This window comes from Pseudomonas sp. FW305-96 (assembly GCF_058783825.1).
On the sequence record NZ_JBYSYW010000004.1, the window covers coordinates 167,096 to 223,568 of the forward strand.

Genomic DNA, 56,473 nt, shown 5'->3' on the forward strand with positions numbered 1-56,473 from the left:
TGCAACCCGCAACCGGGACAGGCCTGGAGCTACCAGATGCTGCACCTGGATGCCGAGTGGCTGGGTAAGCTACGCCTCGAATCCGGCGTTGCCGCAGGCGAGCCCGGTGCCGTGGCCCGGGTCACTCGCTCGCAAGCGCTGTACCGGCAGTTCTGCGCGCTGAACAGGTTGCTGTTTTCACCGGCGGCAACCTTCGAGAAAGAGGCGGCGTTGGTGGCCTTCATCGGCGAACATGATTTCTCCATGCACCCAGCCTTGCTGCCGGCGCCACCCTTGCCGCCGTCGACACTGCGCGAACTGTTGGAGCACGCCCAGGAGCAGGACCTGGCCGAACTGAGCCTGGAGCGCCTGGCGCGCCAGGCCGGCATGGGGCGCTACCAGTTAATACGGGCGTTCAGCGTCGCTACCGGCATGACCCCTCACGCCTGCCTGCTCAACGCGCGGGTGAACAAGGCCCGGAGTCTGTTGCGCCAGGGGCAGGCGCTGGCAGAGGTGGCCTATAACCTGGGCTTTGCCGATCAGAGCCACTTCCAGCGGGTGTTCAAGGCGCATGTCGGGGTGACACCCGGGGCCTACCGGGCGGCACTGAAGCACTGACATCACCGCACAGCGGCCCCCTGCAATAATCTTCAATACTCCACCCATCACGAGCAACAGACTGCGGCTACCTCCACCAGGAAGCCCGCCCCCATGCAATTGTTCATGCTCGTCGCCACCGCCCACTTCCTCGCCCTGCTCTCCCCCGGCCCGGACTTTTTCCTGGTCGCCCGCACCTCGGCCAACGCCGGCTGGCGGCTCGCCAGTGGCGCCTGTGCCGGGATCGCCCTGGCCAACGGCGTGTTCATCTGCGCGGCGTTTACCGGGGTGTCCTTTTTGCGCGATGGCAGCCCCCTGTTCGTCACCCTGCAGCTGTCGGGCTGTGGCTACCTGCTCTACCTCGGCCAACTGTTCCTGCGCCATGCCGGGCAAGCCACCCTGACGCACGGCGAACCTGGCGCGGCATCGTCTGCCCGTGGCTGGCTGAACAGTTTGGGCATGGGCTTCGCCTCGGGCATCCTCAACCCGAAGAACGCACTGTTCTATGCAAGCCTGGCGAGCATGATCGCCAACAGCGGTACCTGGGCCAAGCTGGGCTATGGCATCTGGATGTTCGGCATCGTCCTGGCCTGGGACCTGGTGGTTGCCATGGCCATCGGCAACCCGCGGGTGCTGCGCCGCTTCGCCCGCGCCCTGCCCTGGCTCGAGCGTGCCTCGGGCTTGATGTTGATCCTGCTGGCCGGCGCTGTTCTCACGCACCTGGCCTGGCGCTGAGCGGCTCAAGGCCGTCCAGTTCGAGCAGGCTGAAGTGACCGCGGCTCCAGCCGCCGGTGTCCAGGTGCCAGACGTTGCCCAGCACCTTGATCTCCAGCACCGGTGTATGGCCGACCAGCAAGGCGCGCAGGCCCTTGACCGGGCGGCTGTCGCCCTCCTTGAGGCGCCGGCGCGACCACTGGCACACCTCGCGCACCTGCAGGTCATCCCCGGCCAGCAGGCTCGCACACAGCTGGGGCCAGTCGTCGAATGGGCTGTCGGCATGCAGCAAACCGACCGGTCCGCCCGCCGTGTCGACCTGCAAGGCGATCGGCAGGCGTTCGAACACCTCGACGAAACGCACCTGCTCGGCCTTTGGCAAATCGAGGAACCATCCGCCGCCGGCAGCCCGGTACATGTCCAGGTCGACCCGGCCACCGCGCAGGTGATTGACCGCCAGCGACTCGTGGTTGCCCTGCACCGCATGGAACCAGGGCTCGGCCAGCCATTGCAGCGCCTGGGCGCTGCCCGGCCCGCGGTCGACCAGGTCGCCGACGCTGAACAGCCGATCGACCAGCGGATCGAAACCGACCGCCTCCAGGCATTCACGCAGGCGCTCGAAATGCCCATGGATATCGCCCACGGCCAGGTCGCGGCCACGGCTGTTGGCGGCGATCCGCCTGAACGCAGTCATTGCATCATTCCTCTGCTTCTGCCCGGCACCGGCGTAAAATAAGCGGGTAAACCGCCCGAACCCGGAGGTGCATCATGCGAACCACCCTGGCCAGCGCCGTGCTGATGGTGCTGGCACTAGACAGCATGGCACAGGGCGCCTCGACCGCGCAGGTCGAGGTGCGTTTCGACCACCCCGAGAAATTCCGCGATGCCAGCCTCGACAACCGGGCCTACACCCGTGGCGCCGACCCGCAGGTGATGAAAGCCCTCACCCAGCACCTGCAGAAACTCGGCCAGCGCTACTTGCGGCCCGGCCAGCAACTGGTCATCGACATCCGCGACATCGACCTGGCCGGCCAGTTCGAGCCCTGGCACAGCCAGGCCTACGATGTGCGCTTCATGCGCGAAGTCACCTGGCCCAGCATCGACCTCGACTACACCCTGCAACAGCCCGGCCAGCCCGCGCTCAAGGCCCAGGAGCACCTGAGCGACAAGATGTACCTCAGCCGCCCCGGCCGGCTGGGCAACAACGACCGGCTGTATGCGGAGAAGGCCATGCTTGGCGACTGGTTCCGCCAGCGCTTCGCCCAGCCGCCCTCTTGAGTGTCACACCGCCAGGCGGCGCAGGGCGATGGGCGCGATCAGCCGATGGAACGGCGCCACCGGCAGCATGTACAGGCGGCCCAGCCGATTGTGCGTGCGCACCACGGTGCTCACCAGCACCTCGCAACGGCCCGCTGCCGTCGGGCGTCGCATCAGGGCGATGTGCACGTCCAGGTGCTGGTCGCGGTCAACCAGCAGCACCTCATCCTCGGTATTGGCCACCAGGGTGAAAATCCCCACCCGCTCTCCGGGCTGGTAGCTGCCCGGGGCGCGGGCCGGGTCGATGGCGGTCAGGCGCCCCAGGTCCTTGAGGCCGAGCAGCGCGACCAGGCGGTTGCGCAGCACCATCAATGTGTCGATCCAGCCGGGCATGCTCGTCATCAGGCGCAGGAAGTGCGCCATGGCCGGCCGCCCGTCGTCCGCAATTTCAATTGCCCGACAATGGCGAAAACCCGCCTGCGCGGCATGCGTGACGATCAGCGAGTCGGCGGGTATGGCGGCGGCGTGGGTCATTGCGTTTTCGTCCTTGAAATCGACACATCGGTACTGGGAGGGAACGGCCGTCGATTGTATCCTCGACAGCCGACGACATGCCAAGGACGGATGCTTCATGAAGATCTGCGCAGTACAGCTGGCTTTGAGCAAAGGCGATCTGGCCGCCAACATCGCGCTCCATCTGCGCGCCATCGAACAGGCCGCGGCCCTGGGCGCCGAACTGCTGGTGTTCCCCGAACTGTCCTTGACCGGCTACGAACCAACGCTGGCCCGGCAACTGGCCATGCCCGCCGACTCGCCGCAACTGGCACCGCTGCAAGCGGCGTGCGACCGCTTCGGCGTGACGGCGGCGGTCGGTCTGCCCATGCCGACCATGGCCGGCGTGCGCATCGGCATGCTGGTACTGCGCCCGAAGCTGGCGCCGCTGGTGTATGCCAAGCAGCGCCTGCATGACGACGAACTGGACTACTTCGTGCCCGGCAGCACCTCGCTGGTGTTCGCCGCCGGCAGCCACCAGGTGGCGCCAGCCATCTGCTATGAATCGATGTTCCTCGAGCACGCCGCGCACGCCCAGGCCCAGGGCGCCGACCTTTACCTGGTCAGCGTGGTCAAGACCGAGGAAGGTATCCGCGCAGGGGCGGCGCACTACCCGCAGGTTGCCCGGCGGCTGCGCATGCCGGTGATCATGAGCAACTGCGTCGGCCCCGCCGACAAGTACGTGGGGGCCGGGCAGTCGGCGGCCTGGGATGCCGAAGGTAACCTGCTGGCCTGCCTCGGTGATGCAGCACCAGGCCTTCTACTGCTCGATACGGCGACAGGCACTGCCCAGGCATGGCCGCTGGAGCTGTGCGCATGAAGTATGCGCTAGTGATCCTGGCCAGCTATGCCAGTGTCTGGTACCTGGTGGGCACCCTGATTCGCGGGCGCCTGGCCGATATCGTCGAAGGCCTGCGCCATCGCCCGGACGCCCCGCCTGCGGGGCAGTATCTGCGCGAAGTCGAGGCCCACGCCCGCCGCGCCCACCGCCACTACAGCCTGTTTGCCGGCACAGTGCTGGCCCTGGTGTTGACGGTGTTTTGTGCCTGGCTCGGCTGACGCCTAGAAATCCAGCGCCAGGCTCTGGCGCCCCTCCAGCGCCAGCAGATACTGCTTGGCCGGCAAGCCACCGGCGAAACCGGTGAGGCTGCCCGAGGCCCCGATCACCCGGTGGCAGGGCGCGATGATCGAGATCGGGTTGCGGCCGTTGGCCGCGCCCACCGCCCGAACCGCATCGGGCTTGCCGATTTGCCGGGCGATCTCGCCATAGCTGCGGGTCTCACCAAAGGGAATGGTCAACAGCGCCGCCCACACCTCACGCTGGAACGCGGTCCCGGCAAAGTCCAGGTCCAGCTCAAAGCGCAGGCGTTGCCCGGCGAAGTACTCGCCCAGCTGGCGGGCGGTCTCGCGCAGCACGCCGTGCTGGTCGTCGCGATGCAGCTCGCCCAGGCGCACCCGGTTCTCCCGCTCGTGCTCCCACAGCACGGCAGCCAGCCGCTCGCCCCGCGCCACCAGGGTCAGGGTGCCGACAGGCGATTGCATGAGGGTGAAGGCACAAGACATGGCAGGCTCCGGCAGGATGACAATCGCTGCACTGTAACCATCGCGGCGCGGCCACGCATCCGCTTTCTTGCCCAGCCATCGCCACTGGCCAGCCCGAAGCGCTACCTCGTACACTGAGGCGCCACTCGTTTTTCAAAGGACGGAAACACAGTGAACGACGCCTCGCCCGACATCGTCATCGAACGCTTTGCCGAGCAGCACCTGCACGGTATCACCGCGCTCTACAACGAACCTGCGGTGTGCCGCCAGGTGCTGCAGATGCCCTACCAGGGCGTCGAAGTGTGGCGCGAGCGCCTGGCCGCCTATCATGACCGGCAGATCCGCCTGGTGGCGGTGCACCAAGGCCAGGTGATCGGCAATATCGGCCTGGACCAGAGCACGCGCATCCGCCAAGCGCACCTGGGCGAGCTGCTCATGGGCGTTGCCCAGGGCTGGCAAGGCAAGGGCGTCGGCTCGCGCCTGATGACGGCCATCCTCGACATTGCCGACAACTGGATGAATCTGCGCCGGGTCCAGCTGACCGTCTACGCCGACAACGAACCGGCATTGGCGTTGTATCGCAAGTTCGGCTTCGAGGTCGAAGGCCGGTTGCGCGACTACGGCGTGCGCGATGGGGTGTTTGTCGACGCGCTGTGCATGGCGCGGCTGCGTCAGTCGTAGAACACCATGCCTTTCCGGGTGTTCGACGTGAGAGTTGCAGCGTTCTTGAGACCGAGCGCCGCCCGCGCGGCGCTCGATCTGATAGGCGCTGCAAGATTTGCGGCGGACACCTGAAGCCCCTCCTCCGGTCTATTTGAAAGGGATGCGCATAAGGCCGGGATCAAGTAGGACAAGATCGTTTCGCGGGACGACGCAAATGGCAGCGCCCCGCGAAGCTGCGATCATACCCTCGAACACATCAGCGCGGCATCGAGCAGGCGCCCCTTGTCATACCAGGCATCGCGTTGATAGGCGGAGTATTGTTGCCGCCCTGGGGAGCCCTGGACCTTCACCAGGCCGTCGGCCTTGTTCGGATCGGTGCTGGCGACAAACAGCTCGAGGGCGTCCTGGTTCTGCACGATAAAGGTCGTCGCGTTGGCGGGAAGCTCGGCCTTGACGCAGTTCAGGTAGTCCGGCGGGGCTTTCGCGGTCACGCCGAAGGTGTTGTCGCGTCCGGCGCGGATATCGGGATCGTGCGCGCAACCAGCCAGCAGCAGGCTGGCAGCCAATGCCATCATCAAGCGATTCATACAGACTCCAACCACCCCAGCAGGATGCCCTGGACAGAGTCACACAGCTACCACCCTTTTTAATAGTCTGCTTACGATCTACAAGCCTAGCCCCGGGGTGACCGGCGCGGTATTCCGGTTCGCTATATCACCTGGGTAGGCCGGTCGATCCGGTAGAGCACGTGCGGCCGCAACGGATTGCCTTCAGGCACCGTCACGTCGAGGAAGTCCTCCTTCGGAACCGAACGCATCCCCAGCCTCTGCATCAATGCCCTGGAGGGTGTGTTGATGCTGGAGGTGTAGCCTATGACCTGGCGCAACCCAAGGGTCGACCACGCGTAGGCCAGGCACGCACTAGCCGCCTCGAATGCGTAGCCCTTGCGCCAGTGTTCACGCCCGAGGATCCAGCCGATTTCGACATGCGGGCCGCCCGGTATCTCGTCCCCGGTAGAGGACAAGCCAAGCCCGCCGACCAACGCGCCATCCGCCTTGCGCTCGACCGCGACAAAGCCGAAACCGTGCGTTTGCAGGTGCCGATCGCACTCGGCAAGCATCGTGCGGGTTTCAGCGGGCGTCAGTATTGCCGGGTAGTAATAGCGCCTGACTTCGGGGTCGGCGTTGACGAGGGCAAAGGCTTCGATGTCCCGCTCGGCCCAGGGGCGCAGGACAAGACGTGGCGTGTCGATGAACATGGGTAAGGCGCAGCTCCCTTCTACCAGGCAGGACCGACATCGCCGTGCGATGCCTGCGAGGCATGGGAATCTAGCACATGCGCATGACCGCGGAACTCCGGCCCTCAATCGACCGGAGCCCGGACAGGTCAATCAATCGCGATCAAGCTTTGCCGAACACATAGAAGCTCAGGTTGGCCGAGCTCTTGCCCGCGGCGAACAAACCGCGCAGGTTGTTCATCGAAACGCTGCGAATGTTGAAGGTCTCCTGGGTGGAGTAGCTGTCATTGATGCTGACGTACTGCAGGTTCTTGTCGCTGCCACCGGAATAGTCCAGGCGAACCATGAAGGTGCCCGCGCCGGCGGTGGTCCTGAGGATGAAGGATTTGTACTGCTGGATTTGCGCTTCGACGAAGTTCGCGCCGGCCCGCTCACCTTCCTTGCCCTTCACATCGCAACGACCGCTGCTCAGGTAGGTATAGCCTGGGGGTACCTGAACATCGGCGGCCAGTTCTTCTTTGAAAGCCTGTTGCTGTGTCATGACTCATGCTCCTTATGAGTAGGATTTGCGTACAGCACTGGTGAGTCTACAAGCGCCAGGCAAGTCGGCACTGCTGGCGGACAAGCGGAGCACGCGAACGAGTATGCAAACAACAAACAAACCCTCGATCGAACGCAATTCTCACAGGTGTCCGATCTCTCGCGCAGACGGATTCCCGATCACTCTGTGCCCGGCCCCGATTCAGGGGACGTATCCCCAGGCGTGGGGATCAGGCGCTGGCCTGCAGGAACATAAAGACCGCCACCACATCCACGGCCAGCACGGCGGCCACGACGAAACTCATGAAATAGAAGTCATCCTGGAACATGTCTGCACTCCCGCCTGGTGGGTTTGCTTGACTCAAGCAACTCCCGTTCCAGCCTGCCCGCTTCAAGATCATGTCCATTGGTCAGACGTGGTGAGGCTATCGCGCAAACAGGCGCTTACTGATCACTCACTCCGGCTCTACGCAAGGATGCCAATCGAGGTGTGCCCCGATGAGACGCATCCAGAAAATCATCCAGCAGCGCCGTCGGCAGCTGCATGTGCACCTGCCGCCCAGCGAATTGAAGGCGTTGAGCCGTGACGATGGGCCCGGCACGGCGAAAACCGCATGGCTGCCGGAGAGGCGCCAGACCACAACAAGTGATGCTAGGCTCCAGCGAACCTGGCCATCCAAGGTAGTGGAAATGAACTTCGACTGGCACGCAGGACCTATCACGCGCACGACCCTGCTCGACAAGAACTACCGCAATACGCAGAAAGTCCGACAATTTTTGCTCGGTGAATGCGGCGCGGCGTTCAAGTTCGATCGGCCCTTCATGGCCTGGGTCAAGAGCGGAGCGCCCTCCACCATGGGTGATGTCGCGGATGAATGGATGCGTAGGCGCAGGTGACCGCCCGGCAGCTGTGCTGCCGACCGATCACCCTGGGATGTCTTTCAGACGAAAAAGCCCGCCAGATGGCGTAATGCTGTTCACTTAAGCGGAGCAGCCTTACGATCCAGCGGATACCGGGTTTTGGAAATCTTCACCGTCCTTGGCCGCGTTGGCCTTGGACGGTGATCCAGAAACATCCCCGCGACACCTCCCCGCAACTCAGCCAACCTTCTACCCGTAGCCGATACCGGATTGGCCGCAGCCATGACGATCAACTGCACGGCGATGTACTGGCAGGCCGGCTTGAAACGTATGTCAGAAGGCGTTCGGCCAAAGGCTACAGCAGCTTGGCTAGCCTCACGACGGATGATGTTGTAAGCCAGCAGGAGTCCCCAGACCTCCTGATAAATCAGCTCGACTTTCTTGCTGCGCAGCGTCACTGCATTCTGCTGCATGGAGCTTTTGATGTCCCGGAAGCCCAACTCGATCTCCCAGCGCTCCAGGTACAGCTCGGCTACCGCGTCCGCGTTGTAGCGGTCGGCAGGCAATGAAGTGAGCAGCGATCTGACGTGCCCCTGGCTTTCATAACTGACTTCACGCACTTCCCAGTGCGTGGGCAAATCCGGGTTTCGTTTGCGAGCCTGAGGGGAGACCTTCATACGAACACGCCGGTCGTGCTCGCCATAACGCTCGACCTCTTCCATGACCAGATTCTTGCGAGCCGGCGTCAACCAGTGACGATTTCTACCATCTTCAGCGACGCTCAGTAGCAGGTCAGCGCCCCAAAAGCCCTTATCGAATAACGTGATCGAATCATCTGGAATTTGTCCAAGGAAGCTTTCGGCCAGGCGCATCTCGCTGCCCCGGTAGGGACTGAGCTGGGCGTCGAGGATCACATGCGAGCGCACATTCATCAGTGCAACGAGGCGTAGCATTGGGAACGGTGTCTGACGTTCGGTGCCCGTGTTACCCGAGCCGAAATGCTCTCGCAACTCAGGCGAATCGGGCGTTCGCAGCAATGCGCCGTCCACCGCGAATACTTGCAAGCCGCTCCAGTCATCACCTTCGTATCGCTCGGAGCCCCATTGTTTGCCTGTCTGGCGGAACAAGGACTCGACTGGATCGGCTCCCAGTCGCTTACGCGCCTCAGTCACACCGCTTCGCGCCAGTAGCTGGTCGGAGGCCAAGCCTTGAGCACAGATATTTAGGCGTCTGGCCACCTCATGCACAGGCTCATCGCGGAACAGAGCCATGCCCAGCACCAACCAAAGCACCTGATCGCTCGGCAGGCGCCGCCGCCGGATAGTGGCTTGTGTCGAGAGATTGAGCGCACTGGCGACCCATTCAACAGGGATATTCTGGGTGAACGTGCTGAGGTCGGAGAAGTTGAAGAGATCGCCGAGGTCTAGCAATTGCTGCTGAATGGGCATAAAAAATCCGATACCAGGGGCCTGGTATCGGATTTTCTAGAAACCCCGGCTTGGACTCAAATGCTTAAGTGAACAGCATTACGCCAGATGGCGGGCTCTCTGCCTGAGGCGCGGGATCAGTTTGTCTGAATGCCTTTGATCAACTGAAGACGCATTGGGTAGCCCTGGCCAGGCTGGACCACAGTCTCGGTTTCAACGGTCTGCACGACCTTTCCCTGGGCATCTTTGGTGACGGAAATGGTCTTGCTGTACGAGCTCTGGACAACGCAGCCGCTCAGAGTGGCGCTAGCAGCGATAAGTGCCAGAAAAATAACGTGTTTCATATCGAGCATCAATCCTTGGAAATGGGCGGCGCGCAATGTAGCAACATGCCACCATCAAAGGAAGCCTGCGGTTTCAGTTCGGCTTTGGAAGTCCTTGTCACCCCCAACGTGCCGCCCCTTGGCTCGTGCCCCTGCACTTCCCTGTAAAGCAAGCCTTGTTCACGCTTGAGCATCAGCCCGTGCGAGTAAATAGGTCAAATTTCGGAACTGGAAAAAGCCATCGAACTACTTGCTTTAATTATTTCATGGTCTTAACTGCGTAGCACAACAACCCATACTGGAAAAAGGCATGACTTTTCTTACAGTCCCATGAGCTAACCTAACTACTAATCACAAGTAGCAGTGGCAAGTCTGCAAATTCCAAATAGGGAGCCGACTCATGGAATCTACAACCCAAAGGGACTTAAAATATGAAGCTCACGATCACCAATGGCGCAAGCACATCGATTGACATTGCAGTGAGTGCATGGCGTAACGACGGCAATGACAGTTACTACTCGATAGCTCAAGGGGAATCTGATACCTGGGACCGCAGCGACGCAAGAGGGTACTTGATGGCGGTAAAAATGAAATCCCAGGTAAAAACCTACTACATATCCCAAACCAGCAAGATAGTTGTTGAAGACAACATTGTTAAAGACCACGGCCAAACCCTTAACCCGCTATACGCAGTAAACAACATGTAATACCAGCAGTAGTTGTCAACTGCAGAGTGACTGGCATGCTGCACAGTGCCAGTCATTCTGCATGCCACTTTGCCCTGCGCATCCACGGTCGTCCGAATACAAGATGACCAGCGGGCCACCGGGCCTGAAAGGCTTACCGTGGTGAAGCCGCCAGTAAGCCGACCATCACTGAGTTCGGTGTATGTCGGGGGCGTGTAAGAGGTCAAACTCTACTACAGCCAGGTGATAGCCAAGCCTTGCATCATTTCCGTGATCTTTGTCGCGATACCTCGCACCTAGTCCAACGCCCCATTGAGCACCTCGTAGATTATGCCGGTGGTAATCGCAACGAGAATTAAGTCCGTTCCGACCTGTTGCCACTCATAACCATCGTAGCGCGGCAGATGCCCCAGAAGTCTGCCATCGAGCTTTTTCGCGATGCCAGGAGGGAGCGGTTTTCCTCGTGCTAAATTCTTCTGGATGCCGGGCGGCAAGGCTGGCCCTGGACTCCAGTAGTTGTGGTAACTGCTCAGTACGTTTAGGACGCTGCCACGATCAATTCTTGGGCCGTCATCCCAGCCATTATGCCCTGAACTCTTTCCCTTCGCCCCGCCGCCCTCTGCCCCATAGCCTTGAATATTCTGCGAGTTACCCTTTCCGTGCCCCTGCCCTTTTCCATTGCCGGGATCAGCAGCGGCACTTATTGAGCCCGTAACAAGGGCAGCACTTGCGAGCAATGAGATCAAGGTTTTTGATTTGAGCATGTCCGTTCTCTCATAAAAAGGGCCCCCCCCTCCAATGTAGACGACGTTGCCCTAAAAAGTTCATTCACCACCACGCCGCCACCAGCACGGAGGGCAAAGCCGCCTGACCCTCCGGCGCTGCGCGCCAGCACCTTCCCCTATTCAACGATAACGCCGACCCGGCGAGGATCCACCATGTTTCTGCACCGCCTGTGCAGCAAGACTATCCTAGGGTCTGTATGAAAAGTCTTGAGACGAAGGTCAGGCAAGGCGAAAACAGCCGAGGAACGGTCGGAGTCGCGCCCGACTTTACGGGTTGTAAATGAGCATTCCGAGGCTGTTTTCAACGCAGCATCACCGAGTATCAAGGCTTTTCATACAGAGCCTAAGCCGTTCAGGCGGCCGCGCCGCCGCCCGTGATGCAAGCGACACTCCGTCGCTACGAGGCCCTGCACCGTACCAAGGGCACCGCTGAGGGCCTGGCCAAGGCAGAGGTAAACGCCGAGCTGGCATCTCGCATCGAGCGGACCATCGCCAAGGCCTTGTGCGAGGTTGAGGAAAGGACGCAGACAGGCAGGGATAGGTTCGTTTTGCTGAACCAGAGGGCTTGGCGCGCTGCAGTACGACAGGGAGTACGCCGAGCTGCGAAAGCCAGGGAAGAGATTAGCGGCCAAAACGCCCTACGTGTTTCCCCGTCAAAGGGAAGCGAGAACGTCAAACAGACGTCGGACGTGCACAAACAGCGGGTTCCGGTGCTGAATGAGCCGGGGATCAGAAGGAGGCCCCATACAACTGTCGTCACACCTATGCGACAATATGCTTAATGTCTGGCCTCAACCCCGCATTTTATCGCCCAACAGCTGGGTCACAGCGTGCAAATGCTGCTGTCGACGTATGCGCGTTGGCTCAACTCAAGCTCCGACTGGAGCGAGCTGGAAAAGCTCAAGATTGGTATCAAATTGGTATCAGCCGAGAATCCAGCCGCGTAAGTTACTGATAGGTAAGCGCTTTGATCTCCACCGCTAACATCACCATGCAGTTCGGCTCCAAGCCCCTGTTCGAAAACGTCTCGGTCAAATTCAACAACGGCAACCGCTACGGCCTGATCGGCGCCAACGGTTGTGGCAAGTCGACCTTCATGAAGATCCTCGGTGGCGACCTGGAGCCGTCCGGCGGCCAGGTGATGCTCGAGCCCAACACCCGCCTGGGCAAGCTGCGCCAGGATCAGTTCGCCTACGAAGAGTTCGCCGTGATCGACACCGTGATCATGGGCCACGAGCAGTTGTGGAAGGTCAAGGCCGAGCGTGATCGCATCTACTCGCTGCCGGAAATGACCGAGGAAGACGGCATGGCCGTCGCCGAGCTGGAAACCGAGTTCGCCGAGATGGACGGCTACACCGCCGAATCCCGCGCCGGCGAGCTGCTGCTGGGCCTGGGCATTCCCCTGGAACAGCACTTCGGCCCGATGAGCGAAGTGGCGCCAGGCTGGAAACTGCGCGTGCTGCTGGCCCAGGCGCTGTTCTCCGACCCGGACGTGCTGCTGCTCGACGAACCGACCAACCACCTGGACATCAACACCATCCGCTGGCTGGAAACGATCCTCACGGCGCGCAACAGCACCATGATCATCATTTCCCACGACCGTCACTTCCTCAACAGCGTCTGCACCCACATGGCCGACCTGGACTACGGTGAGCTGCGCCTGTTCCCGGGCAACTACGACGAGTACATGACCGCGGCCACCCAGTCGCGCGAGCAACTGCTGTCGGACAACGCCAAGAAAAAGGCCCAGATCGCCGAGCTGCAGACCTTCGTCAGCCGCTTCTCGGCCAACGCCTCCAAGGCCAAGCAGGCCACCTCGCGCGCCAAGCAGATCGACAAGATCCAGCTGGCCGAGGTCAAGCCATCGAGCCGTGTCAGCCCGTTCATCCGCTTCGAGCAGACAAAAAAGCTGCACCGCCAGGCGGTGATCGTCGAGAAAATGGCCAAGGCCTTCGACGACAAGGTGCTGTTCAAGGACTTCAGTTTCACCATCGAAGCCGGCGAGCGCGTGGCGATCATTGGCCCCAACGGTATCGGCAAGACCACCCTGCTGCGCACCCTGGTCGGCGAAATGAAGCCGGACGCGGGCGCGGTGAAGTGGACCGACAGCGCCGAAGTGGGCTACTACGCCCAGGACCACGCCCACGATTTCGAGGACGACGTGACGCTGTTCGACTGGATGGGCCAGTGGACCAGCGGCGAGCAGGTTATCCGCGGCACCCTGGGGCGCATGCTGTTCTCCAACGACGAGATCCTCAAGTCGGTGAAGGTGATCTCCGGTGGTGAACAAGGCCGCATGCTGTTCGGCAAGCTGATCCTGCAAAAGCCCAACGTACTGGTGATGGACGAACCGACCAACCACCTGGACATGGAATCGATCGAGGCGCTGAACCTGGCGCTGGAAAACTACCCGGGCACGCTGCTGTTCGTCAGCCACGACCGTGAATTCGTGTCGTCGCTGGCCACCCGCATCATCGAGCTGACGCCCGAAGGCGTGGTGGACTTCAGCGGCACCTATGACGACTACCTGCGCAGCCAGGGTGTAGTGGTCTGATCCAACGCTGAGTCATCCTCATCGCGGGGCAAACCCGCTCCTGCAATGCCTTCGCGGCATTCGCAGGAGCAGGCTTGCCCCGCGCTGCGTTTAATTAGTTAGCCTGCTTCCTTTTCCCTCTCGCCGCAGCCATGATGGGCACAGCCCCACCGCCCGCCCGCGAACGAGCCCATGACAGCCCCTCACGCTTCCAGTGTCACCCTGCAGATCCTCTCGATCGTCTTCTACACCTTCATCGCCTTCCTCTGCATCGGCCTGCCGATCGCGGTGCTGCCTGGCCATGTGCACGATCAGCTGGGTTTCGGCGCGGTGATCGCTGGCCTGACTATCGGCCTGCAGTACCTGGCCACCCTGCTCAGCCGACCTTTTGCCGGGCGAGTGGCAGACACACTGGGCGGCAAGCGCGCCATCCGCTATGGCCTGTACGGCATCGCCGGCTGCGGCGTACTGACCCTACTGTCGGCCTGGGCCCTCGCCCTGCCCTGGCTGAGCCTGGCGCTGCTGTTGGGCGGCAGGCTGCTGCTAGGCATCGCCCAGGGGCTGATCGGCGTTGCGACCCTGAGCTGGGGGATCGGCCAGGTGGGGCCGGAGCATACCGCCCGGGTCATTTCCTGGAATGGCATTGCCTCCTATGGCGCCATCGCCATCGGCGCGCCCGCTGGCGTGCTGCTGGTGGACGGCCTGAGCTTCGCCGTGCTCGGGCCAGCGCTGCTGGGACTGGCGCTGCTGGCCCTGCTGGTGCTGCGCACGCGACCTGACGTGGTGGTGGTGCGGGGTGAGCGGTTGCCGTTCTGGTCGGCGTTCGGACGGGTGGCGCCCTGCGGCCTGGGGCTGACCCTGGCGTCGATCGGCTACGGCACCCTGACTACCTTCGTCACCTTGTACTACCTGGAACGCGGCTGGGTCGGCGCAGCCTGGTGCCTGAGCGCCTTCGGCCTGTGCTTCATCCTGTCGCGGCTGCTGTTCGTCAACGCGGTCAACCGCTTCGGCGGCTACAACGTGGCCATTGTCTGCATGGCCACCGAGGTCCTGGGCTTGACTATGCTATGGCTGGCACCCTCGCCGCTGTGGGCGATGCTCGGTGCCGGGCTGACCGGCTTCGGCCTGTCGCTGGTATACCCGGCCCTGGGGGTCGAGGCGATCCGCCAGGTGCCCAGCAGCAGCCGTGGCGCCGGGCTGGGCGCCTACGCGGTGTTCTTCGACCTTGCACTGGCCATCGCCGGCCCGGTGATGGGCGCGGTGGCAGTACACCTGGGGTATGCCTCGATCTTCGCTTTCGCCGCCCTGCTCGCCCTGTCAGGGGTGGGCCTGACCCTGTTGCTGGCCCGCCGCGGCTGAACGTTCGGCGGGCTCCGGTGCACCCAGTGCCTGGCTGAAGAAGGCCGTGGTCTCGCTGCGCAGCGAGCGATGGATATGTCGACGGTCGACACCCTCGGCGTCCTTGCACAGCACCGGCATGCGCTGGTGTTGCTCTTCGTCGCAGGGGGCCATGAACACGAAATGCCCGGCACCGGTCAGCAGGCGGTAGTCAGGTGTTACCGGCAGCTTGCGCGCCAGGGCATCGGCGTTGTGCTCCAGGGCCAGTAATTGGTCATTGTCGCCGCTGTAGATCAGCGCCGGCACCTGCACGCCGGCCAGGGCGTGGCGACCGAACATCAGGCTCAGCGGCGCCATCAGCATGACCGCGCCCACCCTGGCGTCGGCGCGGGGCGCCAGTTCACTGTGGTCGGCGATCAGCACGCCATGGGTCTTGCAGGCGTCGGCGTCACCGGGGCGTTGCTCGCAGTAGCGGCGCAGGCGTTCGAGGTCGGGTCGCGCGCCAGAAAGGATCAGCGCGGTTTCGCCACCGGCGGAATAGCCAATCACTCCGACCTTGCCATCATTCAGGTACGGCGCGAGCAGCCTGTCGTTTCGCGCCGCAGTGATCGCGGCGCTGATCTGCAGCGGCCGGCCATAGAGGTTGCTGAGGGTGCCCAGGCGGCTATGGTCGCGGTTGTTGTCGCCGGGATGGACCACCGCCACCACCACGAAGCCCTGTCGGGCCAGGCCGTTGGCCAGGTCATGCAGGGCCATCGGGCTGCCGGTGTTACCGTGGGAGATCACCAGCAGCGGGAACTGGCCCATGGCTACCGGCGCCTCTTCGGCGACACGGGTCTGGTAGCCCTCGATGCGCACCGGGTGCGCTTCGCCGCCGGAGGGGTAGAACGCCAGGGCCTGCATGGGTTTGGCGTCCACCGGATCGACCAGGGTCAGCCGGTGCAATCCGGCCACCCACGACGCTGCATCGGCGCGGGCCAACAGGCCGCCCAGCAGTAATAGCGCCATCAGCAGGCGGGTTCGCTTCATCGCAGGGCGCTCCCAGGTTCAAGGCACTGCGCGGTACACGGGTATGGATGCCAGCATAGAGCCCGGTGCGCTGGCGACACATGAAAACTGGATGAAAAAAGCCGGCTGGCGCACGAGGCGACAGCCGGCTTTCAGTCGATGGCATCGATCAGGCGGCAGCGAACAGCTCACCTGCAATCTGCGCCTGGGCGGCATCGATGGCCTTGGCGCGGTGCTCCGGGCCGTAGGCCAGGCCATGGGCGCGGACGATTTCCAGGTCGGTGATGCCGATGAAGCCGAGGAACACCTTGAGGAAGTCCTCATGGCCAACGCCGGTCGGCTGGCCCTGGTGCAGGCCACCGGCGGTGGACACCAGGATCACTTTCTTGTCACCGCACAGGCCTTGCGGGCCGGCTTCGGTGTAGCGGAAAGTCTGGCCGGCTACCGCCACGCGGTCGATCCAGGCCTTGAGCTGGGTCGGCACGGTGAAGTTGTACATCGGCGCACCAATCACCACCGCGTCGGCGGCGAGGAATTCTGCCAATGTTTCGGCGCTGAGGCTGGCTTCATGAGCCTGGGCGGCATCGCGCATTTCCTCGGGGGTACCGGCGGCCACCAGGGTAGCGGCGGAGAAGTGGCTGATGGCGTCGCTGGCCAGGTCGCGGTAAACCACTTCGATGCTCGGGTCGGCGGCCTTCCAGGCTTCGACGACTTCGCGGCTCAGTTGGCGGGAGGCGGAATTGTCGCCCAGGATGCTCGAATCGATATGCAACAGTTTCATGGGTCTCTCCTGTGAATGAAGACCGCGGCGGTGGGCGATCACGATGGAGAGAATCCTACCGACACAGCGAATAGCTGATAAGTCGGCAAAAATGCGTTAGTTTGTTCCACTGATGGAACAATGGGGCTGTCAAATGCAAGACCTTAACGACCTCTTCTACTTCGCCCGGGTGGTCGAAGCCGGTGGCTTCGCTGCCGCCGGGCGCCAGCTGGGCATCCCCAAGTCGCGCCTGTCGCGGCGCATCGCCGAGCTGGAGGAGCGCCTGGGCACGCGCCTGCTGCAGCGCACCACCCGGCAACTCAAACTGACCGCCGTGGGCGAGCGCTACCTGAGCCACTGCCAGGCGATGCTGCTGGAGGCGGAGATGGCCGATGAAGTGGTGGCCAGCATGTCCAGCGAGCCCAGGGGGCGGTTGCGGGTATCGTGCCCCGTTGCCCTGGCCCATGCATTCCTGCCGGATATCATCAGCCGCTTCCTTGCCCAGTACCCCTTGGTGCAATTGGACATGGTGCTGCTCAACCGCCGGGTCGACCTGATCTCCGAAGGCATCGACGTGGCCCTGCGCGTGCGCGACCTGGGTGATGAGGACCCCGCCCTGGTCACCAGGCGCCTGCGCCAGGCGCAGATGCAACTGGTGGCCGCGCCAGGTTTTGCCGACCATATCCGCGAGCCCGCACAGCTGGCGACCCTTCCGGTGCTGGGCGCCGCCGAGGCCGACCGACTGGTGCATTTTCGCCTTCATGGCCCCAACGGCCGGCAGGAGGAAGTTGCCCTGGAGCCGCGCCTGGCCATCGACGACTTCGTCGTGCGCAATGCGGCGGTACGCACCGGCCTGGGTTTCACCGCCCTGCCGTCAATGTTCTGCGAGGAGGAACTGGCCCGTGGCGAACTGGTGCGCCTGCTGCCAGACTGGTCCCTGCCTGGCGGCTACCTGCAGGCGGTCTACCCACACCGGCGCGGCCTGCTGCCGGCGGTACGCGCATGGATCGATCACCTGGCGACCTCGTTCGAGGCCTGTGGAGAGCGTTATGTCTGAGAAAAGGATGACCGAGGAGCAAGTGGCCGCGCTGTGCCTGGCCCTGCCGGGCGCACAGGAAGACTACAAATGGGGAGGCATCCGCGTGTTCTCGGTGGCAGGCAACAAGATGTTCGCCGTGCAGGACCTGGGCGGCGCGGGCCTGTCGTTCAAGGTGGCCGATGAGTTGTTCCTGGGCTATTGCGACCGTCCTGGTGTGCGCCCAGCCCCCTATCTGGCACGGGCGAAGTGGATCAGCATGCTGCCACCCTACCCCATGGGCCGCGACGAGCTGAGCGACCTGCTGCGCCGCTCGCACCAGCTGGTGGTGCGACGCTTGCCAAGGCGCCAGCAAGTTGGGTTGCTGCTGGGGACGGGCGAGGCCTAGGTTTCAACCGGCATTGGCGGCCCCTTGAGCTCGACCCGGTTGCCGTCCGGGTCGAAGCAGTACAGCGACATGCCCTCACCCTCGGCCCCGTAGCGCTTCTCGGCAGCCTCCACCCTGACCCCGGCCTCGCCCAGCATTAGGCTCAGCGCCTGCTCGTCGAACGGCTCGATGCGCAGGCACACATGATCGACATTATGCCCACACTGGCCGGGCGCGTCGCCGCCCTGGCGCCCAAGCGGGCCGTCGACTGCCACCAGGTCGATCAGACCATCACCGGCGCCGAGGTGGATCATCCCCAGCGTGTCCCGGCGCTTGCGCACCGGGCAGCCGAGCAGCTCGTGATAGAAAGCCAGGCTGCGAGTCAGGTCGCTGACGCGCAGAACGACATGGTCGATGCGTAGTACGGCGAAAGCTGGCATGGCGAAGCTCCACGATCAGGCTTTGCCTAGACCATAGCAGCCGACCTGTGAAGACACCCTAGGTCGTTGGCGTCAATGACCGACGGCGGGTACACAGCAGCCGCTGTGGGGCAAACGGCCGTGTACGTGTCAGCCATTGCCCTGGTGGCGGCGACAATCATGTACCGCCCCACGCGCCACCCCCTGCCCTTGAATGGCCGCTCCCATCTTTTGGAATGTGACCATGCACCACAGCGAACCGCCCTACCACCAGCAACAGATCCTGCGCAGCCTGCCGGGCTGGACCAGACACTTGCACCCCCACCACGCCAGTCGACTGCTGCGGCGCGCCCACCGCGAGCATGTCGAGCAGGACGGGCAAATCGCCCCCTGGTTCGCCCAGGCCTCGGCCGCCCGGCAGGCCGAGCTGCGCCAGGCCATCAAGCAGCGCACGACGAGCCATCAGGCGCTGGCCAAGGCACTACAAGGTTTGCGCGGCATCACCGAGTTCTGCGAGCCGCTGCTGCAGGCACGGCTGGGCATTCAGGTGGCGCTGACGCAGGCCCAGTTCAGGCATCAGCCATTCACGTCGAGCCTGGGCGGTGAATTCCCCGACCCGGACGCTTCCCATCATGTCCCCCGCACACCGGCCTCGATCGAGGAACCTGTCGGCACAGCCAGCCTCACCAGCCTGCTCGAGGCGGCCCTGCACAATTTTGAAGGCATGACCGAGGTCGGCCCTTTCAGCACCCTGCAAGTCAGTGTCGACGACAGCAGCGCACTACCCGGCCTGAGCACCACTGCGTTTGTCACCCACTGCCGTGCACTCGACCTGGGTCGGCGCTATCAGGAGCACCTGCAGGATATCTACGGCGGCCAGCGTGAAGCGCTGCTGCGCGCCCTGTGGGGCCAGGCTCGCCGCGATGAGCTCACAGTACAGGCGCTGATCGCGCGAATGCGCGGACTCCTGACAGACGACGGCCTCCAGTCCCTGCAACAGCTGTGTAGCACGGGCTCGATACCATGCTACCGAGGAATACCGGCCAAAGTAGCGGTCTTGCGCATGCTGGACATCCAGCTGCACGATCTGTTGCTGTTGACATCCACCAGGCAGTCCACGCCATCGTGCATCGCCTACCTGCCTTTCGACGACGCGCAACCGGTGCAGGAGTTCAACAACCTGCTGGCCTTCGGCAGGTACCTGCGCCGCCGCTTGCTGGAACCCGCCTACCGCGAACGCTTCCTGGAGCATGTCGCCCTGAAGGACCGCCCGCAAATGGCGAGCAAGCTCAAGGCCAGACTGTTCGAAGCCACCGCGGGTGGCTTGAGCCCGCTGGAAACACCGTCCCCCGCCTTCGCTGAAACCGAGCCCGGCACACATCCCTGGCAAGGGTTACAGGCCACCCTTTCGCGACAGGAGCAGGATACGCCCCGTCCCACCCGCTTCCCGGCACTGGCGATCCATGCGGTCGCGGTCGCCTTTCCGGTATGGCCCAAGCTGTTCAATGACCATGTCCAACGCCTGCAGGAGGACGCGCGCCGCGTCGCGGTGCCAACGGCGGACATCGATGCCAAGGCCAGGCGTGAGCGCCTGGCGTTGTGGGGCGAGCGTGGCCTCACCCTGCTCGGGGTGGCGGCCATGTTCGTCCCCGGCCTGGACGTTGCCATGCTAGCCGTGGGTGCGGGCCAGGTCATGGCGAGCATTTTCCACGGTTTCGAATCCTGGTCTGAAGGTGACAACGCCGAAGCGGTGAACCAGGTCGAGTCGCTGCTGGTCAACCTGGGCAGCGTGGCCGCCATTGCCGGTGTTACCAAGCTGGCCAAGGCCTCCGGCTTTGTCGACTGGATGCAAAGTGTCTGGCTGGATGGCGAGAAGCTGCTATGGCACCCCCAGCTCGAGCAGTACCGCAGCCCAGTCGAGTTGCCGGCGGACCTGCAGCCGGACGAGCAAGGCATCTTCCGCCATGACGACCGGCATTTCGTCGACCTGGACAATACGCTTCACGAGATTCGCCAAGACCCTGAGGGGCACTGGCATGTTGTGCACCCGGCCGACCCACGGGCCTATCAGCCACGGCTGCACGGCAATGGCAGAGGGGCCTGGCGCATGGCGCACGAGCGGCCACAGGACTGGGGACGGGTCAAGCTGATGCGCCGGCTAGGCCCGCTTGCCAACGGTTTGACCGATGAGGAGCTGATTGCAGTACTCGACAGTACCGACCTGGAACGCGGTGTGCTCGAACAGGTCCACGTCGATGGCCGGCGCCCTCCCGCGCTGCTTGAGGACGCCATTCGGCGCATCAAGGCCGACCTCCATCTCGATCCAGCCACGCCAGCTTCCGCTCCGGCGCTGATGATCGGGCGCGCGTTCCCCGGCCTGCCCAGTCAAGCACTCGAAGAGCTGGTGGGCGCGGCCAACAGCGCCGAACGGCAAGCCCTGAACAGCGGACGGGTTCCTCTGCGACTGGCCGAAGAGGCGCGATTGATGCAAGCCCGGTTCCGACTGGACCGTGCGATTCTGGGCTTGTATCGCCCCGGCCTGGCCAATGACGACAGCCGGCTCATCAGCGATAGCCTATTGGCCGCACACCCACAATGGACGCCCGAACAGCGCTATCACGCCGCACTGGCCAACCGCACGGCGACCGCACGCCTGCTCGGCCAGCAACCCGTACGGCCGGGCTGGCGCTCACCCTTGCGCCTGAGCGAAGGGCGATACGGATATCCCCTTAGCCCCGGTTTATTCGCCTCACGGGCAGAGCGCGAGCTGCATGCCCTGTATCCCGGCATGAACGGTCGCGAGGTCCGCCAGTTGCTGGCCACTCTGCGTGTCCGGGGAAGTGTGACCGAACAGATACAGGCACTGCGCACCCAACTGTCCTCGCTGCACGACCAGCTTCACGCCTGGGCTACCAGAGGCGCCCACGACTGGGGTGAGGAAGTCGGTGCTGATTACACCAGGACCGCCGACCAACTCGTTCGGGCCTGGCAACGCCTCGATGGCGACATGCTGAGCCTTTCGAATGTCGCCCTCGACGCCCTGCCGACACTCACGGCACGCTTCGACCACATCACCACGCTGTCGCTGGAGAATCTCAATGTGATCGAGATGCCCGCCGACTTCCTCCAGGCCTTCCCATCGCTCAGGCGGGTGGATGTACGAAACAGCCCCCAATTAAGCGTCAGCTCGGTCCTGCAAGCACTGCGCAACGCCCCACGGTTACAGGAGCTTCGCCTGAGCGGCACGCACCTGGGCGAGCTGCCCGCCGTGGCCCATGAAGTGCTCCCCACGCTGCGAGACCTGCGTAGCCTGGAAATGCCACATCATCGGATGACGCTCACCTTGCATGACCTGCGAATGCTCACCGGCCTGCCGTTGGAAACCCTGGACCTGCGCGCCAATCGCATTGCGCTGGACGCCGACACGGCGAATACGTTCAGTTCGATGCGAACACTGCGCAACCTGCTCCTGAGCAACAATCCCCTCGCCGTCAGCCCCAACCTGGCTGACCTGGACAACCTCGCCACCTTGCGCCTGGACAACAGCCAACTGCGCCAGTGGCCCACTGGTTTGAGCGGCCTGATGCAACGCAATCCCTGCATGTTGCGGGTGGTGGACCTGAGCATGAACAACATCGACCAGGTACCGGGGTTGCCCGCGCTCTTGTCATCCCCCTACCTGGGCGAACTGTTGGCCAGGCGTGCGCAGTACCGCTGGCGGTTCAACTACAACCCGTTGGACGAGGCCACCCGCGAAAGCCTGCAGATTGTCGGCGCGTCGGTCGAACAACGTGTCGAGGGCATCGACGCCAGCGCGCCACCAGCGCGAATCGACTGGTTGCAAAACGCCAGCCGGCAACAGCGGGCAACCTGGGAAGCGCTGTTCGACGCAGACGGCAATGCCAGCCTGCGCCAGGTCGTCGAACAGGCGGGTATGTCGGCCAGTGCCCGTCGCCAGCCCCGAGCATTTGCCCGACAAGTATGGACACTGCTCGAGCGCGCAAGCGCCAGTACCCGACTGCGCGCACGCCTGGACGAAGTGGCCGGCGAGTTCCCGGTGAGCTGTGGCGATGCCGGGGCCGATGGTTTCGGCACCTTGCAAATCGAAGTGATGGCCTATGATGAAGCCGCAGGCGCAGAGGTAGCCACGCCACCGCTGTTCCAGTTCTTCCGCCGCCTGTTCCGCCGCGACCAGGTGAACAGGCTGGCCCAGGAGGTGTTCAACGCCCGCGTGGCCCGGCGCAATGCCCTGCACGCACTGGATGCCTGGACCACCCGGCCGCCGGCCGAGCGCGGCGCCAGACCCGTGCTGCCGCCCCTGCATCACGTCGACACATTGTCCGACGACGTGCTGCACAATGGTCTTGGTGAAGGCCTGGACCTGATCGAGATCCGCCTCGCCCTGCGCAGCGGCCTGGCCAGCCGGCTGGACTTCCCCGACCCCCAGCAGGCCATGTTGTACCGGCACACGGCTGAAATTTCCGCGAGGACCGAGGAAGCGGTGCACGATGAGGTCGATGCCCAGGACCATGACGCCGGGGCACGCCGCCAGTGGATCGCCCGGCAACCGAGCTGGCGGCGCCTGCTGCGCCGGGAACACAGTGCCCATTTCGAGGTGCTCAGAAAGCGCTGGGACGCAGGCCTGGACTACCTCGACGGCAACGACCTCGACGGCCCGCTCGAGCCGCCGGTGATCGAAGCGCTGACCCAGGCCCTGGGCCGCAGCCCGCTGGCCGAGGATGGCCAGCCCCTGCGCGAGCCCATTTCCAGCGACCGCTACGTCGCGGGTATGAACCGCATGGCGCTGGGCCTGGAACAGGACGAAGACGCCCTCTATCTGCGCCTGACCCGCCGCCGCGACCCCAACAACTGAGCCTACTGGCCGCGCAGGTCTTCGAAGAAGGCCTGCCGCCCCTGTACCTGGCTTGACGCACGCGGCTGCGCGGCAGCCTCGCCGCTGGCTCGTTCCACGTGCCAGTAACAGTGCCGAACCGCACGCGTCACCGCCACGTAGGCAAGGCGCTGCACCTCTTCCTTCTGCGCCGTATCGAACGCCTGGGCGTCCCCTGGCTTGCCCAAGCCGGCCAGGCGATACGCCTGGTTCTTGTAGGGCGAGCTGGTCAGGTAGTGGCAATCGCCGAGCATGAACACCGCATCTGCTTGCAGTCCCTTGGCGCTGTGATAGGTCAGCTGACGCAGGCGGCGCTGGCCGGGCGGAAAGCTAGAATCAACTTTAACTATTGGTAATAAATACTTTTCAATCAATAACTTATCACTTTCCTTTCGAAACAGCATCATGACCGTTTCACCCCGCTGATAATGCTCGATCACGGTTTCGGCCAGTGCCGCCTCGTCCCGGTCGAAAACCTTCACCGGCGACAACGGCAGCTCGGCCGCCAGCCCGCTGGCCCTGGCCTTCTTGCCGGTGATGGCCGGCGCGCCTTTGACCAGATGCTCGGCGGCCTCGATGATGTACTGCTGGCTGCGGTAGTTCTCCACCAGCATCACCCGCGTGTTGGCCGGTGACGGGAAGGCCTTGGTGAACTCCATGAAGTACTTCGGCGAGCTGCCGCGCCAACCATAGATCGACTGCCAGTCATCGCCCACGCACATCAGCGATGAATGTTGCGCCACCCGCCCGCTGTGCATGGCCGGCCCACGGCGGCGGATTTCGGCGAGGCAGGCACGCAGCCAGCTGACGATCTGCGGCGAGACGTCCTGGAACTCGTCGATCATCAGGTGCGCCATTGGGCGCAGCAAGGGGGCGGGCAGCAACCCGAGGTTCTCCGGGTTGTTCTCGCCGAACAGGGCGAACATGCGGTTGTAGGTCATCACCGGCGGCGACTGCGCCAACAGGTGTGCTTCCAGTGCCTTCCAGAACAGCGCGAGGGCCTCGAAGAATGCCGCGTCGCTATCGCCAGAAGGGAAACTCATGGCGGCCACGGCGTTGTTGACGTCCAGGCCGAGGTTCTCGATGAAGCTCGCAGCGGTGACGAAGGCGTCGAGCAACGGCGCCGGGGCCAGCTCGCCCTTGACCTTGTACTCGAAGCCCGGGCCGGCCACGGCATCCCCCGCCAAGGACGTTGCAAGCCGTTTTGCCGAAGAGTAATTATCAAGCCATATCAATGGCTTATCACAGAAAGCTTGAAACAGGGTCCGCTTTACCGCCCATTCCGCGCGCACCGCCAGCTTGGCGCCCGGGCGCTGGTACTGGGCACTTTCGGACGGGTCGAAGCCCAGTACCACCCAGGCGTCCAGCCCTTCCAGGCGGCCATGGACATGAAAACGGCTACCGCGGATCTGCACCGTATCACGGCAGGGTTCGATACCCTTGATCGGCCAGGCACCGGCGGCGAACCACAGGTCCTCGATCACATCGCACAGTTCCTCGTCGCGCTGGGCGGCCAGCTGGGTGACCTGCACACGCTTGTGCACATCCGGATGATCCGGGTCCATCGGCTTGAGCAGCAGTGCTTCCTGGCGCAACGCGCCGACCAGCTGGGCAAACCGCGGGCTCTGGCCCAGCAGCTCGCTGTAGCACTGGTTGAGCTGCTGACGCTGGGCATCGTTCAGGCGCAGGTCGAACGGGTTGCTGTCAGCGTTTGCCTCGCCGCCTGCGGGCATCTCGTTGCCCAGGGTCTCGAACGCCCGCACCTGGGCGAAGCCTGGCAAGCTGCGCACCAACGGCAGGATGCGTGAATGGAAAGTGCGCACCAGCTCCCGCCCCTGGGCAGGCGACAGCTCGAGCTGCCACAGGGCAAACACCTGCAGCAGGCGCTGGATGAAGTCACGGCGCGACTCGCGGGTGAAGGTCACCACGGTCAGGGCATCGAGCTCGAAGCCCAGGTAGTGACGCAGCAGCAGGATGCGCAGCACCAGCGAGGTCGACTTGCCGGCCCCGGCGCCGGCCACGACGCAGGTCGAGGGTGTGTCGCTGAAGATCAGCTTCCATTGCGCCGCGCTCGGTTGCGCCTCGGCAGGCAGACGCCTGGCGACATCAGCCTTGAAGCGCTTTTTCAGCTCGGCAGTCAGCGGCAGGCGCCAGTCGTCGAACAGGTTGTCGTCCTGCCCGGGTACACCGGCATTCTCCGGGCGGGCATCGCGGATCACCAGAACCTGGCGCCCAGCCTCGAATCCAGCGACCCGACCCTGCTCGTAGCCCTCACGCAAGCCATCGGCATGGCCGTTGCGCTGCCCCGTGGCGTGGCCGAGGAACCAGGAATCGCGGTGCTGCGCCTGCAGGCGTGACAGGCCCCGCCCCAACAGGCGGGCGGCCAGGCGGCGCAGCCAGGGCAACTGGGCGGGAGGGGTCAGGTCGGCCGGGGCCCGGGGATGCTCGTGCGGCACGGTCACTCCATTGAAAATCAGAACAGCCGGCATGTTCGCCTCATCCGCGTAAAAGTTCCAGCGAATGCTTATGGATCATGGGATTAGGCGATGAACCGCATGCGGAGTCGCATAATTAAATATCGTATTTATAGATACTTAAGAGCCGATATTTACGCTTTTTATCGATATTTAAGTCGCGCATCATGGCCTCATTCCACCGAATCAGAGGAACACCACCATGCTGCAACTACGGCCCTTCGAAAGCCTTGGCCACGCCAACCACGGCTGGCTCGACGCCCATCATCATTTCTCCTTCGCCGAGTACCATGACCCGGCACGCATGCACTGGGGCAACCTGCGCGTGTGGAACGACGACCTGATCGCCGCCGGCGCAGGCTTCCCACCGCACCCGCACCGTGACATGGAGATCATCACCTACGTTCGCGAAGGCGCCATCACCCATCAGGACAGTTTGGGCAACAAGGGCCGAACCGAGGCCGGCGATGTGCAAGTCATGAGCGCTGGCAGCGGCATTGTCCACAGCGAGTACAACCTGGAGAAGGTCGACACGCGGATCTTCCAGATCTGGATCATCCCGGAAAAGGTCGGTGACGCGCCCTCCTGGGGTACCCGCCCGTTCCCCAAGGGTGAACGTGGCGAGGGCTTCGTGACCCTGGCCAGTGGCCGCGAAGGCGATGACGACAGCCTGCGCATCCGCACCGACGCCCGCCTGGTGGCCGCGACTCTGCGCGCCGGTGAAAGCGCCGAGTACCGCCTCGATGAGGGCCGTCGCGGCTACCTGGTGCCGGCCAAGGGACGGATCGAGGTGAACGGCTTGCAAGCCAAGGCCCGTGATGGCGTGGCGATCGAGCAGGAGACGCGGCTCAAGGTGACAGCATTGGAAGACAGCGAAATCGTGCTGGTCGATGTAGCCTGATCGACCTTGGCCGGTTTGCCGGCGCAGGCCACTATCGCACTTTTTCGCGTTTGTGCGCTCTATGCATGGCCAGGCCCCACCGATCCCCGGTGGGACCGACTTTTCCAACCGGTGCCGATGGCCGTACGAAGACGCCTTCCATTTCCTCGCCGACTGCTGATGGCCGGCAGCCTGGCCTGTCTGGTCGCCTGCACCCAGCAGCAGGGCCGCGACATGCTCACCCAGTTCAGCAACGGCAAGCCCGACGAGCTGTTCCAGACCAGTGTCGACCGCATGGCGACCCTGGCCATGCGCGACAACCTGCAGAGCCTCTACCTGCTGATGAACAAGCTGTACCTGCGCAACCCCAACCAGTGGCGGCAATCGGGCTACCTCGACGCCACCACGGCGGCGCGGCAGATCCGCATCGCCATCGAACAGCGCCAGCCCCTGGCGCAACTGGGCGAGCGCCGCGACCTGGCGGCCTTGAGCTACGCCCTGAGCCCGGAGTTTCGCGGCGATCGGGTGGGCGCCTTCATCTACGCCATCGGCAGCATGCTGGTCACCGCCCACGGCGGGCGCACCGAGTTCTACATGACCGACACCCTTGACCCGTTGTTCATCCACAATGCCGCGCGCAACATCGAGAAGGCCACCTGGATGCTCGGCCAGCGCCAGGATGCCAATGGGGTGCTCCTGCTGTTTTCCAACGAAATTTCCGAACAAGGCAGCAACCTCAGCTTCGCCGTGGAGTTCGGCAAGGTCGTCGCCCGTCTCGACCTGCTGTCGCAGATGCTTGACGAGCGTTATCGGCGGATCGGCCTGAATTACGCGCAAAGCCTGCTGTTGATGAATTTCCTGCCGGTGCAATGAGCCGCGTCCGCCAGCAGTGCGCAGCGTTGCCGTCGCAGACCCTCAAGCGGCGCGGTTGAGCCGTATCCGGCCTAACTGGCGAATGAGGCGCAGAGCCATCAGCCCCGTCGCCGTTTCAGTTGCTGCTTCAACACCCGCAACGGCGGTGCATAGAAGAACCCGAACGACACGCTGCCCTGGCGGCCCTTCACCGCATGGTGCAGGCGATGGGCCCGGTACAGGCGCTTGAGGTAGCGGTTGACCGGTTTCGGCGCCCGCGGCCAGTGCCGGTGAAACACCCCATCGTGGGCCAGCACGTAGGCCAGCCCATAGCCCGCCACGCCGCCACCGACCCATTGCAGCGGCGCGTGCCCGGCCTTGCCCAGCGTCATCAGGGCAGCGGCGATCAGCCCGAGCGCCAGCAGGTAGAGGTCGTTGGTTTCCAGCATGCCCAGTTGCGGCTCGTGGTGCGAGCGGTGCAGCCACCAGCCCCAGCCGTGCATGACGTACTTGTGGGCCAGCGTGCCGACGCCCTCCATGGCCACCAGGGTGCCGAACAGCACGGCGAGATTGAACAACATGTATCGGTCCGGGGGGTTGGCAACGAAATGCGCAAGCGTACCATTGCCGCCAGGTCATTCAGAGGGATTTTCCATGAAGGATGTACACGCCTCGGCCAGCACCGGCTACACCCGCCAGTCGGACAACTATGAGCAAGGTCGGCCGGACTACCCCGTCGCCTTGCAGGACTGGTTACGCGACACCCTGGGCATCGGCGCCGGGACCCCGGTGCTCGACCTGGGCGCCGGCACCGGCAAGTTCACCCGTCTGCTCAGCGCACTGGCACCACACCTGACCGCTGTGGAACCAGTGCCCGCCATGCGCGCACGCTTCCACGAACGGCTGCCCGACATCCCCGTGCTCGAGGGCACCGCACAGCACATCCCGCTGGCCGAGGCCAGCCAGCAGGTGCTGGTCTGCGCCCAGGCCTTCCACTGGTTCGCCGATGCCGCCGCCCTGGAGGAGATGCACCGGGTGCTGGCCCCCGGCGGCCGTCTGGGTCTGATCTGGAACGTGCGCGACGAAACAGTGGACTGGGTGGCGCGGATCACCGAAATCATCACCCCCTACGAGGGCGACACGCCACGTTTTCACACCGGGCGCTGGCGCGAAGCCCTCGCAGGCAGCCGCTTCAGCACTCCGCAACTGACCACCCTGCCCCATGTCCATGAGGGTGACCCACAGACCGTGATCCTCGAACGCCTGCGCTCGGTGAGCTTCATCGCCGCCCTGCCCCAGGCCGAACAAGACGAGGTCATGGGCCAGTTGCAAAGCCTGATCGACAACCATCCGGACCTCAGGGGCCGTGAGCGCATCGCCTTCCCTTACCGCACCCAGGCCTACGTCTGCCAGCGCCTGCCGTAACAGGATTGTCATGATTCATGCCTTGACCCCGCGCGGGTCGAGGCGTATGGTCCGCCGCGCATTCAAGCATCCCTCACCCAGGAGACCCCTGCATTGGACAGTAGCCCCAGTCGATTGCGACAGGCCCACACGGCGAGCTAGTCCGGCAGCGTTCCTGCCACTGTCTCGCCGTACTCGGTAGACGGTGGTTTCCTTCGGCCCTCCCTGGCTGAACATTCCTCCTTGCTTCCCAGCCCTGCCACCCGGCATGGCGCGTGGTCCTGCGCATTCCTCGTTTGCAATCGCGCCGTCTCAAGTCGGCGCCCATGCGGGCCATCGCCCGCAGAACGGAGTTCGCTATGGATTGGAAAATCTTCCTGCTGCGCGTCAGCGTGGCCCTGCTGCTCGGTGCCCTGATCGGCGCCGAGCGGCAACTGCGCCAGCGCCTGACGGGCCTGCGCACCAACGCCTTGGTCAGCACCGGCGCCTGCCTGTTCGTGTTGATGACCCAGGCAGTACCGGGCATGGCGCCCACCGATGCCTCGCGCATCGCCGCCTATGTGGTGTCGGGCATCGGCTTTCTCGGCGGCGGCGTGATCATGCGCGACGGCTTCAACGTGCGTGGCCTGAACACCGCCGCCACCCTCTGGTGCACCGCCGCGGTCGGCGTGCTGTGCAGCCTCGGGTTGTTGCTTGAGGCGTCGCTGGGCAGCCTGGTGGTGCTGTGCGCCAACATCCTGCTGCGCGACCTCGCCCAGCGCCTCGACCGCCAGGACGTGCTGCCGGCCAGCGAGGTCGAGCAGCGCTACGAGGTGCGCATCGTCTGCCGCGCCGAGGACGAAATCCAGGTACGCAGCCTGATGCTGCACAGCCTCAGCGACCCGGGCCTGCGCCTGCAGTCGCTGCACAGCGAGGACCTGGCCGACCCGGCACGCCTGGAAGTACGCGCCGAACTGCTCGGCACGCCCCAGGCGCCGACCCAGCTGGAGCGCCTGGTCGGCCGGGTGAGCCTGGAGAAAGGCGTCAGCTCGGTGCGCTGGCAGTTGCAGCTGCAGGCTCAGGGCCTGAACATCGATTAGGTTCTGTACGAAATGTGTCTGCGCGAAGGCCAGACAAGGCGAAACGGGGGGAGGAAGCGCAGTGTACTGGAGTACATGAGCATTCCGAGCCCCGTTTCAACGCAGTATGGGCGAGTGCAGATACATGTCGTACAGGGCCTAGACGCTGTCGCGCACATGCCGCTCGCGCAGCTCCTGGCGCTCCTTGGCCTCGACGCACAAGGTCGCGGTGGGCCGCAGCAGCAGGCGGCGCAGGCCAATCGGCTCGCCGGTTTCCTCGCACCAGCCGTAGTCGCCCCGGGCCAGGCGCTCCAGCGCCTGGTCGATCTTGTCGAGCAGCTTCTTTTCCCGCTCCAGCGAGCGCAGTTGCCAGTGGCGCTCTTCTTCGGCGCTGCCGATGTCGGCGGGGTCGCTGTGCACTTCCTGCTCGCGCAGGGCGCGGAACTCCTGCTCGATACGGCCCTGCAGCTCGCCGCGCTGGGCCAGCAGCAGGTTACGGAAGAATTGCCGCTGCGGTTCGTTCATGTAGGCGGCGGCAGGTTGTTGCAACAATTGCTCTTCAGTCATGGCAAGGTTCCGAAATGCTGGGCGCGCATCGCGCCCCTTTCGCTGGCAAGCCAGCTCCCACAGGGGCTGCGCAGCGGCCCCTGGCTCAATCAACGGTCGAACATCAAGGGCAGTCCCTGGCACGGGTCGCGCACCTGGCCCTGGTGCCAGGCCAGTTGCCCCGACACCACCGTGGTACGTACCACATGGTGAAAAGCGCGCTGCTGGAACGGCGTCCAGCCGCAGCGCGCCAGGATCGGGTCGTCCGCCACGGCCCGTGGCCTGGCCAGGTGCTCGACGATGGCGAAGTCTGCCCAGTACCCCTCGCGCAGAAAACCGCGTTCGCGAATGGCAAACAGCTCGGCCACCGCGTGGCTGGTCTTGGTCACCACCTGGGCCATGCTCAGCACCCCTTCGCTGACCAGTTCCAGCGCCGCCGGGAGGGCATGCTGCACCAGCGGCAGGCCTGACGGTGCGCGTGCATACACCCGCCGTTTCTCCTCCAGCGTATGCGGCGCGTGGTCGGTACCGATCACATCGATACGGTCACGGGCCAGGGCCTTGCGCAAGGCGTCACGGTCGGTGCCAGTCTTGATCGCCGGGTTGCACTTGATCAGATGGCCGAGGCTGGCGTAGTCGCTGTCGTCGAACAGCAAGTGGTGCAAGCACACCTCAGCAGTGATGCGCTTGCCGCTCACCGGGCCGGGCGTGAACAACGCCAGCTCGCGTACCGTGGTCAGGTGCAGCACATGCAGGCGCGTGCCAAAACGCCGAGCCAGTTGCACGGCCAGGCTCGAGGAACGGTAGCAGGCATCGGCATCGCGGATCAGCGGGTGCGCGGCCGGGGGGATGAACTCGCCGTGGCGCGCCCGCCACCAAGCCTCGTTCTGCAGAATGCTCGGCGTGTGTTCGCAATGGGCCAGGACGATGGTCGGCGCATAGACGAAGAGTTTTTCCAGCACCTGCGGATCGTCCACCAGCATGTCGCCAGTGGACGCGCCCATGAACACCTTGATCCCGGCAACATCGCGCGGGTCGAGGGCGGCAATGGTGTCGAGGTTGTCGCGGCTAACGCCGAAATGAAAGCCATAGTTGGCCCGTGAGCCCGCCGCCGCCCGGCGCTTCTTGTCGGCCAGCGCCTCCAGGGTCAACGTGGGCGGGTTGGTGTTGGGCATGTCCATGAAACTGGTGATACCCCCGGCCACCGCTGCCCGCGACTCGCTGGCGATGCTGCCCTTGTGCGGCGCCCCCGGCTCGCGAAAGTGCACCTGGTCGTCGATCATCCCCGGCAGCAGCCAGGCGCCCTTGGCATCAATCTCCAGTGCCGCCCGGGCGTTGTCGAGGCTGCCGGCGATCCGTTCTATGCGCCCATGACGCACCAGCAGATCGGCTTCGAATTCACGCCCCTCGTTGACCAGCCGCGCATTGCGCACCAATAGCGTGTCCATGCTCAGAACTCGTTCTGCAAGGCCTTGTAGCCCTGGACCAGGTCGATATTGGTGCGCGCCACGTCCTCGGAAAACTCCGAGGCCGACACGCTGACCGGCGGGTAGCGCTCCAGGTCGGTATGCGGACCGATGTGCTCGGTGGGCGGCACGTAAAAGCGTGGCGGCAAGTCGCGGCCGTCGACCACAGAATTGTGCCGCACCACGCTGCCATCACCGACCTTGCAGTTGAACAGCACGCTGTTGAAGCCGATGAACACCCGGTCGCCGACTTCGCACGGGCCGTGGACGATGGAGCGATGGGCGATCGAGCTGTACTGGCCGATGCGCACCGCCGCGCCGGACTTGGAATGAATCACCACGCCATCCTGGATATTGGAATTGGCGCCGATGACGATCGGCTGCATGTCGCCGTCGGCGTCCACCTCGTCGGCGCGGATCACCGCGTAGGGGCCGACGAACACGTTGTCGTGGATGATCACCTTGCCGCAGATGATGGCGGTGTGGTCGATATAGGCCGATTCGGCGATTTGCGGGAGATGGCCGGAGGGGTTTCTGCGGATCACGATGAGGTCCTGCCTGTGAGGAAGACCGCAAATGTTACGTTATAACAATTACATTGCAACACCTTCCCGCGTCGATCTGGCAAACTGCGTCTTCTTGCGCAGCGACGCCACGCCCACAGGTCTTGTCTCCACCATGCTTGTCCGCCCCACCCGCATCGAGGATGCCCCCTTGCTCCCGGCCCTGGAACGCTCCGCCGCCCAGGCATTCCGGCAATTGCCGCACCTCGCCTGGCTGGCCGACAGCGACGTGATGGATGAAACCCAGCACCTGGCATTCGTGAGCGAGGGTTGCAGCTGGGTCGCCGTGAATGCCCAGGACCAGGCACTGGGCTTTCTCTGCGCCAGCGTTACCGATGACGCCTTGCACATCCATGAGCTGTCCGTGCGGCAAGAGGCCCAGGGCCAAGGCCTGGGCCGGCGCTTGCTGGACCAGGCACGGGATGCCGCCCGCCACAAGGGACTGGCCTGGCTGACCCTGACTACGTTCGAGGATGTCCCGTGGAATGCCCCGTTCTATCAGCGCTACGGCTTCGAGCATCTGGCGGTGCGACAGCTGGATCATCGCCTGCAAGCCATCCTCTCCAGCGAGCTGGCTCACGGCCTGACCAATCGCTGTGCCATGCGCTTGGCCATAAGCTGCCACCTCTAAATGATGTCAATTTGACAGCTTACTTTAAGCGCGTGAAGCTGGTCGTTTTCCACGCCGATGTAGAGGCCCTGCTTGTCCGAACTCCTTGACCTGATCAACAAACACATGAGCCTTGCCTCCAAACTGGTTATCGGGTGGGGCGTCGTCATTACCTGGGGCTACTGCGCGTTCCTCATCAACTTTTTCCCCACGGGCCTCAACCTGGCCGATGGCCTAGTGTTCGTATTCATTGCCCTGGGATTTGGGCTTGTCTATTTCTTGTGGCTGCTGATGGGGTTCATGATCTGCTACTTCGGCCACCTCATCTTCGAGGAGCCCCTGAGCAGCGATAGAAAAAAGGCTGCATGGCAACGGCTGGAAAAGGCGATGTACGCGATCGTCTGCCTGACGCTCCTGGCTCTGCTTGGCTACTTAGCCTTTAGACTTGAAAGCCCTGAAAGCTTTGTCGCACCCTGCGCTTCCGGCTTTATCCTATACATTACAGCCTTCAAGTGGCGGACCTCCGACTCCCGGCAATCCATGACGCCCGCTGCCATGCCCGCATCGAATGAGGCTGGCGATTCCACGTTGCAAAGCGCACCCGCAAGCGACCCTCAATCTTCCCTGTCATCGTCAGCCGATAGGCCAGCCTCCGCAGAACGTGCCCGCTGGCGCATCGTGATTGCCGCCACAGCAATCTTCCTGGTTCCAACCATGGCGATACCCGCCTTGGGCAAGATCATCCGCGGCTCGTTCAGTTTCATCGGTATCCAGCAGGGCAACGTCTCCCTGGCGCTGAACGAAGAGAATCGCGCTGTCGTCGACAGCATTGCCAAGGAACTCGACCTGTCTATTTATGGATGCATGACAACCGATAACAAGAGTTACATCGCCCACCATTTCAACGTCCTGTGGCACGGTCTGGGGGAGCGCAGCTTGGTTCAACTGCTGGCTTACGAAGATGAAAAGTGGAAGCCCCGGGTGACAATCGAGCTCGAGCGCACGGGCATGAAGGTCCTGCGGGCCGAGAACAAGGACACCGCATTCACCACCTGTCGCACACTGCAGGCAGACGCCCTGTTCGATCACTACGAAGACCAACTCAACAAGTATGGCAAACAGCAGTTGTCCCATTTCGCCGATGAGATGCTGAAGCTGCAGGGCAAGCACCTGGCTATCGATGCCGCCACCATCACCGGGTACACCGACAGAATGCCCGTGTTGCGTAGCGGCGACTCGAACATAGAGTTATCGGCACGCCGGGCCGAAAGTGTCTACGTGGCCCTACAGGACCAACTGCCCGCCGACCTTCAGGTAAAACGCATCGGGCAGGGGTCACTATCGCCCAGATCCAGCTGTCCTGCTGAGATGAGCAGGGCAGCGCTGAAAGAGTGCCTGGCAGTCGACAGGCGCGTGGAAGTCCAGCTGAGACTGGCCGAGCGCAAGCCCGACGGCCCTGCCTCGAGCCAGGCAGGCATCAAAACCGCTGCGCCACCATCTTGAACGGATAAGGCTGCGCCTTGTACTTGCCGATCTTGCCGCGCTTGGGCAACGTCACCTTGTGCTCCTGGCTGAGGTCCTTGTACGGGATCTGCTGCAGCAGGTGGCTGATGATGTTCAGCCGCGCCTTGCGCTTGTCTTCCGAGCGCGCCATGTACCAGGGTGCCCAGGACGAATCGGAGGCGGCAAACATGTCGTCGCGGGCGCGGGTGTAGGCGTCCCAGCGGTTGTAGGACTTGACGTCCATCGGCGACAGCTTCCACAGCTTGCGCCCGTCGCTGATGCGGTCCTGCAGCCGGCGGGCTTGTTCCTCGGCACTGACCTCGAGCCAGTACTTGATGAGGATGATCCCCGACTCGACCATCATCCGCTCGAACATCGGCACCACGCTGAGGAACTTGTGCGCCTGCTCTTCGGTGCAGAAGCCCATCACCCGTTCCACCCCGGCGCGGTTGTACCAGCTGCGGTCGAAGATCACCACCTCGCCGGCCGCCGGCAGGTGGGTCAGGTAGCGCTGGGCGTACATCTGGGTCTTCTCGCGCTCGGTCGGCGCCGGCAGCGCCACCACGCGGAACACCCGCGGGCTGACGCGCTCGGTGATGGCCTTGATGGTGCCACCCTTGCCCGCGCCGTCGCGGCCTTCGAAGACGATGCACACCTTCAGGCCCTTCTCCACCACCCACTGCTGGAGTTTCACCAGCTCCACATGCAGGCGCTTGAGTTCCGCCTCGTAGGTCTTGCGTCCAAGCTTCTCGTCGACCTCCCCCTTGCGCTTGCCCTTGGCCATTACCTGCTCCTCTCTGCCCGCTTCAGGTCGCCCCGACGGCGCCGGGGCGGAACCAGCAGAGTATGGCTGAACACCCACCGTTTGCCGGTTGGCCGCCAGTCGGTGCAACAGGCAGGCTTTGCCAAACAGCGCACAGCACGGGCGATATGTCGTCGTGCCACGATTGCGGCCGCTCTGGCGCGCGGGTTCTAATCCTGCCCTGCGCTCCACCCAGCAATTGGCAATACAAGGAAGCCTTACAATGGACAGGAAGATCATACCGCTGGCGCTGCTGGCGACCCTGGTCGGCTGCTCGGACAACCAGCAGCCCCGTGAAGCCGACCTGCGCCAGGCTGCCCAAGCCTACCTCGACAGCCAGTACCCGCACTGTTTCGTGATCAGTGCCTTCCCCACCCGCACCCGTGACTTCGACGTCGAAGGGACCAACCAGGCGTTACATGCCCTGGCCCGGGTCGGCGTGGTCAGCGAACGGGAGGTTGCCCGCACCGAAGTCCCTGAGCGGCTGTGGCAGCCGGCACGCACCGACATCTACTACGCCTACGACCTCACCGACGAAGGCCGTCGCTACTACAAGGCCGATGCAAGGCGCAAAGCGAACGGCGCCAGCACCGGCGGGCTGTGCTTCGGCAAGGCCGAGGTCACCGCCATCAACAGCGTCGGCAAGCCTACCGAACATGATGGGCGCAAGCAGTCGCAGGTGAGCTACAGCTACCAGGTGAACGAACTGCCGAGCTGGGCCAGCGACGCGGCGGTCCAGGCCGGCATCGCAGGCCTCGGCCAGGCAGCCGCCAGTGCCGCCAAGCCGCTGGAGGAAACCCGCGCCATGGTGCTCACGGAACAAGGTTGGGTCCACGAGCAACTGCTGGCCAACTGATCGCGGTGTTAATCCTGGGGAAATCCGCGCACGCCATCCTTGCCTCAACCCGGCCGCCTGGCGGCCGTTTTTAGGTCAATCGATGGAGACCCCAGTGATGAAAACCCTAACCTGTGCACTCGCCCTGCTGGCAACGATCTCGGCCACCTCGGCCTTTGCCGAAGGCGGCGCCGACCGCCTCAAGGAACGCAGCGACCAATGGGCGCTGCAACGCCAGCAGGCCGAGCATATCGCCAAGGGTGACGCCCAGTCACCCGCCCAGCAGCAAGCACAGCAGACCCAGGACAACGCCAACACACCCTCCAGCTGATAGGCCCCTTGGGCATTTTTGTTCAATACCCGCGCCGCGGCCTCGGGCAGGATAGCCGCACTATCCTCGCCACAAGGAAACGCCCGATGAGCCTGACACTGTCCATGGCGGCCTTCGCCCTCGCCGCCTCCATCTCCCCCGGCCCGGTCAACATCGTCGCCCTCGGCAGCGGCGCGCGCCATGGCCTGCGGGCCAGCATCGGGCATGCGGCCGGTGCCACCCTGGGTTTCTGCCTGCTGCTGGTGCTGGTCGGGCTGGGCGTGCATGAGCTGCTGCTGCACTGGCCGTTGCTGGGGCAGCTGTTGCATTGGGGCGGGGTGTTGTTTCTGCTGTACATGGCATGGAAGCTGGCCAGCGACGACGGCGCGCTGGGCGCCGAGGATGGCCAGCGGGCGCCAAGCGCCTGGCACGGCGCGGCCATGCAGTGGCTGAGCCCCAAGGCCTGGCTGGCGGCCGTGGCTGGCATCGGCGCCTATACCGGCGGCGAGCAGCAGCTGTTGTGGCTGTTCACCTGGATCTACGGGCCGATCTGTTTCGTCTCCGTGGCCAGTTGGGCCTGGGCCGGCAGCGTGATCCGCCAGTACCTGGCCGAGCCGTGGCGGATGCGTCTGCTCAATCGGGTGCTGGCGGGGTTGCTGGTAGCGAGCGCATTTTACCTGATGGTGTGAGGTTTACGGCTCGGGCCCTATCGCGGGACAAGCCCGCTCCCACGTGCTATTCAGGCATTACGATAGTGCCCCGGCGTGGTCGCCAGGTGCCGCTTGAAAGCCCGCTGCAGATGCGCCTGGTCGGCAAAGCCGGCTTCCAGCGCCACCTCGGCGATGGCCCTGCCTGCGCGCAACTGCGCCCGGGCATGCTGCACCCGCTGGTCGAGCAGGTAGGCGTGCGGCGATAGCCCGAAGCGCTTGCCGAATACGCGGGTCAGGTAGGCCCGTGACAAACCTGCCGCAGCACAGATGTCCTCCAGGGTCAGTGGATCCAGACGGTGGGTGCGAATGAACGCGGCAGCCATTTCCAGGCGTGGATGCGCCTGTGGGTGACGCGCCGCGCCGCCCTCGAGATAACCTGGCAGCTCTGCGAAGAACGTCGCCAGCCGCTCGGCCTTGTCCAGCGCCTCGCTGTCGAGCAGCCCGGCGAACAGGTCGAGCAACCGCCCGTACAGCGCAGTCGACGTGCTCAATGTCGCTGCCGGCAGTTCGAACCCTCGGGCCTGCAACCACGGCAAATCAACGAACAGCATCAGGTAGGACCAAGGTTCGCCCAGGATGGGGTTGCAGGTGTGCACCACCCCTGGGTTCATGAGCACCGTGGTCCCCACGGCCACCTCATGCCGTGCATCACCGGTCAGGTAAGTGCTGCGCCCGCCGGTGATCACGCCGATGGAAAAGCTCGCGTGGGAATGCGCGGTGTAGCACACCTGGCGGCCATCCCCGACCAGACGTGCCTCGACGAAGGGCAATGCCGGATCACGCCAGAACCGCGAGACCTCGATCATCGCCCCGCCCTCACCCTTCGCCGCCCTGCACCACTACCAGCAACTGCGCCTGGCGCTCGCCGACCGAACGCAGGCGGTGCGGGGTCTGGGCATTGAAATGCAAGGCGTCGCCGGCCTCCAGCAGCACCCGCTCGCTCATGAAGTCGACCTCCACCTGCCCCTCGTGGACGAACAGGAACTCCTCGCCCTCATGTTCCTTGAAGGTCGGGTCGCTGAACTCGGTCGGCGGCTGGATCAGAAACGGCAACAGGCTGCGCTGGCCGACCTGCGAGGTCAGCACCGCATAGCCCGGCCCCTCGCCACCGCCCACCAGTGCCTGGCGCTCGCCGCGGCGCACCAGGCTGTAGCGCGCCTGGCCGTCATGCTCGCCGTCGAACAGTTCCTCGACATTGACGTTCAACGCCCGCGCCAGCTTCAGCGCCGCAGCGATCGACGGCGTGTTGAGGCCACGCTCGACCTTGGACAGATAGCTCTTGGTCATGCCGGACTTCTCGGCCAGCTGCTCAAGGGTGATGCCCAGTTTCTTTCTCAGCAGTTTCAGTCGGATAGACATGTGAAGCAGGTTTCCCGAACAAACGCACTTGCGCATGACACTTTGTGTCATATAGGATTATTTGTGTCATCTGATGGTTCGCCCCCTCACCGTCCAAAGCTCGGGGGCGAGCCAGCCCTGACATCCGTCATCACGCCACAGAGGAAAGCTCCCCATGGCCAATACCCTTACCCTCAGCAAAGACCAGCTGGTGCAAAAGGCACTGACACAGATGCAAGGCTCGCTTGCCGATAATACGTGGACTGTGCGCGAAAAGCTGGCCCTGACCTGCCGAATTCTCTTCGATAACGGCCACGACTCGGGCCTGGCCGGACAGATCAGCGCCCGTGGCGCGCAACCGGGCACCTTCTACACCCAGCAACTGGGCCTGGGCTTCGACGAAATCACCGCCAGCAACCTGCTGCTGGTCAACGAAGACCTCGAGGTACTGGAAGGCGAAGGCATGCCCAACCCAGCCAACCGCTTCCACAGCTGGGTGTACCGCGCCCGCCCCGACGTCAACTGCATCATCCACACCCACCCTACCCACGTCGCCGCGCTGTCGATGCTGGAAGTGCCGCTGCAGGTCTCGCACATGGACCTGTGCCCGCTGTACGAAGACTGCGCATTCCTCGAAGCCTGGCCGGGCGTGCCGGTGGGCAACGAGGAAGGCGAGATCATCAGCGCCGCCCTGGGCGACAAGCGCGCCATCCTGCTTTCGCACCACGGCCAGCTGTCCACCGGCACCAGCATCGAGCAGGCCTGCGTCTACGCCCAACTGATCGAGCGCGCCGCGCGCCTGCAACTGCTGGCGATGGCCGCCGGCACCATCAAGCCAATCGCCCCGGAGCTGGGCCGCGACGCCCACGACTGGATCGACCGGCCCAAGCGCCACGGCGCCGCCTTCAACTACTACGCCCGGCAGGCCCTGCGCAGCCACGCCGATTGCCTGAACTGATCCCTTTACGCCTTGCTTGCGGAGCCTTGCACAATGACTAATCAATTCCACGGCATCATCGGCTACACCATCACCCCGTTCAGCGCCGGCGGCGAACAGCTCGACCTGCCCGCGCTGGGCCAGTCCATCGACCGCCTGATCGCAGGCGGCGCCCACGCCATCGCCCCGCTGGGCAGCACCGGCGAAGGCGCTTATCTGAGCGACAGCGAATGGCAGCAGGTCGCCCAGTACAGCCTGGAGCGCATCGCCAAGCGCGTGCCGAGCATCGTCAGCGTCTCCGACCTGACCACCGCCGGCGCCGTGCGCCGCGCCCGCTTCGCCCAGCAGCACGGCGCCGACGCGGTAATGGTGCTGCCGGCCGCGTACTGGAAGCTCAGCGAAGCCGAGATCCTCCAGCACTACCGCGCCATCGGCGCGGCCATCGACATCCCGATCATGCTCTACAACAACCCGGCCACCAGCGGTACCGACATGCCGGTGGAGCTGATCCTGCGCATCGTGCGCGAGGTGGACAACGTGACCATGGTCAAGGAGAGCACCGGCGACATCCAGCGCATGCACAAGCTGCAACTGCTCGGCGAGGGCCAGGTGCCGTTCTACAACGGCTGCAACCCGCTGGCACTGGAAGCCTTCGTTGCGGGTGCCACGGGCTGGTGCACGGCGGCGGCCAACCTGATTCCCGAACTGAACCTGCGGCTGTACCAGGCGGTGCAGAACGGTGAGCTGGAACAGGCCAAGGCGCTGTTCTACCGCCAGCTGCCGTTGCTCGATTTCATCCTCAAGGGGGGCCTGCCGGCGACCATCAAGGCGGGCCTTGAGATGACCGGGCTGCCGGTGGGCGAGCCACGGCGGCCGGTGTTCGGGCTGGATGCCCAGGGTCGCGAACAGCTGAAGGCGCTGCTCGACGCCTTGCGTCAGGGCTGACATCAGCGGCGTACCTGTGGGAGTCCACTCCCACAGGTCATCCACACACTTGAGAACTCGACCCCGAACCCGGAGAATGCCCCCGACCCAAACGACCAGAAGCCATGGAAAAGGACCTTTCCAGTGAACCAGAAACAACGCGACGCCCTCAGCAAGTTCCTCAGCTACGTGCTGCGCCACGCCCCCGAATCCATCGAACTGTCCCTGGACCGCGACGGCTGGGCCGATGTCGACGCGCTGATCCACTGCGCCGGCCGGCAAGGCCATGCCTTCGACCTGCACGCCCTGCGCGAAGTGGTCGAGACCAATGACAAGCGCCGTTTCACCCTCTCCGACGATGGCCGCCGCATCCGCGCCGCCCAGGGCCACAGCAGCGCCCAGGTCGAAGTGCGCCACGTCGCCAAGACGCCCCCGCCCTGCTCTACCACGGCACCGCCAGCCGCTTCCTGGCCTCCATCGAAGCCCAGGGCCTGATCCCCGGCAGTCGCCACCATGTGCACCTGAGCGAGGACCCGCAGACCGCGCTGGCGGTGGGCAAGCGATATGGTCAGCCGGTGCTGCTTACGGTCGATACCCAAGCCATGTGCGCAGCGGGAACGGTGTTCTATCAAGCGGATAACGGTGTCTGGCTGGTAGACCAGGTGCCGCCGGCCCATCTGTCACGCCAAGCGGAGAAATAAGCCAAACCCGTCCCCCTGTAGGAGCGGCCTTGTGCCGCGAAAGGGCTGCGAAGCGGCCCCGGTGATCTTTGCATCAATGCTGAAATCCTGGGGCTGCTACGCAGCCCTTTCCGACCGGTCCGACGCCTCGGCAAGGCCGCTCCTACAGGGGAATGTGCAAGCCTGGACTAGTGCGCCATCCCCAGCTCCGCATCATCCATCAGCGCCTTGGCCAAGGCACTGAGGTAATGCGCCGCCCAGACCATCCGCGGATCTTCGTCCATCACCCCGACTAAGGTCAGGTGCCGCACATAATCCATCAACTCCGACGCCTGTTCGCGAGCGTGCTGGCAGGGAATGCCGGGCTCGATACAGAACAGCGGCTGGGCATCCTTGCCCTCGCCCTGATAAAAACGGGTCTTGCCCGGCGTGACCTGGGTCTTGCCATCGTTTGTGGTCATGATCGATCTCCCTGAAAACGTCGTCGGCTAGTGCAGCGTGCGGGGCTCGCCCGGCGCTTGGACCGAGTGCTGCACCTGGGTCAGGGCGGATTCGAGCAACGTGCGCACCGCCTCCATCTCGTGGGCGGCGGCCAGCATCAGGATCGCGCCGGGCGACCGGGGCTTGAGCTGGACGGCCTGGTTGGCCACCGTGAGGGCGCAGAAGGCGTACTCGATGGCGCGTACCAGGGTGTCTTCGAGGAAGTGGGCGTGATCCTGGGAGGAAGGTGGATCGGGGACAATCTTCAGCATGTCTTGACTCCAACGTATGAAATGGAGCCGCCGCACTTTGCTGTCAAACAAGAGGGTGGCAGCTGTACGCGGGTTGACAGACCGAGACGTTGGCACTCGGCGCACACGGGGTGCCCACACGCACAGCCGCCATGAAAGCAAGCCTACGAGGGCAACGTCTACGGTCTGTCAAAACCGACCGCTGAATTGGCAGCGGTAGGCCGAGACTAGAAGGCGAGTTGGCCTGGAGCAAGGGCTGAAAGGCGGTAAAAGCATGCTTAGGAAATGGACTACAAGGAATAAGGAAATTCCGATTCTTATCCTTGCTCCAGGTCCAAAAACCAGGACGAGAAGGCTGCCTCAGCAAAGTCGTCTGCGAGGCTGCCTTTCTCGAGCGAACGCTACAATCTGCATGTCTTGAGCTGTTCGATGACAGCAGCCACGGTACCTGTCTCAAGCTTTAAACCTTCTACGGTATGGCCATCATCCCGCGACCAAACCAGTCGATCGCCATCCCGTTCCATTTGGAAGAACAGAATGAAACCAGAATCTTCAGCTTCAGTAGCCGAAAAGTCCGCGATGCCTGGTAGCAAATCGCCTATCTCCCCCGAAAAGTAGGCCCTGGCATTGTCGAAAACTTCTCGATCCTCATAGATTAGATCCGCAGTAGAGTCAGGCAATCGGACGCCGGAGAAGAAACTCAGCGCTGAACGCAGTTCCAACGCTTCTACAGCATCATAAATACGCACTCCACCGGCATACACGCAAAGCAAACCATTTTTCCAGCTGTCACCCTGCACATTCCAAGCGCCAACGACCTGGAACTGCACGGCGAACCTATCCGGATCACCTGCAATCACCTGATTTTCACTCCCAAAAGTTTCTGTATATCCGTAGGTATCTGGTTACCGCGAAGAGGGCTTCGGCTGTCGCCGGCACTACCGTTCCAGTGGTATTCGCCATTACTGCCCATGAATTGTAAAAAGGGGACTAAAAAGGGGACAGATTTATTTTTCACACTCTAAATTTCGACTTGCCCCGCTTCCAGCGCTAGACGTCCTTACTAATATCTTCAGCATCAAGCTTCGTCGCCGTCTTGGCCATGCAAAGGCAGACATTAGGTTAGTAAAAATAAATCCGCCCCCTTTTCTCTTCTTTTCTCTTTATACCCTATACCCCGCAAGTCTCATGTGCGAAAGCAACATCTCATCGAACATCTCATCAGACACACCCCTCATTGACCTGACACTCTTCCAATTCCAGAAAATCGGAAGAATTTTACTATCTAGGCGATCACACCCCTCAAGAAAAATACTAGCCAAATCATATTTATCCAAGTTTGGATTTTCCTCTAGCACCCTGTTTAGCACAAAGCTTGGCAGCACCCCATCAAGAATTCTCGACAATAAATCGTTATTTCCAGAAAGCGGCATGAATCGCCCCATCCACTGTTTCAACATTTAAAGCCACAAGACCACCCCAGTTATCTTTTTGCCCTAACCAAGAATTAGCACCTCAAAACACTTCATGCCTAAGCAGCTTAAACCCCGCCTGCATCATGATTCTCTCCAAAGCAGATGAGCGATCCGTAGCACTTATATAAAGCAGGACCGTATAATCCGGATAATTTTGCTCTACCGCATCACCATCAAAAGGATCAACATTCAACTTTAAAACAAAATTCTCTGTATCACCCCACCCAGCATATAATAAATACCCCCCTGATAAGAGCTATCTCTTTCCTCGAAAGCTTCCCCCAAGGTTCGTTCTACATTAACTTTTGCCGAGAGAAGACCTAGGTCTTTCGCACCATATAGATCATACGCAACAGTCATTTTGGTAAGTTCACACTCGGTGCACGACTCGAGGCCGTTGCCGCAGAGTCATAAATCATCAGTGGAAAAGGGGACAGTGGAAAAGGGGACAGATTTATTTTCCACACTCTAAATTTCGACTTGCCCCGCTCCCAGCGCTAGACGTCCTCACTAACATCTTCAGCATCAAGCTTCGTCGCCGTCTTGGCCGTGCAAAGGCAGAAATTAGAGTAGAAAAAATAAATCTGTCCCCTTCTCTCTGTCGAAAAATAAATCCGTCACCCTCCTAAATCTGCCAATTTTTCCTCGCCCAAAGGCGATACACAAAGGCGAAAGATTTATTTTCCATGAGATTCATTCCTCATCCCAAAAATTTCCCGGCGTTACGTAAGCGCCGTCCTTTAGGACCTCACACCAACCAAAATACCGATGAAACATTTTCAGATCGACTATTAAGTAACGATCTTCCTCAAGTAGTGCCAAGCTGATTTCTGAGAGCGCATAGTGAGAGTACTCTCCACCTGTCCCTGGGATAACCCGCTGTTCGAGTGCCGCTCTCTCCCATTCCGTCACCGTTCCGCTGGCGACTGGCAAAGGATCGAAAAACTCGACCTCAAAAGTCTCCGAAACTCTACAGAGGCAAGGAAGATACCGCAACTCCAGCAGCCTTTGACTTATAAGGTCTTTCTCAAAACGAATCGTCAAAATCATTTTTTCAACGCGCTCCTTGGCACGACAACGTCACCAGAGAAATTCTTCTCAAACGTTTTCACTGGGCTGAAATATTGAACACCATGCGGGTCGCGTACCGCTACCACCGCAACGCCGTTTCTCGTGGTAACACCGTCCACCACAACAAAATGAGAAAACCGCGTGCCGTTCGTGTTGTCAACAATCCGTGCAATAACAGGCGTTCCTGAGGTGGTATACCGCTCAAGGTCAGCAACGTTCCGGCTACCGAAAGCCTGGGCGGGAACACCCTCGCTTCGCAGGAGCGACGCGACATCATGGGGATAGATCCCGTCCTTTTGCGGCTTCAATTTCTGTATGAGGCTGTCTATATCAACTTTCTTACCCAAGGTGTCCAACACCATACCGCATGAATTATGACCGCAAGTTGGATTAGGGCCTTGGTTGACAACCAATCGCTCCCCATTACGCGTTATATCATCCTTTGACAGCGGGTTACGCGGATCAATCACGCCTGCTCTGGATTGCGCCATCCGCTCGATTGCAGCCTGAACCCTCGGAGAATCCAGCACGCCCCCCGAAACACCTGGCGGACGCAGTCCATTGATGCGTTGCCCGATAGGCAACATGGCAATCATGTTGAGCATCGGCGCCCATTGCCCGGAGACATCCGCCAGTTTTTCGAGGCTCAGTACCGCGCGTTCGGTCAACAGTTCCTTGAACTCAGTACAGGTCGGCGTCAGGCAGTTGAGTTTTTCCAGGTCCGCCAAACCGGAGGCGATCTGCCCCATCAGGTCCCGGGCGCGGACCACGCCTCCGGTTTCCTTGGCCCACTCGAAGTTTTCCTCGCTCTTGAGCTTGTGCTCGTTGGCGACCCACAGCTTTTTCTGGCACCCCTCGTCAAGACCACAGATGTTCATGTCGTCCACGAAGTCCGGCATGTCGTTGTGGCTGAGGTTGTTGTATTGCGTGGCATTGCCCGCCACCCAACTGCCGGCCTGAAGACTGCCGGCATTGCCGCCATCAACCGCTGCCGCCGCCACCACACCCAGCAACTGCGAAGACATCAGCATCAGATAGTCGCGCTGCTTCGGATTCATCGCCGTCGCCATCCGTCGCAACTGATTGGCGAACGCTTCGTTTACCCCCGCTGCCATGGCTCCGACGGCGAAGTCGCTGCCCGACGCTTCGGCGATAAAGCCGCCGACCAGGGCATGCAGGGCGATCTTTTCCGGGCTGCCGGTCTTGAGGTTGAGGTGGCCAACCTGATCGAAGGACACCGCCGCCAAGGAGTTGTAGATCGTCGACTGGAGTATGCCCGCGAGCGTGACATCGCGTCCGAAGGCCTTGGCGACCAAGGCGGCCGATGTGTTGTTGATCAGTTGCTGTCCGGCAAAGTGACCAATGGCCTCCATCGAGCCGAGGTCGACAACCGTCTTGCCATTGACCTGCTTGGTCATGGTCATGTCGCCAAGGTAATGATCGGCTATGCCAGCCGTGATCGTGGCGATCGCGGCGTTGGTCAGGCCGTCCTTGCTGGCGACAGCCTTCAGGCCTGCGCCAAGGTCTCCCTTGTTGTTGATCGTGCCGACCGCACCGGTAGTGGCCAGGCTCGCAGCACCGGCCAACTGCATACCGGACAAGCCCGCACCCGCAGGTCCGAGCATCACCGTCATCAGGATGGCGATCACCATCTGCGCTGCCGGACCAAGGCCCGAGTTGGCGTATTTGAAGCTTGTGTGCACCTCCTGGACCTGGCGCCAGTCGACGCCGCCTTGCGCCTCCAGTTCCTTCAGCCAAGCCAGCTTGGGATCGGCCTTGACCATTGCATCAATGGACTCGCGCACCGTCTGCTGATTGACCTGACGTACATCAGCACGAATGCTGCCTACGGCAGAGATCGCGACGTCGCCCGTGGCCACCAGTTCGCTCTGACGCAACGTCTCGTCGGTGCGCCCCTTGCCCTTCATGCTGAACCAGCCAGCGTCTGACTTGCTCTTCTCGTGACTCTCCTGATGCAGGTCCTTGACCCCTTCGAAGGTGATGTCGCCCCCGCTTTCCAGGGTCAGGTCGTCGCCGCTGGTGAGCTTGGCCACCTGGTAGCGTTGGTCGCCATCACTGACGAGGGTCAGGTCGCCACCACTGGTGATCTCACTACCGACATGACGCACGTCGGTGACTTCATCGCGCCTGGTCTTCTTGCTGCCGAAGCTGCCCTTGCTCTTTTTCTGGTACAGCGAGTAATCGCTGTCGGTCTCGGCCAGCAGTTCGAGCTGGTCACCGGCATAGAGGAAGGCCTCGTCGCCCGCGCTGACGCGGCTGGAGATAAGCCTGAGGTCCTCGCCTGCCGTGAGCGAGACATCGCCGCCAGCCTTGAGGTCGGTCGCCACCTGGCGGACATGGTCCTCCTGGCGCGTGACTTTTTTGCTCTTGGCGTAGAAATGCTCCTCGTTGGCCGCGGAGGCCAGGGTCAGGTCGTTGAGGGCATCGACGGTGATGTTGCGCTTGGCCTCCAGTTCGCTGCCGACGGCGGTGAAGTCGTGGCCGGCGAATATGCCCAGGTCGCGGCCCGCGGTAACCTGCGAGCCAAACTGGGTGATGCTCTCGCTGCTCTGGCGCCCGTTGCGGTACTGGGTGCTCTGCTCGGCCGAGCCGATCAGCAGGTCACGGCCCGTGCGGATCTCCAGGTCGCGGCCGGCCTGCAGCACGCCGCCGACGTTGACCATGTCGCGACCGGTGGACATCGACAGGTCGTTGCTCGCCTCGATGCGCGCGGCGCTGTCCAGGGTCGCCCAGGTGGTGTAGCGGCCCTGCTCCTGCGACTGGGTGCGCTCGTTGACCACGTCGCCCAGCAAGGTGGAGAGGTTGACGTCACGCCCTTTGATGATGCCGCCGGCACCGTTGTACAGGGTGTTGCCCGCCAGCAGGTCGACCCGCCCACCGGCTTCGATCAGCCCGGTGTTGACCAGGTTCTCGCCCGCGCTGGCCGACAGGTTGTTGCTGGCACGCACGGTACCGGGGTTGATCAGGTCGGTGCCGGCGATCAGGGTCACGTCCTTGCCTTCGATCAGGGCGCCGTTGGGTGCCAGCCGGTCATTGGCGTTGGCCAGATACAACACCGGCACCAGCACTTTCTCACCCATCACCTGGTGCTCTTCGAGCCAGACGATGTCGTGGGTCAGTGCCGCCACCTGCGATGCCGTCAAGCTCACCCCGACGGACAGGTTCAATTGCTGCTTGCTGGCCAGCGCGTTGTCCATCAGGTGGCGATACAGCGCCTCGTCGGAGGTCTGCCCGTCGATGTAGCGCTTGCCGGTGCGGGCCGTGACCGCCTGCTGGATCAGGCGCTGCTCGTAGAAACCGTCGCCCAGGCGTTTCCAGCTCTTGTCCGGGTCATAGCCGAGATTGCCGAGCAGGTAATCCGAACTCATGAACTGCTTGAGGTCGGTCAGCACCGGGTCGGTTTCGATCAGGTACTTGTGCGGCTGGGCGCCGGTCGTGGCAACAGGCACGCCTTGCACACGAGGGATGCTCAGCGGGTCGACCGCACTGGCCCGGCTGGAAACGCCGGCGGCCACGCTCGGGCTGACGGCCGCGACCGTCGGCAATACGGGGGCCGGTTGCGTGATCGTGGCGCCACCACCCGATCCGCTGGCCAGGCGCGGCGCCTCCACTTGTACAGGGGTGAACTGGTGACCGGCGCCCAGTTCGCTGCGGCCTGGCAGCGCCTGAGGCCCCTGCCCCGCCGTGATCGCCTCGACCCTGACGGCGGCGATCTGCGTATCCAGGTCGATGCCCTGGCGCTGGCGCTCGCCCAGTTGACGCTCGCTGGCGCTGCTCGGCGCCAGCGCTGCGATATCGACAGCGCGCCCCTGTACCTGCGGCAGCGGTTGCTGGCGCTGCTGCAGGTCGATGCTGGCCCCCCCCAGCGTCCAGCTGGCAGGCGCCGGGTTGGCCGCAGAGATGCTGGCCTGGCTGGCGGCCTGGCTGCTGAGGCGGAACAGGCCACTGCCGCTGCTGGGCAGGCTGAAGCCGGGCAGCTCCAGCGGGTTGACCTGGCGCTGGGCCAAATCAGGCGGCAACTGCCGGTTCGGCGCCACCACCGTGCGGGTGAACGTGGCGGCCATGCGCGTGTCCAGCGCGCGCCCGGCGTTGGCGCCTGGGGCGTTCCAGGCTTGCTCGATGCCGTTGCTCAACCGTGTGGCGGCTGTGATCGAGACATTGCCACCGGCCTGGATGATCGCCGGCAGGTAGGTCGGCGCTTCGCCGGCAATGATCTTCTCGGCAAAGACATTCGCACCGCTGGCGCCTGCGGGTAGTGCAGTACGAACACCCGGGACATACATCGACGGAGCAAGGTAGTTCCTGCTGTAGTAATCGCTGCCCTTCCACGACTGGACGGCAACCGAGCCGAAGTTGAGCCAGTTGGACTGCTCACGGGGTGGACCACAGCACCTGAAACTGTGTGGCATCAACCGCGAAGCCTGGCCATCGGCGTTCAGGAACCAGAAATCGTAGGCGTACTGTGCATCGTTGTACCGGTTATATGCGTACATCTCGATCGTATTGACCGAAGCATCCAGGTACTTGAAGCTGGTGAAGCTCCCAACTGCACTTCCTTGGTTCTCGAAGGTATCGACCACGATGGTGATATTGCCGCTGGCCGCCACCTGCGAATTGCTGTTGGTGAACCGACTGCCACTGATATGCAGGTCCTTCCCCGAGGTGATGCTGGCTGCCACCGAGTCGGCACCTACAGGTGCCGAAGTGCGAATTTGTTCGACCAGGACGTAATGGGAAGGATCGGATCTGGTAATGCCCAGCCTTGGCGCAATGCAGCTGTAGCAACGAATCCCGAGCGCCGAAGAAATGACCTCCCGGTTTACGCTGAAGTTGTTGCGCTCGTTGACCACCTGCGTCGCGTTCAGGCTGAAGTTGCCCAGGCTCTGCATCTGCCCTGACAGGTTGCGGATCAGCGTTGCCCGGCTGCCCGGGAGCAGGCCGCCGATGGCGATGTCGCCGATGCCGTACAGGTCCGCCAGGGTGTTGTTCAGGCTATCCGTGGCCACTTGCATGCCGGCGCCCGAGAAGATCAGGCCGCCGTCCTGGTTGGTGATGCCACCGGCGGTCAGCTGCAGGCCTCCCGAGCCTGCCAGCGTGCCGTTGTTGACCAGTTGCCCGGCATTGATCTTCAGCGTCTGCCCGGCCGTGATGCGGCCCAGGTTGCCCAGCGCCGCGAGACCGCCCGCACTGCCCAGGGTCACATTCCCGGCGCCGGCGAGCGTGCCGGTGCTGGGCAGGTCGATGCTGCTCGCATCCAGCGACAGCGCCCCGAGGCTGGTTGCGCGACCGCCGCCGCCGTAACGGCCGGACAGCGCCAGCGCCAGGCTGCCGTTGCTGGCGATCAGGCCATCGTTGCTCCAGTTGGTGCCGGTGCCCACCAGGCTGTCGCTTGCCAGCAACTGCCCGCTGCCGGTCTGCACCAGCTCACCGACATTGACGGTCAGGCGCGCCGCCTGGATCACGCTGCTGTTGGTCCAGCTCGCAGCGTTCAGGGTCAGGCCGCCAAGGGTGACGATTTCGCCGCCGGCCCCGCCGAGGTTGGCCAGGCCGATATCGAACGTGCCGGCCCCTCCATGCACCAGACGCCCCCCGGCATTGAGGAAGCCAGCCGACTGTAGACTCAGGTCCTGGTTGGCGATTTCCAGCACGCCGCCACGGTTGTCCAGCGCCCCCGTCAACTGCAGGCGCGTGCCGCCGGCACTGCCCAAGGTGCGCAGCTGGCCGCCCTGGTTGTCGAGGCTGGCTGCGCTCAGGCCCAGGCGGCTATCGCTCTCGATGATGCCGCCGGTATTGAGGAGGCGGCCACGCAAGCCGAACTCCACGGCCTGGCCGGCGATCTGGCCATTGCCGCCGTTGTCCAGGTCGATGGCATCGATGCCCAGTTGCCCCAGGGCAAAAAGGCCGCCACCGCGGTTGTTCAGGTTGGCGGTGCGTACGTCCAGGGCGCCGGCCTGGGCGGCCAGGCGGCCACCGCTGTTGTCCAGCCCGCCGATGGCGATCAGCTTGAGCTGGCGCGCCTGGATGATACCGTTCTGGGCGTTGCCCAGCAGGCCGCCGACCTTGGCATCGAGCAGCCCTTGCAGGCTGGCGAGCACTCCGCCACGGTTGTCGACGCTGGCGGCCTCGAGCAGCAGGTTGCCGCCCTGCGCGATCAGCTTGCCGCCCTGGTTGTCCAGCGCGCCGAGACTGGTGAGGGTGACAGCACTCTTGGCCTGCGCAGCGCCGCCATGATTGCTCACGCGCGCGGCGTGCACCACGAGGCTGCCGTCATCGGCGTGAATCAGGCCGTCACGATCGTTGAGCACAGCGCCCGTGAGGTCCAGTTGAACGTCGCCGTTGGCGGCCAGCGTGCCCTTGTCGCTATTGTTGAGGCTGGCCCCAGCCAGACGCAGGCCGGCCTGGCTGACCAGTTGCCCTCCCTGGTTGAGCACCACGGCGGTACCCAGTACCTGCAAGCCCGCGCCGCTGAGGAGCTTGCCCTGGACGTTGCTCAGCTGGCCGGCAAGGTCCAGGGTCAGGGTGTCCAGCCCGACCAGCGTGCCACCTGAGTTGTCCAGGCCGGCGGCGCGCAGGCTGAAAGCCGCCCCGCTGTCGATCCGACCGCCTTGGCGGTTGTCCAGGGTGCCGTTGCCAAAGTCCAGGTGCTGCGCCGCGGCGCTGGCCAGGAACCCGCCACGGTTGTCGAGGCTGGCCGCCTTGACCCTTAGCATGCCCTGGCTGACCAGCGCTCCGCCCAGACTGTTGTCCAGCGCTGCGCCGAGCGTGATCGTCAGGTCGCCCTCCCGGCTGGAGAGCGTGCCGCCGTTGCGGTTGTCCAGGCTGCTGGCGGTCACCTCCAGGCCTTGGCTGCCGGACACCAGGCCGCCCTGGTTGAGCAGCCGGTCGGCGCCCAGCGTCAGGCGCCCGGTACTGATCAGCCGCCCGTCGCCGTTGTCGAGGGTGCGCGCGCCCAGGCTGAAGCCCTGCGCGCTGGAAATTTCACCCTGGCGATTGTCGAGGTCGCGCAGGTTGGCCAGGGTCAACGGACCTTTGCCATAAATCAGCCCCACACGGTTGTCGAGATCACCGGCCAGCCCCTCGAACAGCAAGGCCAGGCTGCCCTCGCTCAACAGGCGTCCGCCTTGCTGGCTGAGGCGGGTGGCCTGTACCTGCAGCGCGCCCTTGGCGGAAATCTCGCCGGCATCGTTGCGCAACTGTCCGGTGCTCAATACCAGGCTGTCCTTGCTGCTGATCAGGCCCTTGGCGCTGTTGTCGATTTGGCCGGCCTGCACTGTCAGGCGTTGCTCGGTCAGCACCTGGCCGCCCTGGTTGTCCAGGTTGGCGGCGTTCAGCTCGAGCAGCTGGCGGGCGTTCACCAGGCCGCCGGCCTGGTTGTCGAGCAGGCCGGCGACATCCAGACGCAAGTCACCTCGGCTGTTGACGTGGCCGCCGGCATTGGCCAGGCTCGCCGCCTTGAGCTCCACGCCTGCGGCGGCGATCTGCCCCTTGAGGTTGAGCAAGGCTCGCTCCACCACCAGGTTCAAGCCCTGCTGGCCGAGCAGCTTGCCGTTGCCGTTGTCCAACTCGGCTGCCGCCAGGCTGAAGGCGCTGGCACTGGAGATTTCACCGCCACGGTTGTCGACACGGGCCAGGCGCTTGAGCAGCAACTGACCTGGGGTAGTGATCAACCCCTGCTGGTTATCCAGCTCGCCGTGGTCGAGGTCCAGTTCGATGCGCTGCGCGCTGTACAGGGTACCGCCCTGTTGACGCAGGCTGGTGACGTTGGCGACCAGGGCCTGCTGGCTGGTGATGCGGCCAGCGCTGTTGTCGAGTCGGGCCGCGTCGATGTTCAGGCTGGCGCCACTGGTCAGGCGCCCGCCCTCCTGATTGTCGAGATTGCCGGTGGTGATGCGCAGCGCATCCTTGGCACTGACCGTGCCGGCCCGGCTGTCGAGGCTGGCGCCGTCCAGGTCGAGACGCCCGTTGGCAATCACCTGGCCGCCGCGGTTGGTCACCGCCCCCTGGCTTTCCAGCCACAGGTCGCCGGCGCTGGACAGCAGGCCAGCGTTGTTGCCCAGCAGGGCGCCGACAAGGCGCAAACCGCCTTCGCTGGTGATGCGTCCCTGGTCGTTGAGCAGGTCGCCCTCGACCTCCAGGTCCTGGCCGGTGTCACCACGCAACTCGCCGCCGCGGTTGTCCAGGCTGGCGCCGCGCAGGTGGACACTGCCGGCACCGATCAGGCCTTGCTGGTTGAGGGTCACCCGCTGTTCAAGCGTCAACAGGCCCTTGGCCAGCAGCAGGCCACCGGTGCTGTTGTCCAGGCGTTGCCCGACAAGTGTGACGCTGCCTTTGCCGTTAATCTCGCCGCCGCGGTTGTCCAGGTTCGCGGCCTTTAGCACCAGGGCGCCCGTTGCCCCCAGCAGCCCCGCCGCGCGGTTGTCGACCTGGTCGGTATCCAAGGCCAGCGCCCCCTCGGCCTGGACCTTGCCTTGCCGGTTGTCCAGCACACCCAGGCGTGCCTGCAGGTCCCCCTTGGCCGACAGCCTGCCCTCGGCATTGATCACGGTCGCGGCGCCCAGGTCGAGACCGCCATCGGCCTGCACGGTGCCTCCTTGGTTGCTCAATGTCCCGACGATCCGAAGCTGCGAATCCCCGAGGCTGCCCAGCAACCCGCCTTGGTTGTTCAAGCCGGCGGCACTGAGCTCTAGCCCTCGGGCACTGACCTGACCGCGCAGGTTGTCGAGCTGGCGGGCGATGCGCACGGTCAGGTGCTCGCCGCCCAGCAGTTTGCCGTCGGTGTTGTCCAGGCTATCGGCAAGCAACGTGTAGGCCTGCAGGCTGGAAATCTCGCCACGCTGATTGACCACCTCGCCGAGGTTGCGCAGCACCAGCGGGCCGGGCCCGCGAATCAGGCCGCCGCTGTTGTCCAACCGGCCTTGGTTCAGGTCCAGCTCCAGCCCCTGCAGGCTGAACAGCTCCCCGCCCTGCTGGTCAAAGCCGGTGACACTGGCTTTGAGAGTGCGTGCGGAAATGCTGCCGGTGGCCTGGTTGCCGACCTGTCCGGCCGTGAGCTGCAGACGCTCGCCGCTGCGTACGACACCTGCCTGGCCATTGTCCAGGGTGCCGGTGTCGAGGTTCAGGTTGGCTTCGGCGGTGAGTCGACCGCCGTTGCGGTTGTCGACGCTGGCACTGGCCAGCACCAGGCTGGCGTCAGTCTCGATGCGGCCGCCCTGGTTGTTCAACCCCTGCGCGACGGTGGCGCGCAGGTCGCCCTTGGCCGATAGCGTGCCTTGCTGGTTGAGCAGGGACGCGCCATCGAGGTCCAGGCTGCCATCGCTGTACAGCCGCCCCGTGCGGTTGTCGAGCAGCATCGCACCTGGGCCCTGGCCGCTGGCGGACTGGCCAAGCTGCAGATGCTGGCCCGCGCCGACGGTCCCGCCCTGGTTATCCAGCTGTGCCATGCGTAGCTCGACCTGCTGACCGAACAGCAGCCCTTTGCTCTGGTTGATCAAGCGCTCCAGCACCAGCGCCAGGTGCGTGCCCGCCAGCACCTTGCCGGCTTCGCTGTTGTCCAGCCTTTCGCCCGCGATGTCGACCCCCGACAGGCTGGCCAGCCGGCCGCCACGGTTGTCGGTGTCGGCAACCTGCAGGTCGAGCCCCGTGTTGCCGGAGACCAGCCCCCCACCACTGTTGTCGAGCGCATCACCGCGCAGGCTCAGGCGCCCTTCGCCGACGAATTCGCCGCCTTGCTGACGCAACTGACGAACATCCGCGTTCACCTCGCCCCGGCTGGCCATGCGGCCCTTGCCATTGTCCACCTCGGACGCATCCAGGCGCAGCAAGGCACCGGCGGTGAGCAGGCCCGCGCGGTTGTCCAGGTAGCGACCGGTGAACGTCAGGCTTTCCTTACCGCGCAGCAGGCCCTTGCGGTTGTCGAGGCTATCGACGGTCGACTGCAACTGGCGGTCGGCATGCAGGGTGCCCTGCTGGTTATCGACACTGGCACCGCGCAACGTCAGCAGATCGGCGCCGCTGACCAGGCCGGCGTGGTTGTCCAGACGCCCGAACGCCAGGTCGATCAGCCCCTTGGCGCGGATCTGCCCACCCTCGCGGTTGTTCAGCAAGGCGCCCGTGGCCACCCGCAAAGCACCATCGCTGGTCAGGCTGCCATGGTCGCTGTTGTCCAGGCTGCCGGCTTCGACCCGCAGGTCCTGGCCGGTGCTGAGGACCCCGGCACGGTTGTCCAACGCCCCGGTGACGTTCACGTGGGTAGCCACATCGCCGAGGATTTCACCCCCTCGGTTGTCCAGAGACGTCGCACGCACCTGGGTCAGGCCACCGCTGGAAATTTCGCCCTCGCCGTTGTCCACGGTGCCGACGACATCCAGGTCCAGGTCCAGGTCAGCACCCACGGTCCCACCATGGTTGGCCAGGCTGGCGGCACGCAGCTCGAGGCTGGTCGCCGAGACCAGGCCATGGGCGTTGGCAAGGGCGTGCTCCACCAGGACCTTCAGCGCCTGATCGCTGTGCAGCGTGCCGTCACCATTGTCGAGGCTGTGGGCGGCCAGGGTGAATCCCATGGCGCTGGATATTTCGCCACCACGGTTGTCGACGCCGGCCAGTTGCCGAAGCACCAGCTGCCCGGGGGTGTGAATCAGGCCGCCGCGGTTGTCCAATGCGCCAAGCGACAGATCGAGCGTCAGGTCAGCATCGCTGACCAGTTGCCCGCCCTCCTGCTGGTCCAGGCGCCCGAGTTCGGCCAGCAATCCCTTGTGGCTGGCGATCCGGCCGCCCTGGCTGTTGTCCAGCTCGTTCGCCTTCAACACCAGGAGGTCACCGCTGCGCAGCTGGCCAGCCTGGCGGTTGACAAGCACCTTGCTGGAGATCGTCACGGGCCCTGTGCTTTCGAACAGGCCGGCATCGCCGTTATCCAGGCGCTGGCCCGTGAACGCCAGGCGCCCCCCGCCCTTGATCTGCCCCGCCCGATTATCCAGCGCCTGCAGGTCGAGGTCGATATCGCCTGTGGCCAGAACTTTGCCAGCACGGTTGTCCAGGGCCGCGTCGCCGAGCAACAACGCGCCACCAGCGCTGATCAGGCCTGCACGATTGAGTAGTTCGGCTTCGATGCGCGCTTTCAATCCGGCGTTGCTGACCAGTTCTCCGGCAGTGTTGTCCAGACGGTTTGCATGAACATCCAGCGCCTGTGCGGCGATGCGGCCCCGGGCATTGTCCAGGGCCTGTCCAATATGCAGCGTAAGCCTCTGCTCGGCGAGCAGCTTGCCGTCCTGGTTGTCGAAGCTGTCGGCCTCCAGCGTGAAGGCTTGCTGGCTGGAAATTTCACCGTGGCTGTTGCCAACCGTGGCCAGGTTGCGCAGCAGCAAGGCGCCCGGGCTCTGCAGCGTGCCGCCCTCGTTGTGCCAGTGGCCACGCAAGAGATCCAGTGTCAGCCCCTGGGCGGCGCTGATGCGCCCCTGGCGGTTGTTCAGGCCGTTGCTGGTGAGCAGCAGGCTGCCGTTGCCGGCGACCTGCCCTTGCAGGTTGACCAGGCTGCCGGCCTGCAGCACCAGGTTCCGTTCGGCCAGCACCCGGCCACGGCTGTTGTCCAGTTGGCCGGCGACCTGCAATTGCAGGCTACCACGGGCCTGCAGGGTGCCGTCCTGGCTGAGCAGGGTCGCGGCGTTCAAGGTCAGGTTGTGACCGGCGATCAGCCCGGCGGTGTTGGCCAGTTGTCCGGCGATGCGCACCTGCAGGTCGTTGCCGCCGAGCAGCTTGCCGGCGCTGTTGTCCAG

The 56,473-nt window shown here is 63.7% G+C and carries 49 protein-coding genes and 3 pseudogenes (2 of these 52 cut by a window edge); 26 read left to right on the forward strand and 26 right to left on the reverse strand.

Annotation, left to right across the window (positions count from 1 at the left end):
• Both AC3WL2_RS04860 and AC3WL2_RS04865 read left to right on the forward strand, forming a co-directional pair.
• On the forward strand, positions 1–597 hold the 3' portion of the coding sequence (locus AC3WL2_RS04860; protein ID WP_102684272.1) for an AraC family transcriptional regulator. It extends 222 nt beyond the left edge of the window; the window shows 597 of its 819 coding nt (coding positions 223–819); its start codon lies beyond the left edge, outside the window; it ends in the stop codon at positions 595–597.
• A 93-nt stretch (positions 598–690) separates the two neighbouring features.
• Entirely contained in the window at positions 691–1,311 is a 621-nt protein-coding gene (locus AC3WL2_RS04865; protein ID WP_102684271.1) for a LysE family translocator, read from the forward strand.
• Here the strand turns inward: AC3WL2_RS04865 and AC3WL2_RS04870 are convergent.
• Positions 1,289–1,984, reverse strand: coding sequence for a metallophosphoesterase (locus tag AC3WL2_RS04870; protein ID WP_102684270.1), 696 nt, complete (start codon positions 1,982–1,984; stop codon positions 1,289–1,291). The two genes, AC3WL2_RS04865 and AC3WL2_RS04870, sit on opposite strands and share 23 nt — an antisense overlap.
• A 74-nt stretch (positions 1,985–2,058) precedes the next feature.
• On the opposite strand from AC3WL2_RS04870, the gene AC3WL2_RS04875 reads away from it, so the two are divergent.
• Positions 2,059–2,568 carry a DUF3016 domain-containing protein gene (locus AC3WL2_RS04875; protein ID WP_046855508.1) on the forward strand — a complete coding sequence of 170 codons (510 nt, stop codon included), beginning with the start codon at positions 2,059–2,061 and terminating at the stop codon, positions 2,566–2,568.
• Between the two features lie 3 nt (positions 2,569–2,571).
• On the opposite strand, the gene AC3WL2_RS04880 is transcribed toward AC3WL2_RS04875, so the two are convergent.
• Positions 2,572–3,081, reverse strand: coding sequence for a DUF2867 domain-containing protein (locus AC3WL2_RS04880; RefSeq protein WP_102684269.1), 510 nt, complete (start codon positions 3,079–3,081; stop codon positions 2,572–2,574).
• A gap of 97 nt (positions 3,082–3,178) precedes the next feature.
• On the opposite strand from AC3WL2_RS04880, the gene AC3WL2_RS04885 reads away from it, so the two are divergent.
• Both AC3WL2_RS04885 and AC3WL2_RS04890 read left to right on the forward strand, forming a co-directional pair.
• Positions 3,179–3,919, forward strand: a complete 741-nt coding sequence (locus AC3WL2_RS04885) for a carbon-nitrogen hydrolase family protein (RefSeq protein WP_102684268.1) — start codon at positions 3,179–3,181, stop codon at positions 3,917–3,919.
• A complete protein-coding gene (locus AC3WL2_RS04890) occupies positions 3,916–4,158 on the forward strand; it encodes a hypothetical protein (protein WP_102684267.1) in 243 nt (80 codons plus the stop codon). Before AC3WL2_RS04885 ends, AC3WL2_RS04890 begins: the two co-directional genes overlap by 4 nt.
• 3 nt (positions 4,159–4,161) lie before the next feature.
• Here the strand turns inward: AC3WL2_RS04890 and AC3WL2_RS04895 are convergent, their stop codons facing one another.
• Entirely contained in the window at positions 4,162–4,662 is a 501-nt protein-coding gene (locus AC3WL2_RS04895; protein WP_102684266.1) for a methylated-DNA--[protein]-cysteine S-methyltransferase, read from the reverse strand.
• 150 nt (positions 4,663–4,812) lie between these two features.
• Between AC3WL2_RS04895 and AC3WL2_RS04900 the strand changes: the two genes are divergently transcribed.
• Positions 4,813–5,322, forward strand: a complete 510-nt coding sequence (locus AC3WL2_RS04900; RefSeq protein ID WP_102684265.1) for a GNAT family N-acetyltransferase — start codon at positions 4,813–4,815, stop codon at positions 5,320–5,322.
• Between the two features lie 221 nt (positions 5,323–5,543).
• Here the strand turns inward: AC3WL2_RS04900 and AC3WL2_RS04905 are convergent, their stop codons facing one another.
• The 3 genes from AC3WL2_RS04905 to AC3WL2_RS04915 all read right to left on the reverse strand — a co-directional run bounded on the left by AC3WL2_RS04905 (position 5,544) and on the right by AC3WL2_RS04915 (position 7,082).
• On the reverse strand, positions 5,544–5,891 hold the full coding sequence (locus tag AC3WL2_RS04905) for a hypothetical protein (RefSeq protein ID WP_256582688.1): 348 nt from the start codon (positions 5,889–5,891) through the stop codon (positions 5,544–5,546).
• Between the two features lie 122 nt (positions 5,892–6,013).
• Entirely contained in the window at positions 6,014–6,562 is a 549-nt protein-coding gene (locus tag AC3WL2_RS04910; RefSeq protein WP_102684264.1) for a GNAT family N-acetyltransferase, read from the reverse strand.
• Positions 6,563–6,704: 142 nt separating this feature from the next.
• Entirely contained in the window at positions 6,705–7,082 is a 378-nt protein-coding gene (locus tag AC3WL2_RS04915; protein ID WP_102684263.1) for a hypothetical protein, read from the reverse strand.
• Positions 7,083–7,771: 689 nt separating this feature from the next.
• On the opposite strand from AC3WL2_RS04915, the gene AC3WL2_RS04920 reads away from it, so the two are divergent.
• On the forward strand, positions 7,772–7,978 hold the full coding sequence (locus AC3WL2_RS04920) for a DUF6434 domain-containing protein (RefSeq protein ID WP_102684283.1): 207 nt from the start codon (positions 7,772–7,774) through the stop codon (positions 7,976–7,978).
• Between the two features lie 80 nt (positions 7,979–8,058).
• Here the strand turns inward: AC3WL2_RS04920 and AC3WL2_RS04925 are convergent, their stop codons facing one another.
• Both AC3WL2_RS04925 and AC3WL2_RS04930 read right to left on the reverse strand, forming a co-directional pair.
• Positions 8,059–9,390 (reverse strand): IS4 family transposase, encoded by a 1,332-nt coding sequence (locus AC3WL2_RS04925; RefSeq protein ID WP_219730351.1) that lies wholly within the window; start codon positions 9,388–9,390, stop codon positions 8,059–8,061.
• Between the two features lie 116 nt (positions 9,391–9,506).
• The gene (locus tag AC3WL2_RS04930; protein ID WP_102684281.1) at positions 9,507–9,713 is read right to left on the reverse strand and encodes a hypothetical protein; all 207 of its coding nucleotides are present in this window, start codon (positions 9,711–9,713) and stop codon (positions 9,507–9,509) included.
• A gap of 410 nt (positions 9,714–10,123) precedes the next feature.
• Here AC3WL2_RS04930 and AC3WL2_RS04935 point away from each other — a divergent pair, with 410 nt between their 5' ends.
• Complete coding sequence (locus AC3WL2_RS04935; protein WP_102684262.1) at positions 10,124–10,399, forward strand: hypothetical protein; 276 nt, start codon at positions 10,124–10,126, stop codon at positions 10,397–10,399.
• A gap of 87 nt (positions 10,400–10,486) precedes the next feature.
• Here AC3WL2_RS04935 and AC3WL2_RS04940 read toward each other — a convergent pair.
• Positions 10,487–10,587: pseudogene (locus tag AC3WL2_RS04940) on the reverse strand (VOC family protein); the annotation flags it as partial.
• A gap of 87 nt (positions 10,588–10,674) precedes the next feature.
• Positions 10,675–11,142 (reverse strand): anti-virulence regulator CigR family protein, encoded by a 468-nt coding sequence (locus AC3WL2_RS04945; RefSeq protein ID WP_102684261.1) that lies wholly within the window; start codon positions 11,140–11,142, stop codon positions 10,675–10,677.
• A 512-nt stretch (positions 11,143–11,654) separates the two neighbouring features.
• Between AC3WL2_RS04945 and AC3WL2_RS04950 the strand changes: the two are divergent.
• The 3 genes and pseudogenes from AC3WL2_RS04950 to AC3WL2_RS04960 form a co-directional block, all read left to right on the forward strand.
• Positions 11,655–12,110 (forward strand): annotated as a pseudogene (locus tag AC3WL2_RS04950) (site-specific integrase); the annotation flags it as partial.
• Positions 12,111–12,130: 20 nt separating this feature from the next.
• Complete coding sequence (locus AC3WL2_RS04955) at positions 12,131–13,717, forward strand: ABC-F family ATPase (RefSeq protein WP_046855494.1); 1,587 nt, start codon at positions 12,131–12,133, stop codon at positions 13,715–13,717.
• Positions 13,718–13,888: 171 nt separating this feature from the next.
• The gene (locus AC3WL2_RS04960) at positions 13,889–15,055 is read left to right on the forward strand and encodes an MFS transporter (protein WP_102684259.1); all 1,167 of its coding nucleotides are present in this window, start codon (positions 13,889–13,891) and stop codon (positions 15,053–15,055) included.
• Here AC3WL2_RS04960 and AC3WL2_RS04965 read toward each other — a convergent pair.
• Positions 15,014–16,063, reverse strand: a complete 1,050-nt coding sequence (locus AC3WL2_RS04965) for an alpha/beta hydrolase family protein (RefSeq protein ID WP_102684258.1) — start codon at positions 16,061–16,063, stop codon at positions 15,014–15,016. The genes AC3WL2_RS04960 and AC3WL2_RS04965 overlap by 42 nt on opposite strands.
• A 148-nt stretch (positions 16,064–16,211) precedes the next feature.
• Positions 16,212–16,823 (reverse strand): FMN-dependent NADH-azoreductase, encoded by a 612-nt coding sequence (locus tag AC3WL2_RS04970; RefSeq protein WP_046855491.1) that lies wholly within the window; start codon positions 16,821–16,823, stop codon positions 16,212–16,214.
• Positions 16,824–16,956: 133 nt separating this feature from the next.
• On the opposite strand from AC3WL2_RS04970, the gene AC3WL2_RS04975 reads away from it, so the two are divergent.
• Positions 16,957–17,859 carry a LysR substrate-binding domain-containing protein gene (locus AC3WL2_RS04975; protein WP_102684257.1) on the forward strand — a complete coding sequence of 301 codons (903 nt, stop codon included), beginning with the start codon at positions 16,957–16,959 and terminating at the stop codon, positions 17,857–17,859.
• The gene (locus AC3WL2_RS04980; RefSeq protein ID WP_102684256.1) at positions 17,852–18,226 is read left to right on the forward strand and encodes an MmcQ/YjbR family DNA-binding protein; all 375 of its coding nucleotides are present in this window, start codon (positions 17,852–17,854) and stop codon (positions 18,224–18,226) included. Before AC3WL2_RS04975 ends, AC3WL2_RS04980 begins: the two co-directional genes overlap by 8 nt.
• Here the strand turns inward: AC3WL2_RS04980 and AC3WL2_RS04985 are convergent.
• Positions 18,223–18,645, reverse strand: coding sequence for a VOC family protein (locus tag AC3WL2_RS04985; protein WP_102684255.1), 423 nt, complete (start codon positions 18,643–18,645; stop codon positions 18,223–18,225). The genes AC3WL2_RS04980 and AC3WL2_RS04985 overlap by 4 nt on opposite strands.
• Positions 18,646–18,868: 223 nt before the next feature.
• Here AC3WL2_RS04985 and AC3WL2_RS04990 point away from each other — a divergent pair, with 223 nt between their 5' ends.
• The gene (locus AC3WL2_RS04990; protein ID WP_158247486.1) at positions 18,869–23,497 is read left to right on the forward strand and encodes an NEL-type E3 ubiquitin ligase domain-containing protein; all 4,629 of its coding nucleotides are present in this window, start codon (positions 18,869–18,871) and stop codon (positions 23,495–23,497) included.
• Between the two features lie 2 nt (positions 23,498–23,499).
• On the opposite strand, the gene AC3WL2_RS04995 is transcribed toward AC3WL2_RS04990, so the two are convergent.
• On the reverse strand, positions 23,500–26,004 hold the full coding sequence (locus AC3WL2_RS04995; RefSeq protein ID WP_102684253.1) for a UvrD-helicase domain-containing protein: 2,505 nt from the start codon (positions 26,002–26,004) through the stop codon (positions 23,500–23,502).
• Positions 26,005–26,191: 187 nt separating this feature from the next.
• On the opposite strand from AC3WL2_RS04995, the gene AC3WL2_RS05000 reads away from it, so the two are divergent.
• On the forward strand, positions 26,192–26,890 hold the full coding sequence (locus AC3WL2_RS05000; protein WP_102684252.1) for a pirin family protein: 699 nt from the start codon (positions 26,192–26,194) through the stop codon (positions 26,888–26,890).
• Between the two features lie 159 nt (positions 26,891–27,049).
• Entirely contained in the window at positions 27,050–27,742 is a 693-nt protein-coding gene (locus tag AC3WL2_RS05005) for a hypothetical protein (RefSeq protein ID WP_232968082.1), read from the forward strand.
• 98 nt (positions 27,743–27,840) lie between these two features.
• On the opposite strand, the gene AC3WL2_RS05010 is transcribed toward AC3WL2_RS05005, so the two are convergent.
• The gene (locus AC3WL2_RS05010; RefSeq protein WP_102684250.1) at positions 27,841–28,302 is read right to left on the reverse strand and encodes a sterol desaturase family protein; all 462 of its coding nucleotides are present in this window, start codon (positions 28,300–28,302) and stop codon (positions 27,841–27,843) included.
• Positions 28,303–28,375: 73 nt separating this feature from the next.
• On the opposite strand from AC3WL2_RS05010, the gene AC3WL2_RS05015 reads away from it, so the two are divergent.
• Both AC3WL2_RS05015 and AC3WL2_RS05020 read left to right on the forward strand, forming a co-directional pair.
• On the forward strand, positions 28,376–29,146 hold the full coding sequence (locus tag AC3WL2_RS05015; protein ID WP_102684249.1) for a class I SAM-dependent methyltransferase: 771 nt from the start codon (positions 28,376–28,378) through the stop codon (positions 29,144–29,146).
• A gap of 338 nt (positions 29,147–29,484) precedes the next feature.
• Entirely contained in the window at positions 29,485–30,204 is a 720-nt protein-coding gene (locus tag AC3WL2_RS05020; RefSeq protein WP_102684248.1) for an MgtC/SapB family protein, read from the forward strand.
• 138 nt (positions 30,205–30,342) lie between these two features.
• Here the strand turns inward: AC3WL2_RS05020 and dksA are convergent, their stop codons facing one another.
• The 3 genes from dksA to AC3WL2_RS05035 all read right to left on the reverse strand — a co-directional run bounded on the left by dksA (position 30,343) and on the right by AC3WL2_RS05035 (position 32,740).
• Positions 30,343–30,750, reverse strand: a complete 408-nt coding sequence (dksA, locus tag AC3WL2_RS05025) for an RNA polymerase-binding protein DksA (protein WP_102684247.1) — start codon at positions 30,748–30,750, stop codon at positions 30,343–30,345.
• Positions 30,751–30,839: 89 nt separating this feature from the next.
• Positions 30,840–32,177 carry a dihydroorotase gene (locus tag AC3WL2_RS05030; RefSeq protein WP_102684246.1) on the reverse strand — a complete coding sequence of 446 codons (1,338 nt, stop codon included), beginning with the start codon at positions 32,175–32,177 and terminating at the stop codon, positions 30,840–30,842.
• 2 nt (positions 32,178–32,179) lie between these two features.
• Positions 32,180–32,740 (reverse strand): gamma carbonic anhydrase family protein, encoded by a 561-nt coding sequence (locus AC3WL2_RS05035; protein WP_102684245.1) that lies wholly within the window; start codon positions 32,738–32,740, stop codon positions 32,180–32,182.
• 133 nt (positions 32,741–32,873) lie between these two features.
• Here AC3WL2_RS05035 and AC3WL2_RS05040 point away from each other — a divergent pair, with 133 nt between their 5' ends.
• Positions 32,874–33,389 (forward strand): GNAT family N-acetyltransferase, encoded by a 516-nt coding sequence (locus AC3WL2_RS05040; protein ID WP_102684244.1) that lies wholly within the window; start codon positions 32,874–32,876, stop codon positions 33,387–33,389.
• 72 nt (positions 33,390–33,461) lie between these two features.
• Complete coding sequence (locus tag AC3WL2_RS05045) at positions 33,462–34,871, forward strand: OmpA family protein (protein WP_102684243.1); 1,410 nt, start codon at positions 33,462–33,464, stop codon at positions 34,869–34,871.
• Here AC3WL2_RS05045 and ppk2 read toward each other — a convergent pair.
• The gene (gene ppk2, locus AC3WL2_RS05050) at positions 34,846–35,655 is read right to left on the reverse strand and encodes a polyphosphate kinase 2 (protein WP_102684242.1); all 810 of its coding nucleotides are present in this window, start codon (positions 35,653–35,655) and stop codon (positions 34,846–34,848) included. The two genes, AC3WL2_RS05045 and ppk2, sit on opposite strands and share 26 nt — an antisense overlap.
• Before the next feature lie 241 nt (positions 35,656–35,896).
• On the opposite strand from ppk2, the gene AC3WL2_RS05055 reads away from it, so the two are divergent.
• From AC3WL2_RS05055 to AC3WL2_RS05065, 3 genes are all read left to right on the forward strand, one after another.
• Complete coding sequence (locus AC3WL2_RS05055; protein WP_102684241.1) at positions 35,897–36,529, forward strand: hypothetical protein; 633 nt, start codon at positions 35,897–35,899, stop codon at positions 36,527–36,529.
• Positions 36,530–36,626: 97 nt separating this feature from the next.
• On the forward strand, positions 36,627–36,839 hold the full coding sequence (locus AC3WL2_RS05060; protein ID WP_102684240.1) for a DUF2790 domain-containing protein: 213 nt from the start codon (positions 36,627–36,629) through the stop codon (positions 36,837–36,839).
• Between the two features lie 86 nt (positions 36,840–36,925).
• Positions 36,926–37,507 carry a LysE family translocator gene (locus AC3WL2_RS05065; protein WP_102684239.1) on the forward strand — a complete coding sequence of 194 codons (582 nt, stop codon included), beginning with the start codon at positions 36,926–36,928 and terminating at the stop codon, positions 37,505–37,507.
• Between the two features lie 50 nt (positions 37,508–37,557).
• Here AC3WL2_RS05065 and AC3WL2_RS05070 read toward each other — a convergent pair whose 3' ends face one another.
• Both AC3WL2_RS05070 and AC3WL2_RS05075 read right to left on the reverse strand, forming a co-directional pair.
• Positions 37,558–38,334 (reverse strand): AraC family transcriptional regulator, encoded by a 777-nt coding sequence (locus tag AC3WL2_RS05070; protein WP_102684238.1) that lies wholly within the window; start codon positions 38,332–38,334, stop codon positions 37,558–37,560.
• Between the two features lie 10 nt (positions 38,335–38,344).
• Positions 38,345–38,887 carry a helix-turn-helix domain-containing protein gene (locus AC3WL2_RS05075; protein WP_038706211.1) on the reverse strand — a complete coding sequence of 181 codons (543 nt, stop codon included), beginning with the start codon at positions 38,885–38,887 and terminating at the stop codon, positions 38,345–38,347.
• 154 nt (positions 38,888–39,041) lie between these two features.
• Here AC3WL2_RS05075 and AC3WL2_RS05080 point away from each other — a divergent pair, with 154 nt between their 5' ends.
• From AC3WL2_RS05080 to AC3WL2_RS05090, 3 genes and pseudogenes are all read left to right on the forward strand, one after another.
• Positions 39,042–39,824 (forward strand): aldolase, encoded by a 783-nt coding sequence (locus tag AC3WL2_RS05080; RefSeq protein ID WP_046855471.1) that lies wholly within the window; start codon positions 39,042–39,044, stop codon positions 39,822–39,824.
• A 33-nt stretch (positions 39,825–39,857) separates the two neighbouring features.
• A complete protein-coding gene (locus tag AC3WL2_RS05085) occupies positions 39,858–40,748 on the forward strand; it encodes a dihydrodipicolinate synthase family protein (RefSeq protein WP_102684237.1) in 891 nt (296 codons plus the stop codon).
• A 123-nt stretch (positions 40,749–40,871) separates the two neighbouring features.
• Positions 40,872–41,428, forward strand: a pseudogene (locus tag AC3WL2_RS05090) (RNA 2'-phosphotransferase).
• A 167-nt stretch (positions 41,429–41,595) separates the two neighbouring features.
• Here the strand turns inward: AC3WL2_RS05090 and AC3WL2_RS05095 are convergent.
• The 5 genes from AC3WL2_RS05095 to AC3WL2_RS05115 form a co-directional block, all read right to left on the reverse strand.
• Positions 41,596–41,868, reverse strand: coding sequence for a DUF3077 domain-containing protein (locus AC3WL2_RS05095; RefSeq protein WP_102684236.1), 273 nt, complete (start codon positions 41,866–41,868; stop codon positions 41,596–41,598).
• 27 nt (positions 41,869–41,895) lie between these two features.
• On the reverse strand, positions 41,896–42,159 hold the full coding sequence (locus AC3WL2_RS05100) for a hypothetical protein (protein WP_102684235.1): 264 nt from the start codon (positions 42,157–42,159) through the stop codon (positions 41,896–41,898).
• A 380-nt stretch (positions 42,160–42,539) separates the two neighbouring features.
• Positions 42,540–42,998 carry an Imm42 family immunity protein gene (locus AC3WL2_RS05105; RefSeq protein ID WP_102684234.1) on the reverse strand — a complete coding sequence of 153 codons (459 nt, stop codon included), beginning with the start codon at positions 42,996–42,998 and terminating at the stop codon, positions 42,540–42,542.
• 1,308 nt (positions 42,999–44,306) lie between these two features.
• Positions 44,307–44,663, reverse strand: a complete 357-nt coding sequence (locus AC3WL2_RS05110) for a hypothetical protein (protein WP_028691534.1) — start codon at positions 44,661–44,663, stop codon at positions 44,307–44,309.
• Positions 44,660–56,473: the 3' portion of a two-partner secretion domain-containing protein gene (locus AC3WL2_RS05115; RefSeq protein ID WP_102690715.1), read on the reverse strand. 1,872 nt of this gene lie beyond the right edge of the window; only the last 11,814 of its 13,686 coding nucleotides appear in the window; its start codon lies beyond the right edge, outside the window; it ends in the stop codon at positions 44,660–44,662. The genes AC3WL2_RS05110 and AC3WL2_RS05115 overlap by 4 nt, the downstream gene beginning before the upstream one ends.

Excerpts from the sequence above, each read along its gene's own strand:
- AC3WL2_RS04865 (WP_102684271.1), top strand. The coding sequence starts at position 691 with ATGCAATTGTTCATGCTCGTCGCCACCGCCCACTTCCTCGCCCTGCTC.
- AC3WL2_RS04870 (WP_102684270.1), bottom strand. The coding sequence starts at position 1,984 with ATGACTGCGTTCAGGCGGATCGCCGCCAACAGCCGTGGCCGCGACCTG.
- AC3WL2_RS04875 (WP_046855508.1), top strand. The coding sequence starts at position 2,059 with ATGCGAACCACCCTGGCCAGCGCCGTGCTGATGGTGCTGGCACTAGAC.
- AC3WL2_RS04880 (WP_102684269.1), bottom strand. The coding sequence starts at position 3,081 with ATGACCCACGCCGCCGCCATACCCGCCGACTCGCTGATCGTCACGCAT.
- AC3WL2_RS04885 (WP_102684268.1), top strand. The coding sequence starts at position 3,179 with ATGAAGATCTGCGCAGTACAGCTGGCTTTGAGCAAAGGCGATCTGGCC.
- AC3WL2_RS04890 (WP_102684267.1), top strand. The coding sequence starts at position 3,916 with ATGAAGTATGCGCTAGTGATCCTGGCCAGCTATGCCAGTGTCTGGTAC.
- AC3WL2_RS04895 (WP_102684266.1), bottom strand. The coding sequence starts at position 4,662 with ATGTCTTGTGCCTTCACCCTCATGCAATCGCCTGTCGGCACCCTGACC.
- AC3WL2_RS04905 (WP_256582688.1), bottom strand. The coding sequence starts at position 5,891 with ATGAATCGCTTGATGATGGCATTGGCTGCCAGCCTGCTGCTGGCTGGT.
- AC3WL2_RS04910 (WP_102684264.1), bottom strand. The coding sequence starts at position 6,562 with ATGTTCATCGACACGCCACGTCTTGTCCTGCGCCCCTGGGCCGAGCGG.
- AC3WL2_RS04915 (WP_102684263.1), bottom strand. The coding sequence starts at position 7,082 with ATGACACAGCAACAGGCTTTCAAAGAAGAACTGGCCGCCGATGTTCAG.
- AC3WL2_RS04920 (WP_102684283.1), top strand. The coding sequence starts at position 7,772 with ATGAACTTCGACTGGCACGCAGGACCTATCACGCGCACGACCCTGCTC.
- AC3WL2_RS04925 (WP_219730351.1), bottom strand. The coding sequence starts at position 9,390 with ATGCCCATTCAGCAGCAATTGCTAGACCTCGGCGATCTCTTCAACTTC.
- AC3WL2_RS04930 (WP_102684281.1), bottom strand. The coding sequence starts at position 9,713 with ATGAAACACGTTATTTTTCTGGCACTTATCGCTGCTAGCGCCACTCTG.
- AC3WL2_RS04935 (WP_102684262.1), top strand. The coding sequence starts at position 10,124 with ATGAAGCTCACGATCACCAATGGCGCAAGCACATCGATTGACATTGCA.
- AC3WL2_RS04945 (WP_102684261.1), bottom strand. The coding sequence starts at position 11,142 with ATGCTCAAATCAAAAACCTTGATCTCATTGCTCGCAAGTGCTGCCCTT.
- AC3WL2_RS04960 (WP_102684259.1), top strand. The coding sequence starts at position 13,889 with ATGACAGCCCCTCACGCTTCCAGTGTCACCCTGCAGATCCTCTCGATC.
- AC3WL2_RS04965 (WP_102684258.1), bottom strand. The coding sequence starts at position 16,063 with ATGAAGCGAACCCGCCTGCTGATGGCGCTATTACTGCTGGGCGGCCTG.
- AC3WL2_RS04970 (WP_046855491.1), bottom strand. The coding sequence starts at position 16,823 with ATGAAACTGTTGCATATCGATTCGAGCATCCTGGGCGACAATTCCGCC.
- AC3WL2_RS04975 (WP_102684257.1), top strand. The coding sequence starts at position 16,957 with ATGCAAGACCTTAACGACCTCTTCTACTTCGCCCGGGTGGTCGAAGCC.
- AC3WL2_RS04980 (WP_102684256.1), top strand. The coding sequence starts at position 17,852 with ATGTCTGAGAAAAGGATGACCGAGGAGCAAGTGGCCGCGCTGTGCCTG.
- AC3WL2_RS04985 (WP_102684255.1), bottom strand. The coding sequence starts at position 18,645 with ATGCCAGCTTTCGCCGTACTACGCATCGACCATGTCGTTCTGCGCGTC.
- AC3WL2_RS04990 (WP_158247486.1), top strand. The coding sequence starts at position 18,869 with ATGCACCACAGCGAACCGCCCTACCACCAGCAACAGATCCTGCGCAGC.
- AC3WL2_RS04995 (WP_102684253.1), bottom strand. The coding sequence starts at position 26,004 with ATGCCGGCTGTTCTGATTTTCAATGGAGTGACCGTGCCGCACGAGCAT.
- AC3WL2_RS05000 (WP_102684252.1), top strand. The coding sequence starts at position 26,192 with ATGCTGCAACTACGGCCCTTCGAAAGCCTTGGCCACGCCAACCACGGC.
- AC3WL2_RS05005 (WP_232968082.1), top strand. The coding sequence starts at position 27,050 with ATGGCCGGCAGCCTGGCCTGTCTGGTCGCCTGCACCCAGCAGCAGGGC.
- AC3WL2_RS05010 (WP_102684250.1), bottom strand. The coding sequence starts at position 28,302 with ATGTTGTTCAATCTCGCCGTGCTGTTCGGCACCCTGGTGGCCATGGAG.
- AC3WL2_RS05015 (WP_102684249.1), top strand. The coding sequence starts at position 28,376 with ATGAAGGATGTACACGCCTCGGCCAGCACCGGCTACACCCGCCAGTCG.
- AC3WL2_RS05020 (WP_102684248.1), top strand. The coding sequence starts at position 29,485 with ATGGATTGGAAAATCTTCCTGCTGCGCGTCAGCGTGGCCCTGCTGCTC.
- dksA (WP_102684247.1), bottom strand. The coding sequence starts at position 30,750 with ATGACTGAAGAGCAATTGTTGCAACAACCTGCCGCCGCCTACATGAAC.
- AC3WL2_RS05030 (WP_102684246.1), bottom strand. The coding sequence starts at position 32,177 with ATGGACACGCTATTGGTGCGCAATGCGCGGCTGGTCAACGAGGGGCGT.
- AC3WL2_RS05040 (WP_102684244.1), top strand. The coding sequence starts at position 32,874 with ATGCTTGTCCGCCCCACCCGCATCGAGGATGCCCCCTTGCTCCCGGCC.
- ppk2 (WP_102684242.1), bottom strand. The coding sequence starts at position 35,655 with ATGGCCAAGGGCAAGCGCAAGGGGGAGGTCGACGAGAAGCTTGGACGC.
- AC3WL2_RS05055 (WP_102684241.1), top strand. The coding sequence starts at position 35,897 with ATGGACAGGAAGATCATACCGCTGGCGCTGCTGGCGACCCTGGTCGGC.
- AC3WL2_RS05060 (WP_102684240.1), top strand. The coding sequence starts at position 36,627 with ATGAAAACCCTAACCTGTGCACTCGCCCTGCTGGCAACGATCTCGGCC.
- AC3WL2_RS05065 (WP_102684239.1), top strand. The coding sequence starts at position 36,926 with ATGAGCCTGACACTGTCCATGGCGGCCTTCGCCCTCGCCGCCTCCATC.
- AC3WL2_RS05070 (WP_102684238.1), bottom strand. The coding sequence starts at position 38,334 with ATGATCGAGGTCTCGCGGTTCTGGCGTGATCCGGCATTGCCCTTCGTC.
- AC3WL2_RS05075 (WP_038706211.1), bottom strand. The coding sequence starts at position 38,887 with ATGTCTATCCGACTGAAACTGCTGAGAAAGAAACTGGGCATCACCCTT.
- AC3WL2_RS05080 (WP_046855471.1), top strand. The coding sequence starts at position 39,042 with ATGGCCAATACCCTTACCCTCAGCAAAGACCAGCTGGTGCAAAAGGCA.
- AC3WL2_RS05085 (WP_102684237.1), top strand. The coding sequence starts at position 39,858 with ATGACTAATCAATTCCACGGCATCATCGGCTACACCATCACCCCGTTC.
- AC3WL2_RS05095 (WP_102684236.1), bottom strand. The coding sequence starts at position 41,868 with ATGACCACAAACGATGGCAAGACCCAGGTCACGCCGGGCAAGACCCGT.
- AC3WL2_RS05100 (WP_102684235.1), bottom strand. The coding sequence starts at position 42,159 with ATGCTGAAGATTGTCCCCGATCCACCTTCCTCCCAGGATCACGCCCAC.
- AC3WL2_RS05110 (WP_028691534.1), bottom strand. The coding sequence starts at position 44,663 with ATGATTTTGACGATTCGTTTTGAGAAAGACCTTATAAGTCAAAGGCTG.